At 59.3% G+C, this 57,436-nt stretch carries 52 protein-coding genes (1 of these 52 cut by a window edge); 17 read left to right on the plus strand and 35 right to left on the minus strand.

The annotated features are described in order from the left end of the window. Window positions 1–935 (minus strand): GTP-binding protein (locus PPP56_RS12005; protein WP_353564286.1); only part of this gene is annotated, 935 nt, incomplete at its 3' end. A gap of 178 nt (window positions 936–1,113) precedes the next feature. Further along, window positions 1,114–1,464: a DUF4286 family protein gene (locus PPP56_RS12010; RefSeq protein WP_353564287.1), complete on the minus strand. Its 351-nt coding sequence runs from the start codon at window positions 1,462–1,464 to the stop codon at window positions 1,114–1,116. A 287-nt stretch (window positions 1,465–1,751) separates the two neighbouring features. Here PPP56_RS12010 and PPP56_RS12015 point away from each other — a divergent pair, with 287 nt between their 5' ends. After that, complete coding sequence (locus PPP56_RS12015; RefSeq protein ID WP_353564288.1) at window positions 1,752–2,354, plus strand: hypothetical protein; 603 nt, start codon at window positions 1,752–1,754, stop codon at window positions 2,352–2,354. Between the two features lie 54 nt (window positions 2,355–2,408). Here PPP56_RS12015 and PPP56_RS12020 read toward each other — a convergent pair whose 3' ends face one another. After that, window positions 2,409–2,906, minus strand: coding sequence for a YiiD C-terminal domain-containing protein (locus PPP56_RS12020; RefSeq protein WP_353564289.1), 498 nt, complete (start codon window positions 2,904–2,906; stop codon window positions 2,409–2,411). 319 nt (window positions 2,907–3,225) lie between these two features. Next, entirely contained in the window at window positions 3,226–4,956 is a 1,731-nt protein-coding gene (locus tag PPP56_RS12025; RefSeq protein ID WP_353564290.1) for an acyl-CoA dehydrogenase family protein, read from the minus strand. Between the two features lie 637 nt (window positions 4,957–5,593). Here PPP56_RS12025 and PPP56_RS12030 point away from each other — a divergent pair. From PPP56_RS12030 to PPP56_RS12045, 4 genes are all read left to right on the plus strand, one after another. Further along, the gene (locus tag PPP56_RS12030; RefSeq protein ID WP_353564291.1) at window positions 5,594–6,292 is read left to right on the plus strand and encodes a DUF6503 family protein; all 699 of its coding nucleotides are present in this window, start codon (window positions 5,594–5,596) and stop codon (window positions 6,290–6,292) included. Window positions 6,293–6,495: 203 nt separating this feature from the next. After that, window positions 6,496–7,014, plus strand: a complete 519-nt coding sequence (locus PPP56_RS12035) for a type 1 glutamine amidotransferase domain-containing protein (protein ID WP_353564292.1) — start codon at window positions 6,496–6,498, stop codon at window positions 7,012–7,014. Window positions 7,015–7,230: 216 nt separating this feature from the next. After that, window positions 7,231–9,018, plus strand: a complete 1,788-nt coding sequence (locus PPP56_RS12040) for an SLC13 family permease (RefSeq protein WP_353564293.1) — start codon at window positions 7,231–7,233, stop codon at window positions 9,016–9,018. A 435-nt stretch (window positions 9,019–9,453) separates the two neighbouring features. Continuing rightward, window positions 9,454–10,419, plus strand: a complete 966-nt coding sequence (locus PPP56_RS12045; protein ID WP_353564294.1) for an ion transporter — start codon at window positions 9,454–9,456, stop codon at window positions 10,417–10,419. A gap of 60 nt (window positions 10,420–10,479) precedes the next feature. On the opposite strand, the gene yihA is transcribed toward PPP56_RS12045, so the two are convergent. The 4 genes from yihA to PPP56_RS12065 all read right to left on the minus strand — a co-directional run bounded on the left by yihA (window position 10,480) and on the right by PPP56_RS12065 (window position 14,309). Further along, window positions 10,480–11,064: a ribosome biogenesis GTP-binding protein YihA/YsxC gene (yihA, locus tag PPP56_RS12050; RefSeq protein WP_353564295.1), complete on the minus strand. Its 585-nt coding sequence runs from the start codon at window positions 11,062–11,064 to the stop codon at window positions 10,480–10,482. A gap of 120 nt (window positions 11,065–11,184) precedes the next feature. Further along, window positions 11,185–12,054: a succinate--CoA ligase subunit alpha gene (gene sucD, locus PPP56_RS12055; protein WP_353564296.1), complete on the minus strand. Its 870-nt coding sequence runs from the start codon at window positions 12,052–12,054 to the stop codon at window positions 11,185–11,187. A 122-nt stretch (window positions 12,055–12,176) separates the two neighbouring features. After that, complete coding sequence (locus PPP56_RS12060; RefSeq protein WP_353564297.1) at window positions 12,177–13,733, minus strand: amidase family protein; 1,557 nt, start codon at window positions 13,731–13,733, stop codon at window positions 12,177–12,179. A gap of 276 nt (window positions 13,734–14,009) precedes the next feature. Continuing rightward, window positions 14,010–14,309, minus strand: coding sequence for a Sec-independent protein translocase subunit TatA/TatB (locus PPP56_RS12065; RefSeq protein WP_353564298.1), 300 nt, complete (start codon window positions 14,307–14,309; stop codon window positions 14,010–14,012). A gap of 451 nt (window positions 14,310–14,760) precedes the next feature. Between PPP56_RS12065 and add the strand changes: the two genes are divergently transcribed. After that, window positions 14,761–15,849, plus strand: coding sequence for an adenosine deaminase (gene add, locus PPP56_RS12070; RefSeq protein WP_353564299.1), 1,089 nt, complete (start codon window positions 14,761–14,763; stop codon window positions 15,847–15,849). Window positions 15,850–15,962: 113 nt separating this feature from the next. Next, complete coding sequence (gene aroA, locus PPP56_RS12075) at window positions 15,963–17,255, plus strand: 3-phosphoshikimate 1-carboxyvinyltransferase (RefSeq protein ID WP_353564300.1); 1,293 nt, start codon at window positions 15,963–15,965, stop codon at window positions 17,253–17,255. Here the strand turns inward: aroA and PPP56_RS12080 are convergent. Further along, window positions 17,211–17,594: an MGMT family protein gene (locus PPP56_RS12080; RefSeq protein WP_353564301.1), complete on the minus strand. Its 384-nt coding sequence runs from the start codon at window positions 17,592–17,594 to the stop codon at window positions 17,211–17,213. The genes aroA and PPP56_RS12080 overlap by 45 nt on opposite strands. Window positions 17,595–17,730: 136 nt before the next feature. On the opposite strand from PPP56_RS12080, the gene PPP56_RS12085 reads away from it, so the two are divergent. Then, window positions 17,731–18,516 carry a hypothetical protein gene (locus PPP56_RS12085; RefSeq protein ID WP_353564302.1) on the plus strand — a complete coding sequence of 262 codons (786 nt, stop codon included), beginning with the start codon at window positions 17,731–17,733 and terminating at the stop codon, window positions 18,514–18,516. 452 nt (window positions 18,517–18,968) lie between these two features. On the opposite strand, the gene PPP56_RS12090 is transcribed toward PPP56_RS12085, so the two are convergent. Next, on the minus strand, window positions 18,969–19,613 hold the full coding sequence (locus tag PPP56_RS12090) for a hypothetical protein (protein WP_353564303.1): 645 nt from the start codon (window positions 19,611–19,613) through the stop codon (window positions 18,969–18,971). 349 nt (window positions 19,614–19,962) lie between these two features. Here PPP56_RS12090 and PPP56_RS12095 point away from each other — a divergent pair, with 349 nt between their 5' ends. Next, window positions 19,963–20,484: a hypothetical protein gene (locus tag PPP56_RS12095; protein WP_353564304.1), complete on the plus strand. Its 522-nt coding sequence runs from the start codon at window positions 19,963–19,965 to the stop codon at window positions 20,482–20,484. 56 nt (window positions 20,485–20,540) lie between these two features. On the opposite strand, the gene PPP56_RS12100 is transcribed toward PPP56_RS12095, so the two are convergent. After that, window positions 20,541–21,113: a DUF4126 domain-containing protein gene (locus PPP56_RS12100; RefSeq protein WP_353564305.1), complete on the minus strand. Its 573-nt coding sequence runs from the start codon at window positions 21,111–21,113 to the stop codon at window positions 20,541–20,543. 214 nt (window positions 21,114–21,327) lie between these two features. Between PPP56_RS12100 and PPP56_RS12105 the strand changes: the two genes are divergently transcribed. Beyond that, complete coding sequence (locus PPP56_RS12105) at window positions 21,328–22,629, plus strand: OmpA family protein (RefSeq protein ID WP_353564306.1); 1,302 nt, start codon at window positions 21,328–21,330, stop codon at window positions 22,627–22,629. Between the two features lie 126 nt (window positions 22,630–22,755). Here PPP56_RS12105 and PPP56_RS12110 read toward each other — a convergent pair whose 3' ends face one another. From PPP56_RS12110 to PPP56_RS12120, 3 genes are all read right to left on the minus strand, one after another. After that, the gene (locus tag PPP56_RS12110; RefSeq protein ID WP_353564307.1) at window positions 22,756–24,714 is read right to left on the minus strand and encodes a penicillin acylase family protein; all 1,959 of its coding nucleotides are present in this window, start codon (window positions 24,712–24,714) and stop codon (window positions 22,756–22,758) included. Between the two features lie 22 nt (window positions 24,715–24,736). Next, on the minus strand, window positions 24,737–26,443 hold the full coding sequence (locus PPP56_RS12115; RefSeq protein WP_353564309.1) for a DNA polymerase/3'-5' exonuclease PolX: 1,707 nt from the start codon (window positions 26,441–26,443) through the stop codon (window positions 24,737–24,739). A 103-nt stretch (window positions 26,444–26,546) separates the two neighbouring features. Beyond that, window positions 26,547–26,939, minus strand: coding sequence for a hypothetical protein (locus PPP56_RS12120; protein WP_353564310.1), 393 nt, complete (start codon window positions 26,937–26,939; stop codon window positions 26,547–26,549). A 192-nt stretch (window positions 26,940–27,131) separates the two neighbouring features. On the opposite strand from PPP56_RS12120, the gene PPP56_RS12125 reads away from it, so the two are divergent. Both PPP56_RS12125 and msrC read left to right on the plus strand, forming a co-directional pair. Then, complete coding sequence (locus tag PPP56_RS12125; RefSeq protein ID WP_353564311.1) at window positions 27,132–27,512, plus strand: 2Fe-2S iron-sulfur cluster-binding protein; 381 nt, start codon at window positions 27,132–27,134, stop codon at window positions 27,510–27,512. Window positions 27,513–27,620: 108 nt separating this feature from the next. Next, window positions 27,621–28,130, plus strand: a complete 510-nt coding sequence (msrC, locus tag PPP56_RS12130; RefSeq protein WP_353564312.1) for a free L-methionine (R)-S-oxide reductase MsrC — start codon at window positions 27,621–27,623, stop codon at window positions 28,128–28,130. A 67-nt stretch (window positions 28,131–28,197) separates the two neighbouring features. Here msrC and PPP56_RS12135 read toward each other — a convergent pair whose 3' ends face one another. The 4 genes from PPP56_RS12135 to PPP56_RS12150 all read right to left on the minus strand — a co-directional run bounded on the left by PPP56_RS12135 (window position 28,198) and on the right by PPP56_RS12150 (window position 31,658). Beyond that, on the minus strand, window positions 28,198–28,623 hold the full coding sequence (locus PPP56_RS12135; protein ID WP_353564313.1) for a hypothetical protein: 426 nt from the start codon (window positions 28,621–28,623) through the stop codon (window positions 28,198–28,200). Between the two features lie 183 nt (window positions 28,624–28,806). Next, window positions 28,807–29,910: a sensor histidine kinase gene (locus tag PPP56_RS12140; protein ID WP_353564314.1), complete on the minus strand. Its 1,104-nt coding sequence runs from the start codon at window positions 29,908–29,910 to the stop codon at window positions 28,807–28,809. A 460-nt stretch (window positions 29,911–30,370) separates the two neighbouring features. Further along, window positions 30,371–31,126, minus strand: coding sequence for an SDR family NAD(P)-dependent oxidoreductase (locus PPP56_RS12145; RefSeq protein ID WP_353564315.1), 756 nt, complete (start codon window positions 31,124–31,126; stop codon window positions 30,371–30,373). A gap of 58 nt (window positions 31,127–31,184) precedes the next feature. Next, window positions 31,185–31,658, minus strand: coding sequence for a CBS domain-containing protein (locus tag PPP56_RS12150; protein WP_353564316.1), 474 nt, complete (start codon window positions 31,656–31,658; stop codon window positions 31,185–31,187). A gap of 297 nt (window positions 31,659–31,955) precedes the next feature. Between PPP56_RS12150 and PPP56_RS12155 the strand changes: the two genes are divergently transcribed. Next, complete coding sequence (locus PPP56_RS12155; protein ID WP_353564317.1) at window positions 31,956–32,807, plus strand: DUF4097 family beta strand repeat-containing protein; 852 nt, start codon at window positions 31,956–31,958, stop codon at window positions 32,805–32,807. 93 nt (window positions 32,808–32,900) lie between these two features. Here the strand turns inward: PPP56_RS12155 and PPP56_RS12160 are convergent, their stop codons facing one another. The 9 genes from PPP56_RS12160 to rsgA all read right to left on the minus strand — a co-directional run bounded on the left by PPP56_RS12160 (window position 32,901) and on the right by rsgA (window position 40,087). Then, the gene (locus PPP56_RS12160; protein WP_353564318.1) at window positions 32,901–33,341 is read right to left on the minus strand and encodes a hypothetical protein; all 441 of its coding nucleotides are present in this window, start codon (window positions 33,339–33,341) and stop codon (window positions 32,901–32,903) included. Window positions 33,342–33,522: 181 nt separating this feature from the next. Continuing rightward, a complete protein-coding gene (locus tag PPP56_RS12165) occupies window positions 33,523–34,341 on the minus strand; it encodes a glycerophosphodiester phosphodiesterase family protein (protein ID WP_353564319.1) in 819 nt (272 codons plus the stop codon). Between the two features lie 108 nt (window positions 34,342–34,449). Further along, entirely contained in the window at window positions 34,450–34,737 is a 288-nt protein-coding gene (locus PPP56_RS12170; RefSeq protein WP_353564320.1) for a hypothetical protein, read from the minus strand. A 153-nt stretch (window positions 34,738–34,890) separates the two neighbouring features. Continuing rightward, the gene (locus PPP56_RS12175) at window positions 34,891–36,261 is read right to left on the minus strand and encodes a tryptophanase (RefSeq protein ID WP_353564321.1); all 1,371 of its coding nucleotides are present in this window, start codon (window positions 36,259–36,261) and stop codon (window positions 34,891–34,893) included. A gap of 154 nt (window positions 36,262–36,415) precedes the next feature. Then, entirely contained in the window at window positions 36,416–37,000 is a 585-nt protein-coding gene (locus PPP56_RS12180) for a DUF4252 domain-containing protein (RefSeq protein ID WP_353564322.1), read from the minus strand. 12 nt (window positions 37,001–37,012) lie between these two features. Beyond that, complete coding sequence (locus PPP56_RS12185; RefSeq protein ID WP_353564323.1) at window positions 37,013–37,651, minus strand: hypothetical protein; 639 nt, start codon at window positions 37,649–37,651, stop codon at window positions 37,013–37,015. Continuing rightward, window positions 37,638–38,153 carry a GFO_1088 family ECF-type sigma factor gene (locus PPP56_RS12190; RefSeq protein ID WP_353564324.1) on the minus strand — a complete coding sequence of 172 codons (516 nt, stop codon included), beginning with the start codon at window positions 38,151–38,153 and terminating at the stop codon, window positions 37,638–37,640. The genes PPP56_RS12185 and PPP56_RS12190 overlap by 14 nt, the downstream gene beginning before the upstream one ends. 261 nt (window positions 38,154–38,414) lie before the next feature. Continuing rightward, window positions 38,415–39,014, minus strand: coding sequence for a pyridoxamine 5'-phosphate oxidase family protein (locus PPP56_RS12195; protein ID WP_353564325.1), 600 nt, complete (start codon window positions 39,012–39,014; stop codon window positions 38,415–38,417). A gap of 98 nt (window positions 39,015–39,112) precedes the next feature. Continuing rightward, window positions 39,113–40,087 carry a ribosome small subunit-dependent GTPase A gene (gene rsgA, locus PPP56_RS12200; protein ID WP_353564326.1) on the minus strand — a complete coding sequence of 325 codons (975 nt, stop codon included), beginning with the start codon at window positions 40,085–40,087 and terminating at the stop codon, window positions 39,113–39,115. 252 nt (window positions 40,088–40,339) lie between these two features. Between rsgA and PPP56_RS12205 the strand changes: the two genes are divergently transcribed. After that, window positions 40,340–40,663 (plus strand): hypothetical protein, encoded by a 324-nt coding sequence (locus PPP56_RS12205; protein WP_353564327.1) that lies wholly within the window; start codon window positions 40,340–40,342, stop codon window positions 40,661–40,663. Here the strand turns inward: PPP56_RS12205 and ansA are convergent. From ansA to PPP56_RS12220, 3 genes are all read right to left on the minus strand, one after another. Continuing rightward, the gene (ansA, locus tag PPP56_RS12210; protein WP_353564328.1) at window positions 40,654–41,742 is read right to left on the minus strand and encodes an asparaginase; all 1,089 of its coding nucleotides are present in this window, start codon (window positions 41,740–41,742) and stop codon (window positions 40,654–40,656) included. The two genes, PPP56_RS12205 and ansA, sit on opposite strands and share 10 nt — an antisense overlap. Before the next feature lie 377 nt (window positions 41,743–42,119). Then, a complete protein-coding gene (gene lon, locus PPP56_RS12215; protein WP_353564329.1) occupies window positions 42,120–44,645 on the minus strand; it encodes an endopeptidase La in 2,526 nt (841 codons plus the stop codon). 218 nt (window positions 44,646–44,863) lie between these two features. Then, window positions 44,864–46,399, minus strand: a complete 1,536-nt coding sequence (locus tag PPP56_RS12220) for a hybrid sensor histidine kinase/response regulator (RefSeq protein WP_353564330.1) — start codon at window positions 46,397–46,399, stop codon at window positions 44,864–44,866. Window positions 46,400–47,321: 922 nt separating this feature from the next. On the opposite strand from PPP56_RS12220, the gene PPP56_RS12225 reads away from it, so the two are divergent. Continuing rightward, a complete protein-coding gene (locus tag PPP56_RS12225) occupies window positions 47,322–48,731 on the plus strand; it encodes a cystathionine beta-synthase (RefSeq protein WP_353564331.1) in 1,410 nt (469 codons plus the stop codon). 81 nt (window positions 48,732–48,812) lie between these two features. Beyond that, on the plus strand, window positions 48,813–49,151 hold the full coding sequence (locus PPP56_RS12230) for a DUF3467 domain-containing protein (RefSeq protein WP_353564332.1): 339 nt from the start codon (window positions 48,813–48,815) through the stop codon (window positions 49,149–49,151). A gap of 159 nt (window positions 49,152–49,310) precedes the next feature. Here the strand turns inward: PPP56_RS12230 and PPP56_RS12235 are convergent, their stop codons facing one another. Next, on the minus strand, window positions 49,311–50,405 hold the full coding sequence (locus PPP56_RS12235; protein WP_353564333.1) for an LptF/LptG family permease: 1,095 nt from the start codon (window positions 50,403–50,405) through the stop codon (window positions 49,311–49,313). Window positions 50,406–50,554: 149 nt separating this feature from the next. On the opposite strand from PPP56_RS12235, the gene sucC reads away from it, so the two are divergent. Continuing rightward, entirely contained in the window at window positions 50,555–51,739 is a 1,185-nt protein-coding gene (gene sucC / locus PPP56_RS12240; protein ID WP_353564334.1) for an ADP-forming succinate--CoA ligase subunit beta, read from the plus strand. A 134-nt stretch (window positions 51,740–51,873) separates the two neighbouring features. Here sucC and PPP56_RS12245 read toward each other — a convergent pair whose 3' ends face one another. The 4 genes from PPP56_RS12245 to eno all read right to left on the minus strand — a co-directional run. Further along, complete coding sequence (locus tag PPP56_RS12245; protein ID WP_353564335.1) at window positions 51,874–54,891, minus strand: putative LPS assembly protein LptD; 3,018 nt, start codon at window positions 54,889–54,891, stop codon at window positions 51,874–51,876. Between the two features lie 86 nt (window positions 54,892–54,977). Continuing rightward, window positions 54,978–55,943, minus strand: coding sequence for an ROK family protein (locus PPP56_RS12250; RefSeq protein WP_353564336.1), 966 nt, complete (start codon window positions 55,941–55,943; stop codon window positions 54,978–54,980). Window positions 55,944–55,972: 29 nt separating this feature from the next. Beyond that, complete coding sequence (locus PPP56_RS12255; RefSeq protein WP_353564337.1) at window positions 55,973–56,260, minus strand: FtsB family cell division protein; 288 nt, start codon at window positions 56,258–56,260, stop codon at window positions 55,973–55,975. 94 nt (window positions 56,261–56,354) lie between these two features. Further along, on the minus strand, window positions 56,355–57,436 hold the 3' portion of the coding sequence (gene eno / locus PPP56_RS12260) for a phosphopyruvate hydratase (protein WP_353564338.1). Its footprint extends 208 nt past the window's final position; 1,082 of the gene's 1,290 nt are visible here — the last part of the coding sequence; its start codon lies off the right edge, out of view; it ends in the stop codon at window positions 56,355–56,357.

Below are 57,436 nucleotides of genomic sequence, written 5' to 3' on the forward strand. Positions count from 1 at the left end.
CGAAACTCCATCGACAGGGTGGGCTCGTCTACATCCACCGGTTCGAGCGGTTCGGGGTGTTCAGCGTCGGAGAGGCTTTCGCCGAGACCGATGCCCTCGACGCCCGCCACGGCAATGATGTCGCCCGGGCCCGCCTCCTCGGCCTCAACGCGTTGCAGTCCTTCATAGGCGAAGAGCGCGGTGATCTCCGTGGTCTCGATGGAGCCATCGCGGTGACACATCGACACGCGCTGCCGGTTTTTAAGACGGCCTTGCTCGACGCGCCCCACAGCGACCGGGCCGAGGTAGTTATCGCGCTGCACGCTCGTTACGAGCATCTGCAGCGTGGCTTCAGGATCGCCACTGGGAGGCGGCACCGTGCTCAGGATCGTCTCGAAGAGCGGCTCCAGGTCGGTGAGCTCGCCGCCGGGCTCGGTGGTGCACTGCCCTTCCGTGGCAACGGTATACATGACCGGAAACTCAATCTGGTCGCCATCGGCTCCGAGGTCGATGTACAGGTCGTAGATCTCGTCGAGCGCCTCTTCCGGGCGCGCATCGGGCCGGTCAATCTTGTTGAGCACGACGATCGACGGCAGGTCGAGCTCCAGTGCTTTTTGGAGCACGAAACGGGTCTGTGGAAGCGGTCCTTCGGCAGCATCTACCAGGAGCATGACGCCGTCGACCATGCGCAGCGTACGCTCCACCTCGCCGCCAAAGTCGGCGTGGCCAGGCGTGTCTACGATGTTGATCTTGGTGTCGCCGTACTGCACGGCGGTGTTCTTAGCCATGATGGTGATGCCCCGCTCGCGCTCCAGGTCCATCGAGTCCATGACGCGCTCACGCACGTCTTCGTTGTCACGGAAGGTGCCGCTCTGCCAGAGCATGGCATCGACCAGGGTGGTTTTGCCATGGTCAACATGGGCGACGATGGCGATATCGCGGAGGGAGGTAGACATAATACGTGCAGCAGATAATCAGAAACAGAAGCAGGTGCGGCAGACACAGACGTGTGCTGCCCGTGGAGACTGCATCGTATAGTAAAGAACGCTGCTGCGTGCATGTTCGGACGAAGGGGGGCAATGCGCTCGAATTCGGCATATCCTCGCAGCAGCGTCCCGTGGCATCCGCCGAGGACTACCCGTTCGACGGAGCACTGAAGGTGCGAGCACGCTTCAGAATACGCCGGTCTACGCTGAAGCGTCCCTCGTAGCGGTCGAGTCCATCCTTGCGAAAGCGTTCGGCGTGCTCCTCGAGATAGGTGTTCAGTGCATCGGCATCACGAACGAAGTAGTGGAGGGTCCAGTAGCGAGGGCCCTCGGGGGCTTCGTCGTCAGGCACCGCATCGCCCGCCTCGGTGCGCGTGTACCAGGTGGCGCCCTCAAACCCATCAAGCGTTAACAGGTCGCGCACATGCTCGCGCAGCCACGTGCTGTATTCAGTCGCGATATCAGCATCGATGGTGAGGTTCACTTCATAGATAATCATAGGCAAACGGTTGTCTTAATGAATCTGTTGAGGGTACGTACACACGAACCCCTCAACGAGCGCCTGCCTTCAAAGTTGGAGGGTTGTACGGAGATACATAACAAACCTCCTTCAATCATCGTCGTGAACGCGCCCGTGTACCGGCTACACACCGCTCCTCGCAGATTGCTTTTTAGCCGGTTGCGTTCCGGTACGTGTATGGTTAAACTGTAAAATAGACCATTAAGACTTCATTCCCCCAGCAACAGCACGCCCGTCTACTCATGACCTACTTGCACTCCTTGCGCATGTCCACTCGGGCCATAGCGCTGATAAGTAGCGTAGCGTGTCTCATCGTGCTGGCCGGCAGCGTAGCCGGATGCACGTCAACGGAGAGCGTGTCAACGACATACAACGAGGAGACCGATCGCGTCGTGTACGAAACGAGTCCCGTTCGGATTGTGCGAGGCGGAAGCGGACTGGGCTCTTCAGGACAGCAGATCATCTACGTTAAGTCGCAAGCCGACTGTCAGGGGCAGGCATGCACGCCTGCGAGCGTCCGCATCCTCCTCTCCAGCGGAACGCGCAATGTGAGCTGGCTCGACTACGACAATGTGACCATCATTGCCGACAACTGGAGCCGGACATGGCGAAACGTGTCGACCCGGGAAGACCCCGAGCTTATCGGAATCGGTGAGTTTATGCGGCTCACGATTCCCATCGACGAGTTTCGCCTCCTCTTGCAGAGCCGAAGCATGAGCATCCAGATTGGGGGCACAAGCATCAACCTTTCATTCTCGCAGATGGAGCGCTTTCGCGACATGATGGTGGCCATGGATCCCGACTCCTACGACGAGAGCGACGATGTCTTCGAAGGAGAGGACGCCGACGGCGACCTCGCTTCACGGTAACGTAGCTACTTCAAAACATACAGGGGGATACGGCAGGGGGCAGCGCCGAAGGGGTCAACCCGGCAGGTTAAGCCGCGAGGCGGGGAGCCAGGCCCATTCGGCCGTAGCTTCGACGACCGCTTCGTCTCCCATCATGAGCGTCACTGGCACGTCCACACGACCAATGGGGCGAGCACCGAGACGAGTGCGCGCGTCGGCATCAAGAGAGGCGGTAGCTGTAATCCGTTCGGCAGCCGGACGCTGAAACGATACGTCGAGTGTGCGAATGACGGGCACGCTCTCATCGGGGATGTTCAGAGCCGTGACGAGTCCGGAAGCTGTCTCTGCAAGCAGCGCCAGCGCCGCCGCGTGCATCGTGCCGATGTGGTTGGATACGGCACGCTCCGGGCTCAGCGCGACCGTCACGGCCTCGGGGGTGTACGTGCGGATGTGCACCCCGGCGGTATCCACAAACGGAATCGTCTGGCCGATGGCGTGCGTGATACCATCGGGACGAAGATCATCCGGGCATTCAGCAAAGCGGCGAGCAATGGCAGGAAAGGGGTTGGCCATAGGTCTGAAAGCCTTGTGTAGCAGAAGAAAACAGCTGGGCCCCCTCGGCCTCGAATCCGTCGATAGCGAGTGAGGCTACCAGCCCCGCCTCCACGACTCGCGCAGGCCGTGCAAAAACCCGGCGACGGTGTTTGCGTGAACCTCAACCGCCTACGACCCTGGACCGAGCGCCCAGTGTTCGTGTAGTGTTTACACGGCGTGTGGCGTAAAAATGTCCGCCCCTAAGGCCTTCTATGCAGCCCGGCGCAACAGACCGGAGCAGGCGAACCCCCATCTCCAGCCTGTACAAACGAGCGCATCCACCAAGCAACTCGTATCGCTATACAGCCTGCTGCGGCCCGGTGTCTACGGCAAGTTCATCCTGGAAGAGCGACTGCCGGTTGAAGTCCTGCGCGAGCATATATCCGTCGTAGTGGGTACGCCGGGCAATGTGGTTGAGTCCCTTGGCTGTAAAGTACTCGGCAACGGCGATGGGGCGCCGCCCTTCCTCTTGAATGGCCCACTGGGCATGGTGGATGAGCAGCGCAGCCTCCAGCGCATGAGCGATGGTGTACGTGAAGCGCCGGGCTCCGGCCTCAAGGGCTTTTTCGCCGTAGTTTTCAAGCGTTTCCGCGAGCCACTGCACAGCCGCTTTGAAGGCCTCTTGTGCTTGCTTCATCGCATGTTTCAGCGCGGGCGTCTCGACAGAAGCTGCGCATCGTTTGATTTCGTTATGCACCGCCTCAAGGCGTCCGTCGCGGCGCAGGGTGCGGAGCGCGGTGAGCGACATCACGTTGGTGGTACCCTCCCACAGAGGAAGCGCAAACGTATCCCGCAGGAGCGTGGGGATGCCGGTTTCTTCGACGTATCCGGAGCCGCCAAATGCTTCAATGACTTCTGTGCTTACCTCAACCGCCTGCCGTGCTGTAATGAGCTTAACGAGCGGAGACATGGCGCGGAGCAGGTGCTGCTCGTCGCTACTAAGCGCATTGTTTTCTTCTTTGCCGACGAGCTCTACAAACCGGAACGTAAGGTGGAATGCCCCCTCGAACGTCGCCTGAACATCGGCAAGCGTATCGTAGTGCAGCGGCTTCTCGATGATGGGGGTACCAAAGGCTTTACGGCGGCGAGCATAGTCGCGCGCCAGTGCCAGGCCGCGGCGCATGCTACTTACAGCGATCAGCGCATTCCACATACGGGCGCGATCCACCATCGGGGTAAGGTGACGCGTGCCGTGCTTCAGTTCAGTAATCGGGTAGGCCACGGCGCCGTCCAGGGTGACCTCAGACACCGGCAGCTTCTTGGCTCCCATGCTCTCCTTGAGCCGGTTCACCCGGATGCCCTCATTCGGTGAGTCGGCGTGGTTGCTGCGAATGGGAAGATGGAACAGGGAAAGCCCTTCACGCCCTTCCGTGTTGGATTCGGGGCGTGCCAGCACAACGGCCATATTCGCGGCAGTAGACGAGGTAAACCACTTATGGCCGTACAGCCGCCATGTGCCATCTTCATACCGGGCCTCGGTATCCACCTTGCTCAAGTCCGTGCCGCCTTGCTGCTCGGTGCGCCACTGCCCACTCGTCCAGAACGTTTCGGGGTCACGGCTCATCAGGTGAGGCCCGACCCTGTCGATGAGCGTCTCGTTGCCAGAGCGTAGCAGGGTGGCAATCGAGCCGTCGGTGGTTGCAAGCAGGAAGCCCATCATGTCGGAGGCAGGCAGAAGCAGGTAAGCGAGGGCGCTCTGATGCACGCGGCTGAGGGGACCATTTTCGCGCTCGTATGCTGTCGCAATAACGCCATGTTCGGCGACCATCGGCAGCACGCGCTCCCATACTTCGGTGAGTTCAATCTTGTCGATCCGGTCGCCCGTCGGATCCCACTGCACCAGCCGCGGCGTGTTGGGACGGTCTTGAAGCTGCAAGTCGTAGAGTTCGCCGCCGGCAAGAGCCCCGAGCTTGTTCAGGTCGGGGCGGATGGCGGCATACATCTCAGGGGGGCACACCCGCTTCAGATACCCACGTAACACGCGGTCGGTTACGAATTGATTGCCCAGGTCGGCCAGTTTGCGTGACATGATACAGTCGGAATAATTTTATGTAGGGTTCTACGTAAGCTGCTCAGTAACCGGTGTGCAAGCGCGTTGCGTATAAAAGCCCTGCACGCGCGAGGCACCATGTTATGGTGTGCTACAGGGTTATGGTGTGCTACAGGTACGGTTTGTGTGTGGTCTGTTCATCGCTCGGCCGGAGCATGCTGAATCCGGGGTGTTCTCAGCAGAGAAACCAGGTTTTGACACTGCATTGAATGAGCAATCATACGTAGCGCAAAAAAAGATCCGAAAATGCAAGGAGCATGTAGGGGAATGTACCACGTGCGCTATGGGGCGCCTGGTTTTCGGAATAGCTACATATTGAGGCGGCACCTTCCGCGACCGCTGCAGAGATCCAGAGTAGGGTGTAACAGATTGGCGGCATACGGTACACATGCTATTGCGTACCGTGCTCCACGTACAGCACAGGAATCATCTACCGTACATCTTTTACACCGACCGAATCGCGATAATGAACATACCGAACATTCAATCAGGTCGCGTTCTTCTCGTATGTCTGCTGGTCGTTAGTGCCGGACTAATCACAGGATGTGGACAAAGCGATTCACCTCCTTCAGATCGAAGTGAAAGCGTCTCCCAGTCCGCAGATGCACCTTCTGCGTTGCAGCAGGCCTGGGAGGCACATGGCGGCCTGGAAGCATGGAATCGCCAGCGCCAGCTGCAGTACACGTTTGAGCAGCGTAGAGGAGAAACCACGGCTCGCGACCATCAGCTTGTCGATCTGGATACACGCAAGGTACGGATTGAAGGCGATGAGTTTGTTCTGGGATTTGACGGTGAGCACGCCTGGGTTTCGCCCTCGCTGGAAGCTTTTCCGTACGGCTCCAGTCCGCGCTTCTATACCAGCACCTACTTCTACTTTTTTGCGATGCCGTTTGTGCTGGCAGATCCGGGGGCAATAGCCACCGATGTCGGCACAGCAACGGTTGAAGGCACCACATACAACGTAACAGAGATCCGCTACGAAGAGGGGGTCGGCGACTCCCCCGACGATGTATATGTCGTGTACACCGATGCCGACACGCACGAGCTGGGACTTGTTCGCTTCTCCGTAACTTACGGCGATCGTCCGCCGTCCGAGCCCAATACGGCGCTGGTGTATACAGCCACAGCCACAGAGAGCGGAATCACGCTGCCCGTTGCCGGACGCTATCATAGCTGGAACGACGAGTCGCTCGGTGAACCGCTTGGACCTGAATTTCGCCTGACCGACATGCGATTTAATACCAACGCGCCCAATCCTGGTCTCTTTGCTATGCCTGAAGAGGCTGAGATCGATTCACTACCCGAGAGCAACTGAAGTAAGGCAAAAACCACTGGGGATCGTTGCATTTAGAGCATTGTAATGACGCTGCACTCGCCGCTATATTAAACGATGTGTTGAGCAGTGCCTAAAATGCCACGCAAGCTGCGCGCTTTCCTTTCTAAAGCAGTATGCGGGCAACCACTCTGTACCTCTGTACTGTTTTTTTAACGATCTTATTCTAAAACACGTTGTGTGCTATGCGTCTAAAAAACAAACGGGTTGTTGTACTGCTGGAGCGCTCGTTCGAGGATCTGGAGTTTTGGGTGCCTACAATGCGGCTGCAAGAAGAAGGAGCCGACGTGACCATCGCAGCTCCAAAAGCAGGCCACACCTACACCGGGAAGAATGGACTCAGTGCAACCAGCGATGTTGCGGCCTCCGACCTAAGTGCCGACGATTTCGACGGCGTTGTGGTACCTGGCGGTTGGGCTCCCGACAAGCTGCGCCGCTATGAAGGCGTGACCTCTCTGGTAGCCGATCTGTACGCACAAGATAAGGTTGTTGGGCTGATATGCCATGCAGGGCTTGTGGGCATCTCGGCTAATATCGTGGAGGGGCATCGGTCCACAGGCAGTCTTGGAATTAAAGACGATCTGGTAAACGCCGGAGCGACTTGGGTTGACGAAGCCGCTTTTCAAGATGGAGCCATCGTATGGGGGCGAGTCGTAAAAGATATTCCTGATTTCTGTCGCGAGCTGGTCGATGCACTGGCCTAACTTCTTCCGATGACAGTGTAGCTAAGCCGGTCAGGCGTATGTCTGGTCGGCTTTTTCGTGTGGAGGCACTGAGAGTATGCCGGGCAGCATGGCACACGTGCCCCTATCAACCGTGTACTTGAGTCAAGAACTGGCAATCTACTCGTCGTGTCTTGACGAGCATCTCTTGAGAACACGTCTGACAGTTTTCCGACTTTACTCACCGACCGTACCTGTATGGATCCTCAACTTCTTATTGTACTCGGTATACTGTCCGTCACGGTCATTCTCATCATCACCGAGTGGTTGCGGATCGATATTGTTGCTATTCTGGCGATGCTCGCGTTGGTGTGGACGGGGAGCCTGTCTCCGGAAGACGCGCGCTCTGGATTCTCCAGCAATGCTGTCCTGGCGATCATCGGAGTCATGGTCATGGGCCGTGGGCTCTTTGCCTCAGGCATCACCGATAAAATTGCTGACTTCATCCTCCGCGTGGCCGGGTCGGGGCGACGGCGTATTCTCTCTACCGTGTCGGTCACCGTAGGTGTGATGTCTGGGTTCATGCAGAATATTGGAGCAGCGGCCCTCTTTCTGCCGGTTCTGACAGGCATCTCCAAGCGTGAAAACATCCCGGTATCGGGGTTGCTGATGCCAATGGGGTTTGCCGCGTTGATCGGAGGAACGCTCACGATGATCGGAACCAGTTCGTTGATCGTGCTCAACGACTTGCTCGCGACGCGCGGTATTGAGGCCTTTTCGTTCTTTAGCGTCACGCCCATCGGCATTGTACTTCTGATCGTTGGCATCGCTTACTTTCTGCTTTTCAGCTCGTCGTTGCTCCCAACGGGGAAAACGACGGATCCGGAAACGACGGCGGGCGCAAAAATGCTTAACGTTTGGGGGCTTTCCGACTCGATATACACGTTTCGCATCCCAGAAAAGAGCCCGCTGGTCGGGAAGTCCGTCGAAGAATCGGAGATGGGCGCGCAGTACAACGTTAACCTGTTGCGTGCCTACGATGAGGACGCTGCCGAATACAAGATCTGGGACGAGCTGCAGTTCGAAACAGATCAGCAACTGCTGGTACAGGGGCAAAAAGAGGATATCGAGCGGTTTTCCGGTGATAACAACCTTCAACTGCTGGAGAAAGGAGAGAAATCGGCACAAGATGCGGCAGTAGGCTACCTGGAGGTTGTTATCCCAGCACGATCAAGCCTGGTGGGAAAGACTATTCGCGATGTAGCGCTGCGAGATGTGTATAACGCGCAGGTGGTTCTTGTCTTCAGTGAAAGCCAGGTGATTGATAAGAAGGTTGCGGACCATGCCATTCGTGCCGGAGACACGCTCGTGTTGCAGGGCGCGTGGGAGAACTTACGGTTTTTTGAGGAAAGCGAAGACTTCATCACGGTTACCCCGCTTCCAAAGCGCGAGGAGAAACGTCCTGAGAAAGCCATCTTTGCCGTTAGCAGTTTTGCTGCTGCCCTCGGCGCGGTGCTGCTACTTGACCTTCCGATCTCGATTGGATTTCTGACCGGTGCTGTAGCGATGGTGCTGGGCGGCGTGCTCTCCATCGAGGATGCCTACCGTGCTATTGAATGGAAAGTCATCTTTCTGATTTCCGGGCTCATTCCGATTGGCCTCGCTATGGAGTCGTCGGGGGCAGCGTCATTTATCGCCGAGGCGTTGGTGCAAAGCATTGAAGGAATCCATCCATTCGTAATCCTGTTATCGCTCGGCGTACTCACAACGCTGTTCTCGCTTGTGATGTCGAACGTTGCCGCTACGGTCCTACTGGTGCCGCTGGTGCTTGAGCTGACAGGCATCGGGGGGCTGCCGGCCAAGGTGCTTGTGCTACAGGTAGGCATCTGTGCGGCCAACTCCTTTATCATCCCTACTCATCACGTCAACGCACTGCTCATGACGCCCGGCGGGTATCGGGTTTCCGACTACTTGCGAGCCGGTAGCCTGCTGTCGATTCTCTTCGTTGTTGTGACCACTGCGATGCTCTACTTCTTTTACGTTTAGGGTAATGGATAGACGCTAAATGATAGAGCGATTGAATGCAGCAGCTCTTTCTTTTTCGAACCCCCTCTCCCTTATTCCGCTTCGCTTCATCAGTCGCCCTACGGGCTCGTGTCGGGCTTCTCCCCCTTGGCCAAGGGGGAGATGTCCACAGGAGCACGCCTTTGGCGAAGCTCGGCAGACAGAGGGGGTTTGAGCAGATTGCGATGATGTAAACCACAGGCAATCATTTAACATTGAACCGCTACCACGTTTAGATGTGTTGCGTAGCGTACTGTACGGCCAATAGATGAAAAGAAGTTACTGGGTCTACCGGCAGGCGGTATTTTTTAAGGCAGCCGAGCTTTCAGGGGAACCGTAAATCCAATTGGTTTCGTTTGTAACGGCGATGTCTCGTACCTGTGTCTTACCAATGTCTGTCTTTTAATCCCCGCCCTTATGCCCAACGTGTCATCACCCACTCGGCCGGGCCTTAAACGCATTGTCTTCGAGCTGCTTCATCCAGCGAATGGAGATGCTGCGCTACCTGCTCTCCCCGAGCGTACGCAAGAGCGTCTGTCGGCCTGGAGTGCCCGTATCGATCTCTTCATCATGAGCCTTATCGTCCTCAGCGTAGCTGGGGTCATCCTGGAGTCGGTTGACAGCATACGGTCGGCATATGGCACCGCGCTTCATGCTTTCGAGTTTGTCGCCGTTGTTGTGTTTACTATCGAGTACGCGGGACGTATATGGACCTGCACGCTGGCCGAGCCTTACAAGAAGGGCCTGTCCGGGCGTCTGAAGTGGAGCATAACGCCTCTTGCACTCATCGACCTGTTGGCCATTCTCCCGTTCTACCTGCCTTTCCTTGGGGTAGATGCTCGTTTTCTCAGGCTCTTCCGGCTGATGCGCATTCTGCGCCTGGCCAAGCTCAAGCGCTATATCTATACGCTTCGCCTCTTTGGACGCGTGTGGGCGAGCAAGCGGCATGAGATTGTGATGACGACGGCGCTCATGCTTATGCTGCTCCTGATTTCGGCATCGCTTATGTACTACGCCGAGCGCAGCTACCAGCCCGATACATTTGGCAGCATCCCGCAAGCTATGTGGTGGGCCATTGCCACACTAACAACCGTCGGATATGGTGACGTGACCCCCATAAGCGGTCTGGGACGCACGTTGGCGGCTGTTGTGGCCATGATTGGTATCGGACTGTTTGCGCTTCCTACCAGTATCCTCGGGTCGGGCTTCGTCAACGAGATCGAAAAAGATCGTCAGGCCGGCCTGCAAGGCAAGGAAGATGCACAGGGAGATCGATCCGCAAAAGTCGGGGCCTGCACCTGTCCGCACTGTGGGGAAACGCTTTCGGTTACGCTGCAGGGGGCTGGGGCGCAAACCTCAACGGATGGCGAGACACAGGCGTAGAGGTCCCCAGATTATTCGCTGCCAGTTATTCGCTGCACCTACGCCTGCTGTTGGCGTAAGCTATGTAAGCGTGCCAATCCAGCGCAGCAGCGGCTTGAGGCCGTCGCCCTTCTCGGCTGAGGTAAGCATGAGGGGAACGTGCAGCCCTACCTCTTCAAGCTGCTCTTTGACCTCGCCCTCACGGGCCCGTCGCTCATTGCCCGAGAGCTTATCCGCTTTCGTGAGCACAACCAGCAGCGGCGCCGCGCCACCGCGTATCATATCGATGAGCTCGCGGTCAAGATCAGTCAGCGGATGGCGGCTATCCATGAGATGTACGATGGCTTTCAGGGGCTCACGCTCACTCACGTAGCGCGCGATGAACTCGGCCCAGCGCACGCGCTTCTTCTTGGGTACTTTTGCGTAGCCGTAGCCGGGCATGTCGATCCAGTACTGCCGGTTGTTGATCCGAAAGATGTTGTACTCCTGGGTCTTGCCCGGACGCTTACTGGTACGGGCCAAGTTTTTCCGGTGTGTAAGCGCATTGAGCATGGTGCTCTTGCCTACGTTGGAGCGCCCCAGAAAGACAACCTCGGGGCGTCCGTCGGAAGGCAGTCCCTCCCAGCGAACAGCACCCTTAATGAATTCAGCAGACTTGACTTTCATGGATGCGTAGGTCGAGTTGATAAAGGGGGGCGGAAAGCAAAACCCCGTGCTGCCATTAGAGACGGCACGGGGCACGTTGCAACAAGAGATCGTGCAACAGATCGGTAGCGGCAGCGCACGTTATCCGAGATGCTCATGTACGGCTTCGCCGATGAGCGCGGGGTTCTTCACCACGACAGCTCCGGCTTTTTCGAGTGCGGCAAACTTCGCCTCTGCTGTGCCCGATCCGCCCGAGACGATGGCTCCGGCATGACCCATGCGGCGGCCCGGAGGCGCTGTACGTCCGGCAATGAAGCTAAAGACCGGCTTGCTCATGCTCGATTCGATGTAGGCAGCGGCTTCTTCTTCCGCACTTCCCCCGATTTCGCCAATCAGGACAACCGCTTCCGTATCGGGGTCTGCCTCAAACAGCTCCAGCGCATCTACGAAGCGCGTTCCGATGACGGGGTCGCCGCCAATACCAACGGCTGTGCTCTGGCCGTATCCGGCTCGCGTCAGCTGGTCGACAGCTTCATAGGTGAGCGTACCCGAGCGCGAAATAACGCCGATCGATCCGGGCTCGAAGATCATAGCCGGCATAATTCCGATTTTGGCCTCTCCCGGTGTGATGACCCCCGGGCAGTTGGGGCCAATCAGGTGCGCACCGTGCTTCTGCACATAATGGTAGGTGGCCTTCATATCCTTAACCGGAATGCCTTCGGTGATGCAGATAATCACCTCAATTCCAGCTTCGACGGACTCCTGAATGGCGTCGGCGGCGAAGGGCGGCGGCACAAAGATAACGGAGGTATTGGCGCCTTCTTGCTCAACCGCTTCTGCAACGGTGTTGAAGACCGGGCGATCGAGATGCGTCTGGCCGCCCTTTCCGGGGGTAACGCCGGCAACCAGGTTGGTGCCGTAGTCGATCATCTGTTCGGAATGGAACGTGCCTTCCTGGCCCGTAAAGCCCTGCACGACCAGGCGGGTATCGGAGTCAACGAGAATGCTCATGCGATCAGTGAAGCGTCGATGGTCAGTAACGGCGGAGACGTGCTGTGATAGAGTTTCGCAGCACGTCATGAAGGGGTATGCATAGAGTACAAGGCACGCCGCGTAACCGCAACGGAAGGTCCTTACGCGGGCACGTTTTTCATCAAGGCATCGCCCACGTGCAAGAGACCTGCTTCATCGAAGGGGGCAGCCAGGAGCTGCGCGCCAACGGGGAGGTGGGGAGCATCCGGATGCGTTCCGATCGGTAGCGACAGTCCGGGGATCCCCGCCAGGCTGGCCGGTACGGTGTACACGTCGCTCAGGTACATCTGGAGCGGATCTTCCGTTTTCTCGCCTCGCTTAAAGGCAGGTGTTGGCGTGGCCGGCGTTAGTAGTACGTCGACCTCCTCAAAGGCGTGCAAGAAGTCGTTGCGGATGAGCGTGCGCACACGCTGTGCCTTCTCATAGTACTTGTCGTAGTAGCCTGCTGAGAGCGCATACGTGCCCAGCATGATGCGACGCTTTACCTCATCGCCAAACCCTTCGCTTCGAGACTGCACATAAAGGGCGCGCAGCAGATCGCTCTGGGTGTCGAGCCGGGCTTTCAGCTGACTGACGCGCTCCGCATCTCCATTCGACTGAGCCGTTCCCAGCTGCTCTTTCAGCTGCTTTTGCTCGTCTTGGATTGCGTCGCGCATGGATGCCGCATCGGCCCGGTGACCGTAACGCACGCCGTCGTAGCGAGCGAGGTTGCTGGATGCCTCCGCAGTAGCCAGTACGTAGTAGGTAGCGATGCCGTATTTGGTGTGGGGAAGCGATACGGAGCGCACGTCGGCCCCCTGCTCGCGCAGACGCTCAACCTGTGCTTCGATCATGCGACGAATGTCTGGATCCAGCCCCTCTGCAAAGTACTCCTCGGGGAGCCCGATACGAACGCCTTCAACAGGGCGACCGAGTGCTTCGGTGTAGTCAGGCACGTCGACATCAGCGCTGGTCGAGTCGCGGGCGTCGGACCCGGCCAGGGCGTTGAAAAGAAGCGCGACATCTTCGACCGAGCGCCCCATCGGACCGATCGTGTCAAGAGAAGAGGCATACGACACGAGTCCGTAGCGGCTTACGCGTCCATAGGTCGGCTTAAGCCCGACAACACCGCAGAGCGCTGCAGGCTGCCGCACAGAGCCGCCGGTGTCGGTTCCGAGGGCAGCATGGCACATACCGTCGGCAACCGCGGCGGCGGAGCCTCCTGAGGAGCCGCCCGGTACGTAGTCGGCATGATCGGGGTGTTGCACCGGCCCAAAATGCGAGGTCTCGTTTGAGGAGCCCATGCCAAACTCATCGCAGTTCGTTTTGCCGATGAAGATGGCCCCGGCCTCGCGAAGCTGCTCGATGACGTGAGCATCATAGAGCGAGGTGAAGTCCGCAAGCATCTGCGACCCGCACGTAAGGCGCTGGTTCTTAATGGCGATCATGTCTTTGACGCCGATGATCATGCCGGCGAGCGGACGGCGGTTGCCGCGTTCCAGCTGGCTGTCGAGGTAGCGCGCGTGGTTGAGCGCGCCCTCGCGATCGACGGTCAGAAAGGCATTGACTGCGTCGTTGCGATCATCAATACGCTCTAAATACAAAGAGACCAGTGCCTCGCAGCTGGTCTCGCCGTTGGATAGGGCTGTACGTGCCTCCGTAAAGGTGGGGTAGCTCATGTAATGCAGCAGTCAGAGAGGTCAGAGTGAAGATGCGTACGTACAGAACGTGCGCGTCCTGCAGCGTCCTAATAGGTCTGCGCGTCGATACGTTCTGCACGTGTCTTGCACGTATCCTGTACGTGTCGCACAGGTCGTTCAGGTCGCGCAGAAAGAGCCTGGGAAAGAGGGCGCTATGACAGAGCACAGCGCTGCGCATCCCTCTGAATGCCCTTGATGAGGCAGATGCTTTTGTTAAATCAGGAGGATGACGCGTGCCAGGTGGCGCAGAAGGGATTACGAAGCAGACTCAGACGACTTCTGCTCCGCAGCCGGGTCGGTGCTCTGGTTCTTGCTGGATTCCGCCGGGGCTTGCTCACGGGGCTGTGGTTGCCCCTGGCTGGGGCGGCGCGGGGCATCGATACGGTCGCGCCGCTCCTCCATGTCAAGCTCGCGGCTAAACTCGCTGGTAGCATCTTTGAACTCGCGGATGCCGCGGCCAAGGCCACGCGCAATCTCCGGAATACGCTTCGCTCCAAAGATGAGCAAGACGACGAGGAATATGAGGATGATTTCGAAGGGGCCGAACGATCCCATAACTAAAGCAAAGGGTTGAAGGCAGGCAGATGTATGCGCCGTAGGGCGTGCTAAATGTCTTTGCATTACGTGTATGCAAGTGGCCAATTGCGCGTTTTGCTAAACAGAGGCCTTGTTTTTCAGTTCCCCCGGCGGCTACCTCCTCTGCGCTCTTCGCAGCTGCTTGGCGCATTGGAGGCAGAAAGATAGCAGCGTAATCAGGGCTGGATGCGGAGGCGTAGGCCAGCCGGGGATTTTGTATTTTAGATGGCAGTGCAGAGGTGGCAGTGCAGAGGTGGGGGATAGGCATCAACCTCCAAAAGAGGCACAGGGAGGGTATCAGGTACGCATAGGTTTAGCGAAACAGATCTTCGAAGGCGTGTGTTGATGCGGCAACGGTTTCCTGGCGACCGCTGCAACAATGCGTTGCGTAAAGATCTCGGCTATCCTTCACCTGTTGGCTTGACACTGTATGTCTGCTCCTACCCCATCGAACAATACCCCTACACTCTCTCGCAACGATATCGCCGCGTGGCCGAAAGCCGAGCTTCACTGTCATCTCGATGGCTCGCTGCGCCTGGAGACGATGCTCGATCTGGCAAAGTCACAGGGAAAGATGAGTGTACTACCGTCTGACTCGGTGGAGAGGTTGCGCGAAATTCTGCGCTCGATCGACGATTCGGAGACGCTGGAGGCTTTTCTTGCCTGGTTCCGCTATACAATTCCGCTGATGCAGACCAAAGAGGCGCTGCACCGGGTTGCCTATGAACTGGTTGAAGACAATGCGCAAGAGAACGTGCGCTACCTGGAGGTGCGATACGGGCCGATCTTGCACACCGAAGAAGGGCTTCGTCTTGAGGAAGTGAACGAGGCGGTGCTGGCGGGACTCAAGGAGGCTGAGCGCGATTACAACATCCAGACCTCGCTGATTATTTGTGGACTGCGCGATCGCTACGAGAGCGCCTCAATGCGCCAGGCGGAACTGGCGGTGGCCCATCGCCACAAGGGCGTGACCGCGTTCGATCTGGCTGGGGGAGAGGCTGGCAACCCGCCAAAGGGGCATGTGCACGCCTTCTACCATGCCCGTAATAACATGATGAACCTGACTATTCATGCCGGCGAGTCGTGGGGACCCGACTCTATCCACCAGGCGCTCTTTTACTGCGGGGCACATCGCATTGGGCACGGCATCACGCTGCGTCAGGATCCGGAGCTTATGCAATATGTGATCGATCACCGCATCCCGCTTGAGATCTGCCCGACCAGTAACGTGCAAACGCATGTGGTACCGGGCTATGAGGCGCATCCTATTGCCTTCTATGCAGAAAACGATGTGGCCGTTACGGTGAACACCGATAACAGGCTGTTTAGCCGCACAAGCATGACCGAGGAGCTGTGGCGCGTACACGACCGCTGCGGCGTGCCGGCCGACCAGCTGCGTGAGATTGCGCTCAACGGGTTTCGTTATGCCTTCCTGCCCTACAGCGAACGGCAGGCGCTGCTGGAATCGGTGCTCGATGGGTTTCCTATGCCGCCCACGGAAGAAACCCCTGTGTGGTAGCACCCCGCGGGACGCATCCGCAGCAACCTACGACAACCTGCAAACGGGAGCGCACGCGCTCCTGACTGTATCGCCTACCGTTTTTCTGTGACTACCCACTTACCCACTGTATTATGTCGACCCAAACCGTTTCGCGCGCTCGGCCCCTGAAGGGCACAGCCAGCGTGCCCGCCGACAAGTCGGTAAGCCACCGCGCTGCTCTCTTGGCCGCGCTCTCCGACGGACGAACAACGCTGCATGGTTTTCCGCGGGCGGCCGATCCGCAGTCTACCCTGTCATGCCTGCGCCAACTCGGCGTATCCATTGATGTTGAAGGCGATACCGTGCACATCGACGGGGTCGGACTCCACGGACTGCAGGCGCCAAGCGAGCCGGTCGACTGTGGCAACTCGGGCACAACCATGCGGCTACTGGCTGGCATCCTGGCCGGGCAGCCCTTCGATAGTACGCTTACCGGCGATGAATCGCTGCGCGCACGCCCCATGGAGCGGATCGCAACCCCGCTCCGCCAGATGGATGCAGCGATCCGTCTGACCAACGGGACAGCCCCCATCCACATCAGCGGACGGGCTGAGCCGCTGCACGCAATCACGTACCGGCTGCCCATGGCATCGGCCCAGGTGAAGTCGTGTGTACTGCTGGCCGGTCTCTACGCTGAAGGCACAACCACCGTCGTTGAGCCGGTTCAATGCCGCGACCACACCGAACGCATGCTCGACCTGCCGATCGAAGTCGACGACAGCGATGTGCGCCACATCCACGTTACATCTGAAGATGGCCCCGTTGCCACCACATGGGCCCCTCTTCCAGGCGACTTTTCGTCGGCGGCATTCCTGCTCGTCGCTGCCACGCTCGTGCCAGAGAGCGAGGTCACCATTGCCGACGTGGGGCTGAACCCAACTCGGACCGGACTGCTTGACGTGCTACAGGCGATGGGGGCTGATCTTACCGTAACGGACCGCACGGAGACCAACGGCGAGCCGATGGGTACAATTACCGCGCGTTACGCAGCGCTTGAAGGCATCACAGTAGAAGGCGCCGCCATCCCCAATCTGATCGACGAGATTCCTGTACTTTCCGTTGCAGCTGCTTGCGCAGAAGGAACGACGGTCATCCGCGATGCAGCCGAGCTCCGTGTGAAAGAGACAGATCGCCTCGAAGCCATTGCGGAGGTCCTTACGCGAATGGGCGTATCGGTGAGCGAGCAAGAGGACGGGCTCACCATCGTTGGAGATGCGAACGCGCTTGCTGGCGCTACAGTGCGCAGCTTTCACGATCATCGTATCGCGATGGCTGCCGGCGTGGCAGGATGTGTGGCCGAGGGCGAAACAACGATCCAGAACGCCGAGAGCGCCCGGGTCTCATTCCCCGCGTTCTGGGATGTCCTCCACCGACTCCAGGGGTAACGGCGTGCCAGGAGGCGGAAGCTCGTCGAGAGGAACCCACCGATGATCGCCGAGGGCCACGATATCGTCTTCCACGAAGCGGACCCCTTCGCTGCGCAAGCGCTCTTCCATCACGGTAGGCGTCTCAAAGAACCGTTTGCCCGTGAGTGCGCCGTTGCGGTTCACGACACGGTGGCACGGCACCGCGGTGCCTGCAGCGGCGTTGAGCGCCCACCCAACGGTACGGGCCGCGCTGCGGCGACCCAGATATTCTGCAATGTCTCCGTAAGTAGCCACACATCCTGCAGGGATGCGCTCTACGACCGCCCATACGCGCTGGTAAAAGCTGTGATCTGCCATACTTCGTGTAGGGTGATGCTATAGTAGTGAGTAGTAACGGGGTTGATGATATGCCGCCTGTGTCGTTTCTTTAAACAGCATTGAGAGCAGCACTGAACCGCTGTCGCACGCAACCTGCTCATTACTGGTGAAGCATATGTGGCGCTTGTCTATACTACGCGTATGCGGCGGTACCGTCACGCTCATCGTAACGCTTGCTGCGGCGGGGCTCTTTCTGGCAGGCTGTGCCGGACTGGGACGGTCGGGCGACCTGAGCACGCTTGACATTGCCACGCGTTTCTTGCCGATGCCTGCTACGGTGCCGCATGCCGACTCGTTGCAAAACGTGCAACTGCAGGAAGACGATGGACGCCTGGTGCTTGAATCGGAGCTGTCGTTCGGCCATCTGTGGCAACGCTGGTCGTCGGGCTACCGGGTCGAGCGCGGTACCGACCTGTTTGAGGCCGGGCGGATGCGTAGCTTTGCAACCCTGTGGAGCCGCGAGCTCCGGTTGAAGCAGTTCGACCAGCGCACGTCTGTCGGAGCGTACGCGCGCGAGGAGGCCGAGCGCGAAATTGCATCCCGCGTTGACGCTCCCCATGCTGAATCGATTGTGATTGATGTGCACGTATACATCGATCGTCGCAACCGGTCGTCGTATGGTGCCACCAGCCTTCGCAGCGCAGGCTGGACGATTTTCCTGCGTACCGACGACGGCGACGAGTATCAACCAGAGAGCATCGATGCGACCTGGGCACAGCCCATAAACTGGTCGGGCAATGAGCGGGCGCATTATCGCCAGAACACACTTCGTTTCGAGCGCGTCAACGACGACGGCGAAGATATCCTCCACGATACCAGTACGCTGGAGCTGCACATCCGCGATTCCGTAGCCTCCACCGACAAACTGTTTGGGTGGCGATTTGATGACATGCCCGAGTAACGCGTCAAGGTAGACGTACAGAGACGTACATGTAGCTATGTAGCAGCTATGCAGCAACGCATCCTGCAGCTAAGCAAAATCCGAGAACAAGAGATCGTGCTACATAGCGGCACTACCCCCACACAAATCGAAAAGCCAGATGCCACGGTAGCGCACAAAAGTGCGACACTGAAGCATCTGACTCATCGTGGCTTTGATTGCCCTTGAGGATTAAGAACCTGTTTTGATTTCTTAATTTGGGCTGCGAGCGGCTCCGCTGGGCTGCAAATTGTCCCCGATATCGGCTCGTAACCCCGGCTACGAACCTCTATCGAGGTCCAATTTTCGCCGCAGCGGCGCTCGCTCTCGCCAGCAAACCAAAACCCAAACAGGTTCTAACTCCGACCGGGAGGTTAAGCGGCGCCCAGAATGGGAAATCAAAACGGGCTCTATGTTGAGAAGTCAAACAGGCTTTAAAAATCAACGCCTGGGATGAGCACGTTAACACGTCTGGCATCAAAGATACCGCTTACTGAAACCGCTTCTTCGGTGAACTCATCCTGGCTGAACGATACAGCTGTAGCCTCAATCTCAAACGAGCCGGTAACCTGGTCGTTGGTCGATGTCGAGATTGTCAGCTCGCCACTGTTAGATACCACAACGCGCGAAGGAAATCCGGCATCGCCAGAAAGATCCCAATAAACAAATCCAAACTGGTCTCGGATCAGGGTGTCGTCTTCTTGATCAAAATCAAGATCGGCAAACGTATACGTGCCCGATGACGGGCGGGGGCCTTCACGAGCGATAAACGCTGCGCTGCCGGAGAGCAGGTCCTGCTCGCCCGTCACGTCATCTGACTCGGTGAGATAGACCACGAATCCCTCTTCGCCAGTCTCTGGGTTTTCTCCAGTGGCAAAGAAGGCATTAAGTGTGGTGCTGCCATCGTCGCCGATAGAGACGCGTGCAGTTTCAGGAGCAAGCGCGTCGGGGTCATCGTCGCTGTTGCTATCGGTTGAGTCGCACGCAGCAAGCCCAACCAGTAAAGCAACGCCTACAAACAAAGTAGTAAGGGTACGCATCCAGCGTGATGCAGAGAACGGAAAGTCAAAAATAGGCATGGGTCCAGGGGAACGTTATTCGGGGAGAGCTACATGTTGAACCGGGCCGTTGTAATACGTTACTCGGCCGTCTACTACCCTGTAGCGCGATAGCACTCTGGATGCGGACACCATGGAGCACTGCTCCGCTCAAGATGACAATGCATGAACGAAGCAGTGCATGCCAAAACAGACGTGTGACGGCACTTACCCAGACGTATCTACAGGTGACTTTTGGAAGGCGATGTGACCCATTCGCCGTGGAGCGCGGCTACGCAATCCCGTCAAGTACATGAAGAAATAGAGCATGTACACACAGCTCAAGCAGATTGGTGTTATGTGGATGCAAACTACTGTCTTTTGTGCGGTCATGCTCCTGCTTGGTGGGGGTCTTAGCGAACTGGCAAACGCGCAGGGGGGCTCGGATCCGCTTGATGCGCGCAATCCACCCCGTGCATGGATCGGGCTGGGCAGTGGAGTGGGAAGTGGTGCAGGTAGCGCAGCCAACGGAAGCGTAGGTGCGCATCTGAACATAGGATGGCCTGCCAGCACAACGATCGGACAGGTCGCCGTGCACACAAACTGGAGCACGCAGTCGCGCACCAAGCAAGAAGACCTGCCCTACGCGATAACGGCAGGCATTGGTGGGGGACGCGTGTGGGCCAGACGCGACATCGCCGTAGCAGCCACCGCAGGGCCCGGTGTAAGCTGGGAGCATACGACCACAGGAGCGATCCGCCGCACCGCAGGCCTGCTGGCTGGCGGACAGTTCTTCGTGAGCCCCACCCCAGGGTTTGGTTTTGGAGTTGATGTGTTTGCGTTTATACACCCTAATAAGAACCAGATAGGCGTGCGCCTGGCCTTTCAGGTTGGCAGTGCCTGGGCGCCGTAGCGGTTAGGGCACAGGTTCTTATCTGGAAACGAGTACGCCGCGCATCCCGCTGACTGCTACGAAGATGCGGCTTCCTTGCGCGCACGAACACGGCGCACGGCATAGATGGCCAGCGCAGCGAGCCCGGCCAGAGCAAGCAAGGGGGCCACAAGCGCAAGCACCGTTACCAGCACAGCCCCTCCGGTTTCTCCGGTTGATACAAGCGGATTGCCGAGTCCGCCTGTGGCAGCCGTGCTGCTACCACGGAGCATGACCGTGCTGCCCTGCACGAGGCCAGCCGATCCGCCGCCGGCCACCAGTGCAAGGGCCCACTGCAAGAAGGGCGACGCCTCTCCGAGCGTGGAGGCGGTGAGTAAGGTGCCTGCCACGACTGCAAGAGGGGATGCAATCGCATCCAGCAGGTTGTCGAGCCAGGGGATGTAGTAGGCGCCCACCTCAATGACCGCTGCCGTTGCCAGCGCTGCCGTTGCAACAGGCGACCCCAGCCAGGCAAGCTCCTCAGCAAGCGAGAGATGCCCCGAAAGAGCAGCTATGTTAACACCAAGCGGCGGAATGAACGCCCGGAGTCCGGCGGCCGCGCTAAGCCCGACTCCTAAAGCAACGGCGAGCGCAGTGTCGAGTGGAGTCATGACAAGATGTGGAGGCGTTCACATGCAAGAGAAGGTTCACTTATCAGAAAAGCCTGCGAACTCGCGAAGGTCCGACGCATCCATACGAGGCAGTACGGCAGCACCCGGCCCGCAACGAAGGTGTCCGTCTCTGTGTCGTATTTGCGCTGTTTGTAATGAGGCGGAGTCCTCCGTATATTCAAGACGTTCCCCCAGCTATACATAAAGAAAAGCTATGTGGTACCGTACAACGATTTTTGCATTCGTGTTTTTGTTCATTGGCGGACTCTGTGCCGAAGCGGTTCAGGCGCAGATCTGGGACCGCGTTCGCGACCGGGCTGAACGCGAGGTTGAGCGCCGCGCCGAAGACGTCACATCTCGCGCTGTCAATGCGGTGCTCGATGAGATGGAAGATGCGGTGGTCTGCGTCGTGTCTGACCCCGAGTGCATCTCAAGCGCTGAAGAAGACGGCAAGCCGGTTGTAATAACCGACGAAGAGGGCGAGCTGGTTGAGGTGCGTGATGGCGACGAAGAAGGCGCAGCTGCTGAAGCGGTAGAAGCCGCCGGTGTTGACGCCGAAGTGGCCGATGACACCCCGCGCCCCGGCGAAGGCGCCTGGGCGAACTACGACTTCGTGCCGGGTGATCAGGTCCTGTTTGATTACGCGTTCGAAAACGAGACCATCGGGCGCTTCCCGCAGCGGCTTGAGTTTCAGGAAGGCATGCTTGAAATCCTCGAATGGGAGGGCCAACGGCTTCTTTCCGGGTCGTCTTCCAGTAGTCGCTTCCGGGTGGAGCTCGACGAGGTGCTGCCTCAGCGCTTCACCATTGAGTTTGACGCGCACGTATCCGGCGGTCGTGCTCCTCGAGGGCTGCAGGTATATCTCTCTGAAGAGGGCGATGATCACTCCTATTTCGCATTGGAGTCGCGAAGCTCGGGTGTTATGGGCCCGACATCCAGCACGCGAGGAGTCAATACCTACCGCGACGAACTCGTACCCATTCGCATCGCTGTAGACGGCACGTACGGCACGATGTATGTTGGCGAAGAGCGCGTAGCCAACATTCCAAACATGGAGATTGAGCGTAATAACTTCGTAGACTTCAATCTCCGTGGTCGTGATAGCGGTCCCACCTACATCACCAACATCCGCATCGCGGGCGGGGGCCTGGAGCTCTACGACCGCCTCATGGCCGACGGCCGGGTCTCCACGCAGGGCGTGTACTTTGACACGGGAAGCGCCAGCATCCGCCCGGAGTCCACAGGCACGCTCACCGAAATCGGACGCATGCTGGATCAGCATGGCGATCTACGCCTCCGCATCGAAGGCCACACCGACAACGTAGGCGACGCGCAGGCCAATATGGAGCTAAGCGATCGACGCGCCCAGTCGGTGATGCAGTACCTCGTCAACCAGCACGGCATCGCTGCCGATCGGCTGGAGGCTGTGGGTATGGGTGAAGAGGCGCCCGTGGCTGACAACGACACCGCCGAAGGCCGGCAGAACAACCGCCGCGTGGAGCTGGTGCGGCTGTAAGGCGCTGCTCGTCGTATCCAACGTAGTGTAAACACCACAGAACGAGGGCGTCTCTACGAGGCGTCCTCGTTTGGTTATGGCCGGGGTTCGTGGCTGGCCACACTGCTTGATCCAGAAAGAGATCGGCTATGGGGTTAGGCGGATGCGCACGTCGGGAGACTCGGCGGGACGGTGTGCTCGCGAGCGGGCGTCAGACGGAGAGAGGAGGCGGTCGGCGAGCGTGCGCGAGGGGTCGGTGCGGCTGTAGTGCGGCGGCTCGCCGGGACGGCCGATCCAGTGCAGGTGGTAGCCCGGCGCTGGTCGCCGTGCCTCCGGATCAGGGCCTGGAGTCAGCGTGCTTGCATGGCCACGACCGGGAATGGAAGCCTGCGGACGACGATGGCCCGCGCTCGGATAGAGACGCTCCGGCAGGCGATGCGCGTCGCCCCACAGCGGCGCCCAAAGCCGATGCGGCTCGACCGACTCCCAGCGCCACCGACGTACGTCAGGGCCATGCGTGCGCTTCAGGCGCTCCACGGCCCGCGCAAAAGCACGCCGGTAGCGCACCGATGCGAAGTAAAGCGCAGGATCCAGCCGGGTGGGGCCTGCACGAAGCGACTCGATTTCGTCCCACCACATGCGAAAGAGAGATGCGCCAATGCTCGACGGCTCAAACACGCCTTCCCAGTTCTGCACAAAGGTGGCGGCAACCGCCTGAAGCGAGTCCGTTGGCGGATGAGCGGCGAGTGCCTCCTGCAGGGGAACGACTCTCTGCCGTGCCCAGGTACTGGTGTCGTCAACGGCCCACGCATCCACAGCAGCCTGCCGATCGGCATACGTCTGAAAGCGATCGGCCCAAGTCGCGCGCCATGGCGATGCGCTCACCACAACGCCTACCGAGTCGCCTGCGGCGTTTCGGATTGGGGTGGTTGGCCCCGATACAGCAGGCGCCCCGCCAGCGATGTGGCGGAGCGTGGCTGAGGCATGCTGCGGCAGCGGTGCCGGGTCGGGGAAGCGGTTGGCCTGCTCAGGCAGCGATGCACGATACGGAAGCGTGAGCGCCCAGGCCGAGTCAGCAAGCGTGGTGTCGCGGGCGCGCTCCTCCGCGCTCACTGTAAAGACGCGTGTTGTGTCGGTGAATGCCGTGCTAACCAGCGCTTCGTGTCCGCCTTGCATGCGGATGCGCTCGGCAGCAAGAGGCGCTGCCACATCGCCAGGTATGCGCACCCAGCCTGCCGTAGCACGCGGCAGAGTCAGGTAGTGGGCCGTACGGGTGTGGTGCGCGAGTGTCCACCGGGTGCCCGGCACGGTAGCGACCCAGGCCGTATCGGCTGGACTCGTATACCAGACCGGAGCAACCAGCGGGTCGATGCTGTGTCCACGCGTCAACCGGTAGCCCAACGCAGGTCCGGCTCCCTCTGAGTCACCTGCCGCAGACACGTTCAGCAGCCAGGCCATGCTATCGTGCCAGTGGTGCAGGCCCAGCCAATCCCGCAGGTCGTCGTCTACCGATGCAAAGGTGCGCATCGACTCGGTAGCAGAATCCGGGAGCGGAGGGCGCTCGGTTGCCATCCAGGTAAGCAGGTGCTCCACGGCCAGCGTGTGCCAGGGGGCCCATGGAGCCGGTGGATCGCTAAGAAGCGCAAACGGGGGCTGCGACTGCACGTAATCGGTGGCAAACGCCGCGTTTACCCCCTCGGCATAGGCAGCGAGCCAGGCCCGGTCGTCAGACGGAAGACGCCCCGTGTGTTCCTGAGCGGTGCGGGCCCACCCCATCTTGCGGGCGTGGCGGTCGAGGGGCAGGGCCTCGGACGTGAGCCAGTGTGTGAGTCTGCCGCGCGCTGCCTGGCGCCAGAGCACCATCGACCAGGCGTGCTGCATGCCGTGGGCCATGCCAAGGGCCCGGGCCGCATCGCGTTCTGAAGAGGCGTCTACGTAGAGGAGCGGGGTATCGTCTTCCCAGCCTATGGTCGCACTGGTGGACTGGCCCGGCAGCGAAACCGACGAGGGCGGAGCAGCTGGCGCCGCGACCTGGGTCCACCACAGCAGCCCCAGAGCCGTCAGGAACGCGCCAACCAGCGCAGCTACAGCGAGACGGTAGACCATGAGAGCAGAGCTTATGAAAGGCTTATGCTGTAGAAGCAACAGGAGCGCGCGCATCCAGCCACTGCTCAAAGTCCGGCAGCGACTTCGCGTTCAAGCACGCATCTGCCGTGAGTCCTCCCTTCCGTGCCGCTTCCACGCCCCAGCGCACGTTGTCGAGCTCGTCCGTAGAATGCGCATCGGGGTTGATCGACACCAGCACGCCCTGCTCAACCGCATAGCGCACATGGGTCCAGTCAACGTCGAGGCGATAGGGGTTGGCGTTGAGCTCAATGGCCACGTTGTGCGCGGCGCAGGCATCGATGACCGCCTCGTGGTCAATCGGATAGCCCTCGCGCACAAGCAAGAGGCGTCCCGTGGGATGCCCGAGGATCGTTGTGGCCGGATGCGAAACGGCGCGGATGATGCGCTCGGTGGCCTCCGCCTCGTTCATGCTAAAGCCCGAGTGCACGCTCGCCACCACCAGGTCAAACTGCGCCAGCAGCTCATCATCGTAGTCGAGCGAGCCATCTTTCAGGATGTCGCTCTCGATGCCCTTAAACACCCGAAACGTCCCATCGTCGTGGGCGTCGTTGAGCGCGTCGATGGCGTCATGCTGCGCGCGCACCTCGTCGGGCGAGAGGCCGCTGGCAACGGTGAGCGACTGGCTGTGATCGCAGATACCGATGTATTCGAGTCCGCGCGAGCGCGTCGCCTCGGCCATGGCGCGCAGCGAGTGCGCCCCGTCGCTGTACGTGGTGTGGTTGTGCAGCGTGCCACGCAGGTCGCTAAGCGTAATGAGCGCGTTGGTATCTGGCAGCGCGGCAAGGGTGTCGGTCCACAGCGCTTCGCGGAGCTCAGGGGGATGCGGGGCGCTGTCAAACGACGCAAAGACCGCCGCTTCATCGGTCATGGCCGGCAGCGCATCGGGAGCGTCTGTCATCGCTTTACGATAGCTCTCGGATCCCGTATGGTACCAGAGTGCTGTTCCAAGTTCATCTGGATGCACGCAGTAGATCGAAACGGGAAAGCCGTCGGGAAGCGTGGTCGTTACGGTAGCACGGACGTACGGCGGAAGCTCCTTGTCGGAAGCCGACGCGCTCTCGTACTCCGCAGCGTTGAGCGCATCGACGAGGGCGCGGGCGTCTGCGGTGCTAACGAGCGTGAGCTCCTGCAGCGTTGGACACTTGCGCCGAAAGCCGCCCGCCAGTGCCACGGGGGCGCTGGTCGCCCCGGCGAGCGTGTCGCGCAGCGAGTGGGCCGCGGCATACACATCGGCATAGCGACGCTGCGCATCGTACCGCCGCAGGGCGCGCACATGCTTTAAGATGTTGGCCTCGGTCTTGGCCCCAAACCCGCTAATCTGCTGAATCTGGTTCGACTCCGCAGCGGTTTCGAGTTCATCGAGCGAGGTAACGTCAAGCTCCTTCCAGAGCGTACGCACCCGCTTCGTGCCCAGCCCCTTCACGCGCAACACGTCGAGCAGGCCGGGCGGCACCGCGTTTAGCAGCTCGTCGCGCAGGTCGAACGAGGCGCGCGCGAACAGGTCGTTGAGCTGCGCCGCGAGGCCGTCGCCAATCCCGTCGATCTGCTGGAGCGCGCCACGGTCTACGTAGTCCTGCAGCGGCTCCTCCATATCGCGAATGGTGCGGGCGGCGCTGCTAAAGGCCCGCGCCCGAAACGGATTGCCACCGGTGAGCTCAATAAGCTGTGCGGTTTCGTTGAGTACCGCCGCTACTTTTTTGTTCGTCATGCGCGCCGTTGCGTTGAGAAAGAGAAGCAGACATCTACGTAGAACGGACGGCATGCCGGGCGGATTGTTGCGCACAGATAGCGCGAAGCGTGCAATACAGCAGCTACGAGGCCGGCTGCTTCGGAAGCGGAATCAGCACGAACGAAACGAACAGCTGTACGGCAAATCCGATCGCAAAAAAGAGCGGGTCGCCCACCAGCAGCAGGTAGACAGCCCCCACGGTTGCGGCGGCTTCAGACAACGTCCAGCCTGTAATCGTGTGCGTGCCCCGGGATGCAAGGTCCTCTGCAGCATCCCACTGCATGCGCACAGCCAGCACGCCGCCGAACAACACGAGAAAGAGGAGCGCGGTGCCGGCCTGGGCGTATGTTTCAATGGGCAGCAGCTCGGAGGCGAGCAGACCGGCGTCTTGCGTTAGAAAAAACGCAATGCCTCCAAAGGCAAGGCTGCTTGTCAGGAGGGCAAACCGGATGATCTGTAGCGCGTTTTTATCCATGGGCTGGTGATGGTCGTGATTCGATGAGACGCGAAGCGATGCCGGACCCGGAGCACGTGGACTGTACGCGATGCCCTATGCAACAGGGCACCCGCGCTGCGCATCCGTCTGCCCCTACAGGCGCACTGATCTGCACCGCGCAACGATACAGATGTGCTACCGGATCGACCATCATTATCTACCGAATCTACGATGAGGGCTGTTCATATGCCAGACGACACGTCAGACGCGACACGTCATACGGTTCGGGTGCACGACGGCACGCGGTGGCATGCGCTTTCGGTGCCGCACGGGGCGGTGCTGCGAGATGTGCTGCTACGAAATGGCCTGTCGCCCTACACGGCGATCACCCGGCGCGCCAACTGTGGCGGACGCGGGATCTGCGCGACCTGTGGGGTGCGCGTTGTGGAGGCGGTAGCGCCAACGCACTGGCACGACCGGCTGGCGAAGCGATACGGGTACCCCCGGCTCTCGTGCCAGATTCGCGTTGAGCACGCGCTTACTGTGCGCCTGGTTGCGGATAAGTGGGTATGGGGGCAACGGAAACCGAACGACGCGCCGGAGGCCTCGTAGGAGCGTTTGTATGCAGCCATTGCTTGCATCGGGCGGGTGCCAGACAGGTGCCGGGTGGATGTGCTGCAATGTGCTGCTCCGATAGTTTACACATGACCAGACTGCCTTATGACACAGCCTGCTGTTCCCCCCGATACGTATGCACGTGCCACCGCATACACCGACGTTTTCGACCGTATCGATGCCCTTTTAGAAGGAGAGACCGACTGGATCGCGGCGATGGCCACGGTGGCGTGCGAACTGCATCATACGTTCGACTACTACGACTGGACGGGCTTCTACCGGGCGGTATTAGACGACCTGCTGGTCGTGGGGCCGTACCAGGGCTCGCACGGGTGCCTGCGTATTCCGTTCGACCGCGGCGTGTGTGGAGCGGCGGCGCGCACTCGCGAAACGCAGTTTGTGCCCGATGTTGAGGAGGCTGCTGACCACATCGCGTGTTCCTCATCGACGCGATCGGAGGTGGTTGTGCCAGTGACGACGCCCGACGGACAGCTCCTTGCGGTGCTCGACATCGACTCGGATACGCTGGATGCGTTCACGGAGACGGATACGCAGATGCTGGAGCAGTTGGCGACGCGCCTCGGCGAGCAGTTCGCGTCGACCGAGCAGCGGTAACCGTGCACGGTAGTTATACGCAATGGCTGTGCGCGAGCGCAGGGCAGTATCCGATGCGCAGCTGGTCTTAACGGCGTCGTGTAACCTGACGCGGGTGGCGCACCTCAACCTGTGGCGTACCCTCGTGCAGGCGGATGCGTCCGCGCACGCAGATCTCGGCGTCGCGATAGAGGCGTTCGGGGGCTACGCTCCAGTGGCCCCGGTGCTCGCCCCATATTACGGCTGTGAAGGGCTGATCAGGATACGATCCGCCCATGTTCAGGAAGGTAGGTTCGCCTCCGATACGCGGAAGGTATGACGTGTTGGTGACGGGCCCGCAGACCTCGGCAGGGCGGTCAAGGTGCGAGCGGGCCTCGGTAGCGCGTATCGTGACTTCCGGCTCGACGTTGTTTCCACTTTCCGGCTGAAAAACCCGAGAGAGGAGCAGTCCAACCAACAGTAGCGCGGTAAGAACGATAAAAAGAGACTTCCATTCAGAGAGGCGTTGCAGCATGTGAGCGCGCGAGAGCAGGCACTAAGCAGCAGATAGTTGGCTATACGGCATCTTCTGCACAGGTTGTGCGAACAGGTTGTGCGAACAGGTTGTGCGATCTGTTCTGGGACCTGTAGAAGAAGCACGACAGCACATACGACCTGAGGGCCTGCTACGTTGCATGATGGGTACGCATGATGGATACTACTCAGCTGGTGGCGGGGGCCTCAGGGCAGACACCGGCACGCGGCACACAACCGTGGTGCTGTCGGGTGTGCGAGACACGTGGAGCGCGCCACCGATAAACTGCGCCCAGTACCTCATCCGAGCAAGCCCTTGCTTGACCGATGGATCATCGCGGTTGGCGGTCCAATCGCGCTTGTCGTTTCGAATAGAGAGGCAGAGGTGCTCGCCGTCCAGGAACAGTCGAACGACAATATGGTCGGGGGCGGCATGCTGCCGAGCAGACCGGACGCCCTCTTCGGCGACCCGGTACATCAGCAGGGCTGTAATCTGATTGGTAACCGACGGAATAGGGGGGTAGCTGATGAAGCGGCACGTGCCGTGAAACCGTTCAGCCTCTTCGCGTGCGAGGTCGTCGAGGGCCTCGGCGAAGCGGCCCTGCTGCAGCGATACCGGAACGAGCGTGTGTGAAAGCTGGCGGGCCTTTTCGGTGCCATCGCGCAGGGCCTGGGCCACAGCGTCAAGGTCTTCGGCGCTGCAGGCTTCTCCGCGCTCCACCTTGTTTTTGAGGTTCTGCACGCTGATGGCAGTAGCCGCCAGGTGCATGCCGAGCGTTTCGTGGAGCGACTGGCTGATGCGATGGCGTTCGTTCGCGTGTTGCGTTGCCATATGGCGGTCCATGCGGCGGCGCTCCGTAATATCTACGCCGGCGAGCACAAACGACTGCACGCATCCTGCTGCGTCGCGCTGGGCGGTGCAAGAGCCTTCAATGAAGTGGGGCGTACCATTTTCGGCGACCCACCGAATACGGAGGTAAACGCAGTTCGTCTCCCCGTTTCGCAACCTGGACAGGCTATTGTTGATGCTGTTGACCTCTTCAGTGGTCTCAAGCAGGTCGCGTATATCGCGGCCACACACGTTGGCCGCGGAGGAGCCTACTAGTTTGGCATATGCATGATTGGTATACTGGATAACACCAGACACGTCCATCTTGACGACAATGGCTCCCATTGCGTCTAAGAGATCGCGTGTTTCGGTACTATCAGAAGGCTCCGGGACGGGAGGTTTTTGCGCAACAGCCCCCGACTGCCACTGCGCAGGCGTAATATCAATAAAGGTTAGCATAAACGCTGTGCGGTGGGGAAAAGTAGATGGTGGGGGACAGACTCCGGCAGATGGTACGCAGTTGGTAGGGGGCGCCAAAGGCTAACACATCAACTTGTGCGTCAGACTTTGAGCCAGCAATACGCGTTCCAGTTCTGTGGCCTGCTTTTACTCCGGGGCGACAGATGGTAGGGAAAAGAGCAGATACTTTACAGGTAAAGCTACACGCTCAATGGAATGTTGGTGCGAATACACAGATCAACAAACAAAAAAGAAGATAGGCAATTGCAAACTTGTATGAAGTTGTTTGCGTCGTGCCCTGTTCGTTATGGCCAATGAGGCCCTCTTATTCTTCATAGGCGAAACTCTGCTGTAGGTCCGGACACGGCGGCGTGGCCAGCTGGCGCAAAGTTAGAGGCGAACAGAGAATCCGTTCGCCCCAGAAAAAGTGTAGTCAGGAGCAATTACAGAGAGAACCCTGTTACTGAGCTGTGTATCCGCCGTCAAGGACGAGTTCGGTTCCTGTTACGAACCGGGACTCATCTGAAGCGAGGTAAACAATGGCGTAAGCGATGTCTTCAGGCTGGCCCATGAATCCGATCGGATGCATGGCATCGAGTTCATCCTTCGAAGCATTGCTCATCTCTGCTCCGTAGTCGGCCATCCCGGTGTCTACGTATGCCGGATGGACCGAGTTAACACGGATGCCGTCATCGGCAAGCTCGATGGCAGCGTCTTTGGTCATTGTGCGCACCGCCCCCTTGCTGGCCCCGTAACATACATGCCGCGCGGAGCCGACGAGTCCGGCAACCGACGACAGGTTGATGATAGAGCCGCGCCTCGCCTCACGCATGGCAGGCACGACATGCTTCATCCCGAGAAAAACTCCTGTTACATTGATATCCATGAGGTGGCGCCACTCTTCGAGCGTGGTATCCTCAAGCGGCTTAATGAGGTAGATACCAGCGTTATTCACAAGCACCGTAGGAGCACCCAGGTCGTCGCGCACAGAATCGACAACACGCTCCCAGGCAGCTTCGTCGGTTACATCGTGCGCGTAGAACTGTGCGGTGCCTCCACCATCCCGAATCTGGGCAGCAGTGGCTTCTCCATCTTCTTCGTTGACATCGGTAATGGCAACCTTGGCCCCTTCTTGAGCCAGGTGCTGTGCAGCGGAGCGTCCAATGCCTACAGCGCCTCCGGTGACGATAGCAACTTCGTCTTGTACACGTCCCATAATGGTCTGGTAGAGTTTAAACGAGAAATAGGCGATGTACTACAGTTCGCGAATAGCCTTACAGTTCGCGAATAACTTTCAGCATATCGGTTGAAGTGATAACGCCTTCGACCTGGCCGTCGCGGGTCACAAACAGTCGGCGGATGCTGCTACGGAGCATCACATCGGCAACCTGCTGAATCGACGTGTGTGGGTTCACGTCGTAGATCTCGGGCGTCATCACGTCGCGCACGGTTGCCGTGGTCGTTTCCGTGATACGAAGCGCTTCCACCTCTTCCTGTGCGTAGTCGGCCGCGAGTTCATCATGATACGCCGTATGCACATGCGTGCTGGTGCCGTTGCCACCACCGCCAAGGTGCTGCGTCAGATCCGTCACAGAAACGACGCCGATCAGAGCACCTGCTTCGTCTACAACCGGTGCCCCCGTTACGTTATACTCAATAAAGAAGTCGGACAGCTCCTGCAGAGAGCGGTCGGCTTCTACGGTATGCACGGTACGCGTCATAATGTCTTTGGCCTGAGTGTACTTCATGGCTGTGTCCGGTAGGTTCGTTGAAGTAAAGTGTAGTGTGCAAGCGATTGTAGGTCGATTGTAGGTACCAAGCGCTACAAAAGTATTCGCCGAAAGACGAATCTGCTATCGGGCTTTTCACTGCATAGCATGTGGGGACAACACGTAAGTGTTCCAGAATCGCGATCCAGAGACGCCGGGCTGCATGCCGGTTGAGCGGCAGCCAAACGTCGCTGTAACATACATCAGGCCGGGTGCGTCTTCGGGATGTAGAATCACCAGATGCACGATCGCTCTCACTCAATCCCACACATGGCCATGAACGTGTTATCATTGATCACTCCAAGTAGACAGGCGCTATCGTCGGTGCTGTCGGCGCTCACTATTCTGTGTGTAACTGTTGTGCTTACCGGGGTTGGTAGTTGCGAAGCCGGGCAGTCCACAAGCACGGTTACGGTCTCCGACTCTGCAGAGGTAACAACGGCGATAGAGGGCGGAAACGCGGCCATTGCGATTGGCAGCGACGCAACGGTCACGGAGCCCATTAGGGGACGCAATGGCTCGATTACGATTGGAGAGCGGAGTGAGGTACGTGCTGTAGAGAATCGCAATGGATCGATCACACTCCGGCAGCAGGGTACGGCTACATCGGTTGAGAACCGAAACGGATCGATCACGCTTGACGGAGAGAACAGGGCAACCACGCTCATCAACCGAAACGGGTCGATCACGATTGGGTCCGGGAGCAGCGTAAGTGGTGCCGTAGAGGCGCGCAATGGGCGTGTTATCGTAGGCGAGGCGTCTACGGTTGAGGGATCGGTTCAAACCCGAAACGGCAGTATTCGCGCCGATGAAGGCAGCCGGATTGAAGGCAACGTGCAGACGCGCAATGGCCGTGTCGATCTGATTGCGGCAGCGGTGCGCGGGGACGTTGACTCGTATACCGGAGACATTACGCTCCGCGATGGGGCGACCGTCGCGGGCGATGTAGTGCTGCTCATGTGCTCAGACTGGTCGTCCTCCATGGGAGGGGGGCCCCCAGTATTGCGCATCGGGGCAGAGAGCCGTATAGACGGACGCGTTGTGGTGGACGAACGCGCCGAGATTGAGATCGCCAACGGGGCTGATCTGCCCGAAGTGGAGCGCATGCCGCATCGAGACGACTGCTAAAGCAGACAAGCCAGATGTATAACCAGACATGCAGCCGGCAGCACGGCTGTTGCTGTCACGTAGTTATTGACACATGCTCAGCAGGGTATGCGTTTAGGGAGCCGGGGCGCTTTGCGCTTCGGCTTCGTTGAGAGCACGCTCGGTGTATGCTTGAAGGGCGTCGATCTGGTCACGACTGAGCCACTGCCCTACCAGGGCCAGTGCATAGGTGAAGACCGCCAGAACAACGGCTGCAGGTATCGACCAGAGCCACATTGCATCCATGCCAAGGCTCCACTGCGTAAGCCCGACAATGCCGCCGATAAACCCGGTAAAGCCGGCGATAGCATACATAGCCATGAACATCGTCCATACCGAAGGGCGCGGGCCATATACCCCACGTACCCGTGTGCCGCCGTTGTGGGACTGCAGGTCGAGGCTCAACTGAGGCGACCAGAACCACTCCTCCTCCGGCGGCACGCTGATGGTCACGTGCTTGTCGTAGAAAGAGCCTGAATACCCGTCGTTGGTCGACTCCACATACGCTTGAATCATATCTTCAGCCTCATTGGGCGAGCAAGCAAGGTGCCGCTCGAACATAGGCCGCATCCGAAGGCTCTTCATCCGTTGAGATCTGTTTTTACATATACAATGAACATGGGATGAAGGTGTAGGCGGGGCAGACCTAAAAAGATCCACAGCGCCAACGCTGCTGATGCCACTGTGGGCCGATTGATTACAGACGTGGCGTTGTCGAACGCCCAGATTGGCGGGCTGTGCGGAGGGCAAGCGCGGGATAATCGGTGATCAGTGCATCCACGCCGCGAGCAAGCAGGGTAGCCATCTCGGCAGGGTCGTTTACCGTCCACACCTGCACATGCATCTGCTGCGCATGCGCAGCGCGCACGAAGGACGCAGAGGCCACGGGCAGCCCGCCGTAGCGATGGGGCACCTGAAAGACTCCGCCAGGAGGCGTGTAGCGTGTATGCAGCCCAACCAGGTGGCGGGCGTAGAAGGCCGCGGTCTCGGTCATCGCCATGTTTGTGGGGATGCCGGGACGTAGCGTTCGGAAGCGACGGAGTGTTTGGGCATCGAAGCTGGCTACAACGAGCCGGTCGGTGCGTCCGGTTTCGGCAATGAGATCGCTCATAGCACCGGCAATATCCGGACCGACGCCGCCCTTCAGTTCTACGATAAGTGGCGTGTCGGGATATCGCGTAATAACCTGGCGCAGCGTAGGAAGCCGGACGCCCGCGCCTCGATACGGATGGCGCCCGTACGCATCCGCCCACCAGAAGCCGGCATCAAGCGTACGCAGCTCCTGTACCGACAGCTCAGAGACCGGTCCGGTACCGTTGGTCGTACGATCGACGGTCGGGTCGTGGATGACGATGAGCTCGCCATCGGCAGCGCACTGCACGTCGATCTCAAGGGCGTGGGCCCCCTGATCGAGCGCCCAGTCGCATCCGGGCACCGTGTTTTCGGGCGCACCGCCACGCCCGCCCCGGTGGGCAATTACCGTGCAGTCGCGGCAGGCAAAGAAGGGAAGATACATACTGGGGGCGTGTTAGAACCTGTTTGGGGTTTGGTTTGCGGGCGGGAGCGAGCGCAGGGAGGACGTACTCCTGGGGTGCCCAAAGTAAGAAACCCAAACAGATGCTTCTTAAAGCGAGAGACCGATCAAGAAAACTACCAGGAAGATCGGAATACCGATGATAATGCTAATGATGATATTTGCGACGAGGTGGTGCCCGAACGCAGCGAACGAGCGTTTCAGGAAGCTCTCGTCGATGAGCATCGTGTCGGGTACGCGGGCTCCCGTCTCCTTCTCTGTTTCGCGAAGGCGCATGCGCAAGGCACGTACTTCCACGCGAAGTTCGTGCAATTCATCGTTCTCTGGTTCGGAGGCATCTCCGGGATTGAAGTCGTCGTCGAAGCGTCGTTCAGGCATGGGAAGAAGGTTCGCGTGTGCGTGAGGGAGCGAGAAGCGGCATGTGGCATAGCAAGGCAGTAGCATGACACCTACAGCATACAAACGTTACGTCTAAACCGCGAACATGAATCTAAAGGCACAAGCAGCGCACACGCAAAGCGGCGCCTGAGGCTACGAAGCGATAGGCTCGAAGTGCGCAGTGAAGTGGCGCAGGCGTTTGGGCTCATGCGTAATCGCATAGCCCGGTAGCGTGTCGGCGCGCTCTACGATGTCTTCAAAGCACTCAATGACGTAGTCGACATGCGATTGCGTGTAGACGCGGCGGGGGATAGCCAGGCGCACCAGCTCCATGGAGGCGGGCTTCTCGGAGCCGTCGGGCTGGCGCCCAAACATCACCGACCCGATTTCGCACCCCCGAATGCCGCCGGTAAGGTAGAGCGCTACAGCGAGAGACTGACCCGGGTACTGAAGTGGGGGAAGGTGCGGGAGCAGTGCATCTGCATCCACGTAGACGGCGTGTCCACCGATTGGCTGCACGACCGGCACGCCCAGGTCGGTGAGCGCTTCGCCCAGATAGCGCGTTGAGGCCATCCGGTAAGCCAGGTAGTCCTCGCGCACGATCTCCTTCAGTCCCTGTGCAATCGCCTCCAGGTCGCGCCCGGCAAGCCCACCGTACGTCGGAAAGCCCTCCGTAAGAATCAACTGGTTGCGTGCTTCCTCAGCCCAGATGTCGTCGTTGAGTGCCAGCCATCCGCCGATATTGACGAGCGCATCCTTTTTCGCGCTCATGGTCATGCCATCGGTGTAGGCAAACATCTCACGCACAATGTCGGAGACGGACCAGTCGGCGTATCCGTCTTCGCGCATCTTGATAAAGTACGCGTTTTCGGCAAAGCGGCACGCATCCATAAAGAGCGGCGTGTCGTAAGCATCGCAGATGGCTTTCACCGCTTTGATGTTGGAAAGCGACACGGGCTGTCCGCCCCCCGAATTGTTGGTCACTGTAAGCATCACCAGAGGGATGCGCGAGGCGTCCTCATCCAGCAGAGCCCTTAGGCGATCTACGTCCATGTTGCCCTTGAACGGATGCAGGTTGGCCGGGTCGCGGCCCTCCGCGATGACAAGGTCAACAGCATCGGCGCCGGTCGCTTCGATGTTTGCGCGCGTCGTATCAAAATGCGTATTATTGGGGATGATGGCGTTTTCGTCTGCCACAATACCCATAAGGATTCGTTCGGCGGCCCGGCCCTGGTGGGTGGGGATGACGTGTTCGAAGGGCATCAGGTCTTGTACGGCGCGCTCGAAGCGGTAGTATGACGAGGAGCCCGCGTAGCTCTCATCGCCCTGCATGAGCCCGCCCCACTGCGCTGCGCTCATGGCTGCGGTGCCCGAATCGGTGAGCAGATCGATGATGACATCGTCGCCGTCGAGATTGAACAGGTTATAGTGGGCATCCTGAATTAGAGCGGTGCGCTCCTCGCGCGTGGTGAGACGGATAGGCTCGACCGACTTGATGCGGAATGGCTCGATGATAGTGTCCATGACACGGCGCATAGCTTGATGGGAAACGACGGGCGCGTAGGCACTCCCTATAGAACGAAAACGGCACACAAAACGCAAAACGACCGCCTCCTCGCAGGAGCGGTCGTTCTGGATGCGGTGCTGTACCCCCTATCAGTAAAAGGCGGAGGTCAGCTCATAAGTTATCGTCAGAAGGCGGCGCAACCTCGCCCATGTCGAGTCCGGAGCCGCCCATAATGGTGTCGAGCTCATCGGGCTGGATGCTGCCCACGATGTTGATGAAGAGCAGACGCGCATCAGAAGGATCGCTCACCATAACGGTGAGCCCGGCCACAGCGTCTTCGTGGTGACGCATCAGCATAGACACGCGCTGGTTGTCTTCGCGCACGAATACAACCTGCTCCCACCCTTCGCTTTTCAGGTCGTCTGTGAACCGGTCGAAGTAAGCCTCGTAGTCGGCGGGAGCCGCATCGGCGATGGGGAATCCGCGCACCTGAATGGATCGCAGGTTCTGCATGAGCCGTCCGGCATCGCTGTTTTTGCGCTCGGCACGGCTGCTCACCATGTCGAGGAGGGCGCCCTGGATATTGACCTCAATGTTTGGGCGCATGTCGAGCGCTTCTGCAAACTGGTTCAGATCTACATAGCCGGGGTCATCGCTCACAGGAGGAGACTGGGCGTGCCCGTCATGAGGAGCCCAGAGCGCCGTGGCGCCAATCAGGATGGCCGCAAAGAGGGTCGCAAAACGGAGGGTGCGCATGGGAAAGCAGGGTTAGGGGGTATCTGGCGAGGAAGAGGAGGCGTCACGAAGGGGCCGAAAGGCCCGTTCCATCTCGCGCTCGGCGCGGGTGCCTGCCTCCTGGGTTACATCCGAGATATAAGCCAGCACCCATTCGGCTTCGGCCTGGGCCTGAGCCACATCGGCGTCGGTGTAGGGGGCTTCGATGGGCGCGTCGGCAACGGGCGTGTGCTCCGTGCCCGTGGTAAACGGCTCGGCCAGGAGCATCCAGGCTACCGCAGCAACGAGCAACGCACCAACCGCCGTAGTCGCCATACTGCTGTACGCCGGCTTCGAAAGCGCCTCAAATGCCCGGGCCACGCGGTCGAGCCAGGAGGCCGGGGCATCTTGCGGCGACTCCCGTGCTGCCCGCGCAGTACGGGCCGACGCAGCGCGTACGGTCTGATCCAGAATCGCTTCTGTGCAGGCAGGCGGACACGCAGGAAGTTCTGTCGCCTCTAATGTCTGATGGATGCGCTCGGCATGCCTGACCTGCGCGCGCCAGTGCGGCGACGCGTCGAGAGCAGCGGAGAACCGCATAGCCTCATCAGGCGGAAGCGCATCATCCACGTACGCCTCTACGCGCTCGTCCATCCAGTCATCGGGCGGTAGCGAAGCATTAGGTCGGTTCATAATCGAGCACTTCGGCAAGTTCGTGACGGAGTTTCTTGCGGCCGCGGTGGATGTACACCTTCACCGTGTTGATGGGCATGTCCAGCGCGTCGCTGATCTCTTTGTACTTCATGTTTTGGATCTCTCGCATCGTAACCACGCTGCGGTACGGCTCGTCGATCTCGGCGAGTGCGGCGTCTACGCGGGTCTCGAAGTCGGTCGCTTCGGCATCGGCATGCGGGTCGGCTTCGCCATCAGGGGCCCGGTGCAAGTTCTCTGAGTTGACCGTGACCGACTTGCGACGGGTCTGACGCTTGCGCAGCAGGTCGATGCACGCGTTGCGCGTCACCCGCATCAGCCAGGCGATGGCGCGGTCGTCGTCGACCTCGTCATAGTGGTTCCAGTACCGGATGAACACGTCCTGCGTAACATCTTTGGCCGCGGCGTCATCCTTAAGGTAAGAGCACGCAAAACCATAGATGCGATCCTGGTACTGGTTTACGTTTTCCGTAAAGGCGTCCACAAAACAGCTGGGTGAGTAATGAGGGCGGAAGCCGGCAGGGCGAGAGCATCTCGTCGATTCACCCACACCACGCATAGCAGCAGCGCAATGTTACACAGAGGTGTAAACATGCGTTGAAAGAAGTAGCCGGGGGGCAGAAGACGACTCGGAAGGAGTCGGCAAACCGATCTGGTCGAGCGTGTACCGGTTCATGGGCCAATCATGCGCCAATCATAGGCCAACCCAGGTACCGGTCTCGTACGCTGCGTGCATACAGGGACGCTACGGAATAACCCAGCTTCCTTGCCAGGCGCCGTCGTTCCAGCGGAAGCGAGCCCGGTAATGGCCTTCGGGGTGCAGGTGCAGCCACGTGATCTCCTCGATCACCGTGCGCACAGCAGCGAAGTAGCGGCGCCCGTCGCGCACGTCGTCTTCAGAAGGAGCGTCGGCTGCCTGCACGTTGGGGGCGAGGCCCGACGCGGGGTCATCAACCGGGGTGTTGGGAGCAGTGGGTTTCACATAGATCGCGCGCTGGCGAGGCGTTGCATCAGCCCATAGCGCGTCTGCCACACCGTCGTCGGTATGCACAGTGGCAGTCCCCTTCAGCCGCAGCTGCTCCGACGTGTCGGCATTCCAATGATGCCAGGCGATGCGCTCGTTGCCGCGTATCTCACCGACCTTCTGAGCGCGGCGGTCGGAGTGAAAAGCCAGCATGCGGTCGGCACGGCTTGCCGTACGCAGCACCACGGTGCGCAGGTTGGGGGCCTCAAGCGCAGTAGCCAGGGTGGGCGTGTAGAACGGGTGCGAGCGGTCGCGCGCTCCCGTCTCGACATAGGTCCAGATATGATCAAAGAGGGACTCAAGATCAGCAAAACGGTCCATAGTAAAGAAAAAGAAGCAAAGAGAAAGACAGAAATAGAGCGTGTGTGGAAGCACCCAGACGAGGGGCGTACCGCAGCGAAAACCGACCTGCTTTGGACTTACCGCCCGGTACCTTCCATCCCGTCTTGCAGGGAGTACAGAATGCTCAGGTAGCTCTCATAGCGCGCCGGGTGAATTGCTCCCTCATCTACGGCGTTCTTAACAGCACAGCCGGGCTCATGGTCGTGCGTACAGTCGTCAAACTTGCAGGCATCGAGGTACGGCACGAACTCCACAAAGAAGTGGCACAGATCAGCGGGATGCATCTCCACAATGCCAAACTCGCGCACCCCCGGCGTATCCACGATATGTCCGCCATCGGGCAGCGGGTGAAGCGCAGCAAATGTCGTGGTGTGGCGCCCCTTCTGCGTCTGCTCGCTAATCGACTTCGTCTCAATGTCCAGATCCGGAGCAATCGCGTTGATCAGGCTCGACTTGCCAGCGCCCGAAGGACCCGTTACAACGTTCACCTGGTCGCGAAGCGCCGCGTGCCAGTCCGAAATGCCAGCCTGCGCAGTTGCGCTGGTGCAGTAGACCGGATAGTCGAGCGCTTCATAGCGGGCCACCACGTCGGCGACCTCCGCCTGCTGCTCATCATCCATCAGGTCCATCTTGTTAATAACGAGGCCCGCCGGGATGTCGTGCACGCCCGCCATCACCAGAAAGCGATCCACAAACGCCGGGTTCAGGGGCGGCTGCTGCACGGCCTGCACCGCCCAGGCCCGATCGATGTTCGACACGATGATGTGCTCCTGGTTCACGCGCCGCCCCGCTGCCCGTCGGCTCAAGCGGTTCTGCCGCTCATGAATGTCGATGATCATCCCCGTTTCGTCATCCTCGTTGTAGCGGATCGTGACCCGGTCGCCCACCGCCACCGGGTTGGTCACGTCGGTCTCATCAAGCCGAAATTTGCCGCGAATGCGCGAGTCAACAACACGGGGCATGTCAGGATCATCTACCGGGTCGACCTGCACCTCGTACCAGCTGCCGGTAGAGCGCAACACGCGCCCCTCGTACGTGGGGGAACTACTCATAGAAACGGGGCCCTGCAAGAAAGAAAGCGATTTCAGACATGTTCAAAGCTCCGCCCGCCGTGCAGATCCGCGAGTCCCGACAACGTATCAACACGCACCAAACACGACTATCACGACACAAGAAATAAACACAGGGGGATGCGGGGCGCCTGCGCGGCGACTGCCAGCCGGCACCTATGCCCGTAGCGTCTGTATATCACACAAATGTAGTCTTCATCCCTCCACTCCTACCAGCCCCCGAGAGCGGTACGCATGTCAGCAGACTCTACTTCCTCTTCGCATCGCGAATCTACACCTTCTGATGCCCCTGAGCGCCGCCACGAGCAGTTGAACTGGCTCGGACAAGCTGTCTACGCGGGCGGTATGCTGCACCGGCTGTCGCGCCGCGCCACCGAGGCCGTGCAGCGCCGCGCCTCTGCCATTGCCAGTCGCTCCACGAAAGCGTTCTATGAGGGGCTCGACCCCAACGTTGACGACGCCATCATCCTCGACGAGGCCGACGACACGTCAGGTACACGAGGCACACGAGACGCACGGCCCGACATGTCCACCGGCGAATCTCATACTCAACGATAGCCGGCCAGGCGTCGGCGCGTACGTCCGAGCTGGGGCGGCACCTCGTCGGGCGGGGTCAACTCGCCCCGGAGGTTCCGCTGCATGAGCGTACGCACGCGTTCGGGGGGGTGGCCCTGCTCGAAGAGATAGTAGAGCTTGGCGAGGGCCGCCTCGGTCGTCATGTCGTAGCCGCTCACCACCCCCGCGTTGGCGAGCGCATGTCCGGTAGCGTACAGGCCCAGGTCGGCCGTGCCGTGTAGCGGCTGCGTAACGTCGACGACCACGACCCCGCGTTCGCTGGCTTCCTGTAGCGCATCCATAAAGGCGGTGTTGGCATGCGGGGCGTTGCCCGAGCCGTAGCACTCCAGCACAACCCCTTGCACCGGTGGGGCGAGCACGTTAGAGAGGTAGGTGGCCTCCAGCCCCGGAAACACCCGAAAGGCTGCCACGGTGGCGTCGCCAAGAGCGGTAACGCTGGGCACGCGCCGCTCGGGGGCCGGCTCCGGCACAAGCGTCCAGTCGATCTCCACGTTGATGCCAACGGTGCCTACAGGCGGAAAGTTGGGCGATGCAAAAGCGGCGAAGGAGTCGGCATTGACTTTGGTAGCTCGCGTGCCACGCAAGAGGCGGTCGTTGAAAAAGACAAAGACACCGCTCAGCCGCGCGTGGTGCTTGCCCAGAATAAGCAGCGACGTGAGCAGGTTGCTCTGTGCATCGGTACGGGTTTCGGCGAGGGGGATCTGCGATCCGGTGAAGAGCACCGGCTTGTCGAGCGGGGCCAGCATAAATGAGAGCGCCGCCGCCGAAAACGCCATGGTGTCGGTGCCGTGCACCACCAGAAAACCGTCGTAGTCGGTATAGTGGTCACGGATCGTCGTTGCGATCTTGAGCCAGTGCGCGGGCGTCATGTTGGCGCTGTCGAGCAGCGGGTCGAACTCGTAGATATCGTATGCGGGAACGTCGTCGCCCTCAAACGCACCTCGCGCCTCGATCTGGGCCTGCAGGTGGCCGCGGCGGGTGTCGTATGCGCCCGATTCGCGCCGGGCCATCCCGATAGTGCCACCGGTGTGTGCAACGAAGATACGAGGCGATTCAGCCATGGTAGAGAAAGCGTATGTACATAAAAATCAGGCAGAGAAGACGCTTCTGCCTGCGATGTGCATGCAGCACAGCAATATGCGCAACATAACAGGCGTGCGGGAGAGATGCATTCGAACGCTGCCCCTGAATGTTACCCCTGAATGCTGCCCTGAACGACGTCCTCACAGCACGCGGGTGCTTCAGGAAGGACATGCGCAGCGCGTGACGTGAGCCGGCGAGCCGCGACAGGTGTGCGTAGAAGAGCCGGGTGTGCGGGGCCGCGTAGGGCATGCAGCGATGAGAAACGGCATGCAGCGAGGCGCAGCGTACCGCATCCCCCTGCATGCCGAACAGGTAGGCCCAACAAGTGCTCTGCTCCAGACGGCTGGTGTGGTAGCTACCGCACCACAACCGGGTCGTCGCTGGAGGCGCCGTTGGTTGTGCCGGCGTGTAGCTTCTTCTCGGCATCGGGCACCGCGAAGAACTCAGCAGGGTCGACAACCGACTCGTCTTCAAGCACGGTATCGATGACGGGGTCTACGCGTTCTACGTAAGTGATCTCGATACCTTCAAGGGCTTCGTCGCTGATTTCTTTGACGTCCTTCTCGTTTTTCTTGGGAAGGACCACCCGCTCAATGCCAGCGCGTTTTGCAGCGAGCACCTTCTCTTTGATGCCGCCTACCGGGAGCGCAAGACCACGCAGTGTGATTTCGCCGGTCATGGCTACGGTATGCTTCACGCGCCGCTGCGTGAAGGCCGATACCAGAGAAGCCAGAATGGAGGTGCCAGCTGAGGGCCCGTCTTTCGGGACCGCTCCGGCCGGGATGTGTACGTGGACGTCCCAGTACCGGAAGGCCTCTTGTGGAATCTCGAGCTCGTCGGAGTGGGCTTTTACGTATGAGAGCGCGGCCTGAGCCGACTCCTTCATCACGTCGCCGAGCTGTCCGGTCAGGATCATGCGCCCGGACCCGCGCGAGAGCGAGGACTCAATAAACAGAATATCGCCGCCCGTGGGCGTCCAGGCCAGTCCGGTTGCTACGCCGGGGACTTCGGTGCGCTCGGCGACATCCGAGAAGTACTTGCGCGCGCCGATGTAGCCCTCGATATCGTCGGGAGTGATGGTGGTCGACTCAATGGCCTGGGTGGCCACCTTCTTAACGACGCCACGCGCGATGGAGCCGATGGTGCGTTCCAGCTGGCGTACGCCCGACTCGCGCGTGTAGCCATCGATCAACTCCATAAGGGCCTCGTCGGAGAAGTCGAGCTGCTCGGGGGTCAGTCCATTCTCCTCGATCTGACGCGGTACGAGGTACTGCTTGGCGATCTGCAGCTTCTCGTTCTGCGTGTAGCCGTTGATCTCGATCATCTCCATGCGATCGCGCAGCGGAGCGGGGATCTGCTCCACGTAGTTGGCGGTCGCAATGAAGAGCACCTTCGAGAGGTCGTAGTCGAGCTCCAGGTAGTGGTCGTTGAAATTGTCGTTCTGTTCGGGATCGAGCACTTCGAGCAGCGCGCTGGAGGGGTCGCCCCGAAAGCCGCTGTCGAGCTTGTCGACCTCATCGAGCATGAAGACGGGGTTGTTGGTACCCGCCTTCTTCAGGCCCTGCAGGATGCGTCCGGGTAGCGCTCCCACGTAGGTACGACGGTGGCCCCGAATTTCGGCCTCGTCGCGCACACCGCCCAGGCTCATGCGTACGAACTGGCGCCCAACAGCCCGTGCCACGCTTTTGCCGAGGCTGGTCTTGCCTACGCCGGGCGGCCCGTGCAGGCAGAGGATCGGCGCTTTCATGTCGCCCTTGAGCTTCAAGACCGCCAGGTACTCCAGGATGCGCTCCTTCACATCCTCAAGGCCGTAGTGATCTTCATTAAGAATCTCTTCGGCCCGGTCGATGTCGAGCTGGTCGTCGGAGTACTCAAGCCAGGGCAGATCCAGAATCCAGTCGATGTAGTTGCGTGTTACGGCATAGTCGGGCGCCGCGGGATTGGTGCGCGAGAGGCGCTGCAGCTGCTTGTCGAGCTGTTCGCGGGCCTCTTCGGGCAGCTCCTTCTCGCGGGCACGCTGGCGAAGTTCTTCCACTTCGCTATCGCCGGCGCCTTCGCCGAGCTCCTCTTGGATCGCCTTCATCTGCTGGCGGAGCAGGTACTCGCGCTGCTGCTCGTCGACATCCGTTTTCACGCGCGAGCGGATCTCTTCGGAGAGCTCAAGCACCTGCAGCTCTTCGTTCAGCTGGTCGAGCACCTTGTTGGCGCGCTTCGTGACCGATCGCGTCGACAGGATATCCTGCTTGCGCTCGACTTCGACCTGCAGGTTGGAGGCGATAAAGTGCACGAGAAACGTAGGCGATTCGATGTTCTCAATCGCCTCGGCTGCCTCGCTGGGCAGGTTGGGCGACTTGTTCACGATCTGCACAGCCAGCTCCTTGATGGAGTGGATGAGCGCCTGGATTTCGAGATCGTCGTCGGCTTCTTCCTCGTCTATGGCACCGACCGTGGCCCGAAAGTAGGGGTCGACCTGCGTGTACTCCTCGATCTGGATGCGCCGTTTGCCTTGAATGACAATCGACTTCGACCCGTCGGGCATCTTGATAAGCTTCAGGATCTCCGCGACGGTGCCGACTTCAAACAGATCGCCGGGTGCAGGGTCTTCTACATCGCTTTCGCGCTGCGCAACCACGCCGATCAGCCGATCGTCTTCGAACGCCTCGCGTACCAGCTTCAGCGACGTATCGCGCCCAACCGTGATGGGCAAGACCACGCCCGGGAAGAGCACGGTGTTGCGGAGTGCCAGAATGGGAAGATCATCTGGAATGTCGGCATTGCTCATCTCCACCTCCTCATCGGGAGTGGGGAGCGGAATGCGCTGCTCAGGACCGCTGTCCTCAGCATCCATAGAGAACAGATCACTCAGGTCGAGTTCTGTCATAGAAGGTTGGCCGATGAACGAGAAAATACACTACACAGCTACGCTACCGCCCCACGGGGCATTGCCGCAAAGCCAGTCATGATACCTGAGGGAGGCAGGCGTGTTTGCTGTTGCTATCGAACTGTATCAAACCACAAACACCAGACCATGATAGGCAGAAGCCTAAATCGCGACAGGCTGACAGACAGATGTGGCCTTTACGTTGCGGTTGGCGAGAGTTATTCGGCGATAACAGACGAGATGGCAGTCTTGAGGTCGCGTGTTGTAAAAGGTTTAGTGACGACATGGTCGACATGCGGCAGGGCGGGCGCTGTGTCGGTGTATCCTGAAAGCAACACAATGGGTATGGTAGGATACGCGTTGTGCACGCGCTCAGCCAGCTCGGCGCCGTTTATTTCGGGCATGCCAAAGTCAGTAAAGATCAGGTCGACCGGAGCCGAGTCGAGATGCTCAAGTGCGGCGCGGGCCGAATCGGCGGGTGTAATGGTATGCCCCTGATAAGAGAGCAGTTTTTCGATTGTACGCCGAACCATCGGGTCGTCGTCGACAATCAGAATCGAGTAGGTCGCCCCTTCGCCTTCCGACCCGGAAGATGCGTTTTCGGAAGAAGCCTCCTCGCGACGGTCTGTGCAAGGGAAGTGCAAGGAAAACGTGCTGCCTTTTTCGGGGACGCTTTCAACGGCGATTGACCCGTTATGCTCTTGCATGATGCTATAGGTGGCTGACAGCCCCAATCCGGTGCCTTCTTCCCCCTTCGTCGTAAACAGGGGCTCAAAAATTCGGGCTTGCACTGTTTCATCCATACCCACCCCGGTGTCTGACACGTCGACACCCACGTACCGAGCCTGCTGGCCTGATCCGGCATCGGGGGTCTTCGTCTGGGCCCTGGCCCTCTCGTTAGGGTGCGAGCACGTGTAACTTCGGATGCGAAGCGTGCCGCCCTGCGGCATCGCGTGCACGGCATTGAGGATAAGGTTGACGAACACCTCGCGGAGCTCGGAGGCTACGCCTTCGATGGGCGGAGTGTCTTCGTAGTTGCGCTCCACCTGAATCTGGATGCCCTTACGACGCGGCTCGTTAAGCCAGTACGGCCGTGTTAACATGAGGCAGTCATCAATGAGCGCCTCAATGCTGAGCGTTTCCGTGTGCATCTCCGTATCGTCACGGATGTAGCGCTGCAGCTTCTGGATGAGTGAGGCCCCGTCTTGCGCCGCGCGATGTACCGTGTCGAGCGACTTGCGTTCTTCTTCTGGGAGACGGTGCAACACGTTGGCCTCTTGAACAAGCTCAAGATGGCCCATCAGCCCGCTAAGCAGGTTATTGAGGTCGTGAGCCACTCCCATCGTCATGCGCCCGAGCGTTTCCATGCGATGCCGCTTGGTCTGGGAAGGCACCCAGCTTGACGGCTCGGCAAGCACCTCTCCCGTAACAGTGATCGCGCCGACGTATGCGGTGCGCGTCTGAGGAGACGATGCGATGCGGACGGGAATCGCGTTGAGAAGAATCGGAAGGGGCTCGTCGCGACCGGGGGTGTGCGCATCCACAAGCAGACCCGTAACGAGCCCGCCCGATGCGGCTTCCTGAAGCGCGTCGCGGGCCCGGAGCTGGTCCTCCTCGCCAAGTCGCCCCCAGGGCGAGCGCATCGGGCCCATTACGTGGCGCCAGGCCTCGTTGCAGTGGGTGATCGTATGATCGGTGCCGGGTTGGTTGCCAGCAGGAAGCGACCAGGTGGCTACCAGCAGTTCTGGGTTCATGGCGCAGATGGGGCAAGGGGGAAGGTAGGGCAAAGAAGCATAGGTAACATAACACACCAGACACGAAACGTACAGGCACTTCCTCTACAAAATCCCTCTACAGAACCTGACCGCAAACGGTACAGCAGCTACGACCAGGGCGCGGCGCTCCTTTGCAACGCGTTGATACTACGTGCAAATACCTATGTGCAAACACCTGCTGCTGTGTCAATGCTCATTGTGATAGTTGCTCTGCAATCATCCTCCCACGAATCCTGTCATGGTGAGCGAACGGCGAAGCCGCTTTGCTCAAGATGACACTATGTAGACGGGGCATACTCTAACCCACACATTGACCGTTGACACTACAGAACAGGTTGTCAGACGTCCGTTTTGGGTAAGCACCGCTCCGTTCATGGATTGTAATCTTGGGCGGAGCGAAGCAGAGTCTGACACGAGCGCAGCGACTGATGAGCGTAGCGAATAAAGATCTCCCCCAAAGTAGGCAGGATTCTCTGTCCCGCCGTATCTGCTACAGACCGAGGAGATGGTTCGACTCCCGGCCTCCTCCGTCGGCCTTCGCTTACCATGGCAAGTGGTTCGTTATTATCATCGTACCGGCTCTCACTCGCCTTGCACTCCAATATTGACACGTGACCTTACTTAGATGCGTAGCAAAGACGTGTACCACATAGCATTTCCAAGAAACGGAATGGCAGCACTCCGATACAACACCACATACCTTGCATGTACGTATGCTCTGCTTCACATAACGCAGGTGGAAGCGCTTTGTACATTTTGGCCTGCGGGCGCTTCGAAGAAATGTGCATGACGCGCAGTGTCCGTACCGCAACCTGTACTGCGATGTGTACTGCAAAACGCAAGACAGGACAATACTTTACAGGACTATCTTCATTCTTACCGACTGACCCCCTATACGACCATGTGGCACGATAGCGTTCTTGGAACCGTTGGCAATACCCCGTTGGTGCGCATCAACCGGTTGGCAGAGGAAGTGCCCTGTACCGTACTTGCTAAAGTTGAGTTTTTCAACCCGGGGGGCTCTGTAAAAGATCGCATTGGCATTTCAATGGTTGAAGATGCCGAAGAGAAAGGGCTCATCGAACCCGGAGGTACGATCATTGAAGGCACCAGTGGCAACACGGGGGCGGGGCTCGCTATTGCCGCAATTGCGAAAGGGTACCGGTGCATTTTCACAACCACCGACAAGCAGAGCCAGGAAAAGGTGGATGTGCTTCGGGCGCTTGGCGCTGAGGTGCTGGTCTGCCCTACGAACGTGGAGCCCGACGATCCACGCTCCTACTACTCAACGGCGCGCCGCCTGGCCGAGGAGATCCCGAATTCGATCTACCTGAATCAGTACGACAACGACTCAAACACACAGGCTCATATTGAAACCACGGGCCCCGAACTGTGGGAGCAGACAGAAGGGAAGATTACCCACTTCATTGCGGGCGCTGGCACCGGAGGCACCATCTCGGGTACCGGGCGCTACCTGAAAGAGCAGAATGAAGACGTTACGGTTGTCGGCGTAGACCCATATGGATCAGTCTTCTACAAGTACTTCCACGAGGGCGTTTTTGACCACGACGAGATCTACCCGTATGTCACAGAAGGAGTTGGGGAAGACATCCTTCCCGAGAATATGGACTTCGATGTGGTGGATGACTTCGTGCGTGTTGACGATAAAACAACGATGCAGATGACCCGGCGCCTGGCCCGAGAAGAAGGGCTCTTCATCGGGCAGTCCTGTGGCATGGCCATGGCCGGCGCGCTCCAGTGGCTACACGACCACAAAGCTACGCTCACCGAGGACGACGTGGTTGTGGTGCTGCTGCCCGACTCCGGTTTCCGCTATCTCTCTAAGACCTATAACGACGAGTGGATGCGAAGCCATGGCTTCATGGAAAACCGTACCAACGTGACGGTTGAACATGTGCTTAAGCGCCGCCCCGCGTCAGAGGCAGTCATCGCCGCTTCACCCGAGGATACGCTTGGATCCGTAATCGAGCGGATGACAGAGAAAGGGATTTCGCAGATGCCCGTACTCAACGAGGAAAATGAGGTTGTGGGAAGCATCACCGAGACGCAGATCCTGAATGAACTGATTGCCTCACCAGATGCGCGCGACGAAGCCGTAGAAAATGTGATGGGCGATCCCCTTCCGGTCGTGCCCACCTCGCTGCATCTGGAGCATCTTTCAAGCTATTTGGAGAGCGGGGCCGGAGCGGTTCTTGTCGAAACCAATGCTTCTGATGGAGCCTACTCGGTTATCACGAAAAGTGATCTCATCGGTGCACTGGCCCACGCCAATGGCAACGGCGCTTCTTGATCCCACAAGGTTAACCCTGAAAGGGTTCAAGAAGCCCCAGAAGGCATACTACTCTTTTTTCCATACAGGCTTTCCGACACTATGGCTACTTTCAACCCAAACGCCGACGGCGACTCCGAGATGAACATTGAACTGACCAAGGAGGAAGCCGAAGGTACCTATGCCAACCTTGTCATGATCGCGCACTCTCCTGAGGAGTTCATTCTGGACTTCATTCGGGTTGTGCCGGGGGTTAAGAAGGCGCGCGTGAAGAGCCGCATCATTGTAACGCCACAGCATGCCAAGCGGCTGTTGGGTGCGCTGAAAGAGAACATTCAGCGCTATGAGGAGGCACACGGTGCGATCGCCGAGCCGAATCAAGATGACGGGGAAGGAGGCGCACCGCCGATGAACTTCGGTGGGTTCCGTGGCAAGGCATGAGAGGCACAACGCGTTTCTTGCTCCAGACGACGCCCTGTAACCGTTTTTCAGCTGTCTACAATCGTTTGTAAATGCAAGCGCCCCGTATCCACAGGAGATACGGGGCGCTTGCGTCTATGCGAAGCCCTCTATTCGCATGAGGGGACAGATTACTGCAGATTACTTACGTGCTCGGATCAGGAGCAGCAAAGCTACAATGGCGAATAGCAGATGCGGTACCCAAGCAGTGATCCAGGGTTCAACAGTGCCTGCATACCCGAACGGCTCTGTAAGCTTCTGTGCAGCCAGGTAGAGCAGCGCTACCAGCAGCCCAACCCCAAACCGTACAGCCTGTCCGCCCCGATGCCGAACGGCAGCCAGGGGCACCGCGATGAGCACGAGAATGAGATTGGCCATCGGGTAGGCATACTTGTCGTAGTAGGCTACCAGCGGTCTACCAAGCTGTCCGGCACCGGATCGCTGAAGCGATTCGAGGTAATAGCGCGCCTCGGTAACGGTCATGGCCTCCACATCGCGAGCCGTGCGCGCCAGGTCGCGGGGTAGCACCTGCAGCGTTGTGTCCATGCGTGAACGATAGGTATGCTGCATGGGGCGATCTGCTGAGAAGGCCCGTTCCTGCACGCCGACCATGCGCCATACGGCAAGCGAGTCGACCCATTCCATACGATCGGCATCGAACCGCTTCACAAGCTGCTGCTCTTCATTGAACTGCTGCAACGACACGTGATGCCCGCGCTGCTCGTTCGCATCGTAGTAGCCCACCGAAACGATGCTCAACGGGTCATTCTGGCGGTGGATCTCGCTCACCTCGATTGTTTGGCGCTGTGGGTGCAGATACTCATTGTCGTACTCCACCACGATCTCATTCGCGCGAGGCACGACCCAGCCGTTAAACCCAAACATGAGGATTGTAAGGAAGGTGCCAACCAATACGTAGGGGCGCATCAGCCGGTACAGTGAAACCCCTGACGTCTGTAGCGCAACGAGCTGTACCTCTTGGGCGAGCCTGCCGGTTACGTAAATGCAAGCCAGGAAGATGGCAAGCGGCGACGTAAGCCGTATAATCTCAGGAGTATAGGCGGGGTAGTATACGAGGAACACGTCGCGCATATCAGCGCCCCGGTCGATAAAATCGTCGTTGTACTCAACCCAGTGCAAGACGATAAAGAAGACAATGAGTGCAGCTACAAAGAGAACAAATCCCTTCAGCACGCGCGCTACGATATGCCAGTCGAACCGAGTCACAGTCTGCACCCATTCAAGATCAGTAAGGCCACTACAGCCAGGTATCCGTGAGCAGATTGCGAAAACTGGACGTACCTGCGCTGTGGCGTTCGCTTCTTTGCAGCAATTCTGTTTACTTATGAGCTGGACCAACTGTTCACGCAACCGCGCAACCTCCCATGAAAGTCCACGAGTACCAAGCGAAAGAAATTTTAAGCGACCACGGCGTGTCGATGCAGACCGGCATTGTGGCGGATACCGTCGACGATGCAGTCGCAGCTGCCAAGCAGCTGCAGAGCGACGGGGCGTCTATGTTTGTCGTCAAGGCCCAGATCCACGCCGGTGGGCGTGGTAAGGGCGGCGGCGTGAAGCTGGCGCGCTCGCTCGATGAGGTCGAAGAACATGCCGAGGCGATCCTGGGCATGAATCTCGTTACGCACCAGACAGGCCCCGACGGCCAGAAAGTGCGTAAGATCTTGATTGCCGACGCGGTCGACATTGAGCAAGAGTTCTATGTTGGCGTTACGCTCGACCGGGCTAAAAGTCAGAACGTCATCATGGTGTCCAGTGAGGGCGGCGTCGAGATTGAGACGGTCGCCGAAGAGACGCCTGAGAAGATCATTAAAGCATGGATTGATCCGGTTATCGGGCTGCGTCCATTTCAGGCGCGCCGACTCGCGTTTGGGCTTGGGCTTGAAGGCCCCGCGCTCAAGCAGGCAGTGCGCTTTATCATGGCGCTCTATGAGGCGTTTGAGGCCACCGATAGTACCATTGCCGAGATTAACCCGCTTGTGCTAACCGGGAGCGGAGACATTGCAGCGGTTGATGCCAAAATCAACCTCGACGACAATGCGCTCTATCGGCACCCTGACCTGGAAGCGCTGCGCGACATCCACGAAGAAGACCCAACCGAGGTCGAAGCCAGCGAGCACGGGCTCAGCTACATTAAGCTTGATGGCAACGTAGGGTGCATGGTGAACGGTGCAGGTCTTGCCATGGCAACGATGGACATCATCAAACTGGCCGGGGGCGAGCCTGCTAACTTCCTCGACGTGGGCGGTACCGCCAATGCCGAGACAGTAGAAGCAGGCTTCCGTATCATCCTGAAAGACCCAAATGTGGAAGCCATCCTCGTCAACATCTTCGGCGGGATTGTACGCTGCGACCGCGTCGCGAAGGGCGTAATCCAGGCGGCACAGAACATCGACCTGGATGTGCCGCTCATCGTGCGTCTGCAGGGCACAAACGCTGAAGAGGGCAAAGCGCTTCTCGATGAAAGCGGTCTGGAGCTGCGTTCAGCGGTGCTGCTGAAAGAGGCGGCCGACAAAGTAACGCAAGCGCTCAAAGAGGCAAACGTGGCTTAACGGGTCCCCGAACGGGCTTTCAAGCCGCTTACAGAGCTTGCAACGATACGCGCCTACCTCTCGCAGAGGGGTAGGCGCTTTTTTGTTGGGCGTTTGCTCAGGTACATCCGGAGACAAGACCGGGGATACAGGATCTAAAAGAGGCCGCCGCCTCCACGCCCGCCACCGCCATCAAGCAGTCCTCCGGCTGCGCCGCCCAGACGGCCTCCCGCTTCGTTACGGGGTACGTTCAGCTGTAGCAGGTTGCGCAGCTGCCCGCCTTTTACGTTAAGGCTGAAGCTGTAGGACTGCAGACTACCAAACGGAGCCCAGGAGAACGACATTTCCCAGGCGCCCAGGTCGCGATAGATCGAGAGCTGCGTGGTTGTAATCTCGGTCTCCACGATGTCGAATCCACTGCGCCCGCTGATCTGCCACTTGGGCGTCAGGCGAAAGTCGAACGTACCGTTTACAGAGGCGCGGTGGTTGGCTTCGCGGAAGCGACGGTTCATGTTGTACGTGAAGTCAAAGCGCAGCGACCAGGGCAGCGCAAAGTCTACACGCCCCGGTGTCGCCACATCTGGACGGGACGGGGTTGTGCCGTCTACCGGACTGCGCTGGTCGGGCGTCGGCCCACCCTGCCGCTGACGGCTTGCTGTCTGTTGGGGGCTCCTTCCCTGCTGGCGATCGCCACCGCCCCGAAGCTGCCCACTGAACGACGCGTTGAATTGCGTGAGGCGCAGCGGCGTAAGCAAGCTATTCGAAATCATATACTGGTCGATAACCGAAAACTGCTCCCGGTCGGGGTCGTCAGAGACGTCGGCAAACTGATAGGGGGAGAAGGTGGAGCGCAGGTTGATGTTGTAATCATTGATGCGGGTGCGTGCCGTAAAGCGGAAGTCGCTCAGGTTGAGCGAGTCGGCCGCGAGGTTGTACGACGACGAGGCGTTGAGCCGGAGTAGCTGAATCGTGTTCTCCTGGGTAGCTCCGGTCGTATCCACCCGTACCCGCTTGGTCTCAAACTGATTATTTACACTGAAGCTGATGTTCTGCTGCTCCGTACTTCCGCGCACGTCACGCCCCGTAAAGATATCATAGCGCTGCTCTGTGCCGTCAAGGTCTGAAATATAGGTGCGCGTTCGTCCCCAGAACGGGTTATTGAAGTCTGGCTGGTAGCTATAAGAGACCGAGGGCTGTACACGGTGGCGCAGGCCACGGAACGATCCTACGCGTACAGGGAAGAGCCCAAAGAACTCGGTGCTCATGCTTACGCCCGTCGAAAAATCATGACGTGCCGCAAACCCGGATTCGGTACTGCGCTCCACACGCGTCTCTACCGGGGTGCCCACGCCTGGCGCTGTCTCATCGGTGTCGAGCGTATCAACAACAAGCTCCTTGCGCTGCGTACGCAAAACCCAGTCTGACCGGTAGTTGATGTTCGGGTTAATGCTCAGGTTGTACTGGTTGACCCGAAACGTTGCGTTGACCGGGATGCGGTGGCTGGCTTCGATGTCAAACGGATCGCTCCGGTCGGGGTCGCTGTGTCCCTCACGATATGCACTGGGGGATACAAACGCCTCATACCATTCGATGTCGGTCTCCTCGGTCGGGCGGTAGACAAACTCATTGCTGAGCGATCCGGTGTAGCTTGTCGTGATGCGTTCATACCAGGCTTCGTCGCGCCCCACGCGGTCGCGCTCGAAGGGTTTAAAGCTTCGCTGGTTAAACGAGACATCGGGGAGGGTAAGGCGCGTGTCGCCTGAGTTGAGGTTCTGGCGCTGACTGGCTTGCACTGAGATCTGGCGGCCACTGCCCTGCCAGCGCTTTTGATAGCGGATGTTAGATGACACTTCTTGCCGAACGGCGTCGTTGAAGTTAGTCGTGTTCTCGCGGACAAAGTCGGACGACGTAACCAGGTTAACGCGCCCTCGAATAGAAGAGGTTGGGTTGAGATCCTGGTTATGGTTCCAGCGCAGGGTGCCCTCGACCGAGCTCTGAAAGTCGGGGTCTTCCGGCTGCCCGATGCGTTCAAACAGTACGTTCAGGTTCAGGCTGCCGTCGTAGTGATAGCGGCGGTTGTAGCGGAATCGGGGACTGATCTCGAAGCTTCCGCCCGACCATACGCCTCCACGCAGCGTAATGTCGGTAAACTCGTTCATGGCGAAATACCACCCAAAATCGCGCAGATAGAATCCACGTCGGTCTTCCCCATATGTAGGCGGAAGTGGACCGCTACGCCGCCCTTCGGTGTAAGGTACGATGCCAAAAGGAAGCCAGAGCGGCGTTGGGATATTGAAGATATAGAGCTGAATGGGTCCGGTATAGACCCACCGTTCGTTAACAAGCTTCATCCGGTCGGAGCGGAGCGAGTACGACGGTGTGACGCCAGGGGGGCGCTGGTCGGTTGTGTAGCTGCCGCGCTGCACAAACGACGTTCCCTCTTCATATCGCTTGATCACGCCTCCCTCAATAAACCCCTCGGCCTCAGAAGTGCGGGCCTGGGTAACGCGGCCGCGCTGCGTGCGGAGGTTGAAGGCAAGCTCCTCGCCAGAAAACTCATCGCCGTCGCCCCGGTCGAACACAGGAAACGGCGTGCGAGCCGTATCCGACGGGGGACCCGAGGCATGCATCTCATCGCTTGCAAACAGGTAGCGGATGGTCTGAGCTTGCAGCACGTTATCTTGGTAGGTAGCTGACGCTTCGCCGTGTAGGGTGCCCGTGTCGCCGTCGGGGTCGTCGAACGAAAGGATCAGCGAGTCGCGGGCCGCCAGCTCGATCGGGGCATCCAGGGCCCCCTCTCGCGCTTCCGGTCGTTCCTGCGACGGCGCTGCTTCGCCGGCAGGGGCGAGGGCATCCTCGGGCAGCTCCGCACCTGTGGCCTGCGTGGTGTCAGGCAGCGCGTCAGCGTCAGGCGACGGGTCGGAGGCCGTGGTGTCCACATCCAGCGTATCCGCCTCTAACGTATCGGCATCCAGCGTATCGGCATCCAGCGTATCCGCGATCACGTTGGAGGGCGCGGCGCTGCCGGCTGTACCGAGAGAGATGTTCTGTTTGGTAGCATCCGTAGCGTCTGTGGCGAAAGCAGTTGTTGCAAGCAGCGCTCCGCATCCTATCCAGACCCAGAGCAGTCCCGCAGCTACCCAACTCCATTGTTGCGGATACCGGTGCGTCATGGTTGCTTTTCGTGAGAGCGCGAGTACAGCAGCGGATTCGGTCCGCGTACAGGAAGGAGGCGTATTGGGAGATGCGAAGCGGAGTATTACGACGTTGGTGAAGCATCGAATGCAAGGCGGGCAGCCCCCAGGAGGCCGACCTCGTTGCCGAGGCGTTCCCGCTCAATGCGGAGCCCGTCTCGGAGTCCGGGCGCGACGTACTTCGCGAGAGATTTACGCGCCGGATCCAGCAGAAAATCGCCGGCCTTTGATACGCCGCCGCCAACAATGATTACGCGGATGTCAAGCAAGTTTACGGCGCTGCCAAGCCCACACCCGAGCTTGTGTCCGGCCCAAGCGAGGATGTCGATCGCGGCGGTGTCGCCCTGTGTAGCCGCCTCATGCAAAATGCGAGGCGACAGCGCGCTCAGGTCGCCGTCGGTGAGGGCATAGACGAGGCTATCGGGATGGTTACGTAGTCGCATACGGGCATGCTGCGACAGAAACTGCTGTCCGAGGTATGCTTCGAGGGCACCGCCCACACCGGAGTTTGCCAGGGGGCCTTCGTAGTCGATGGTTATGTGGCCGATCTCGCCAGCGCCGCCGCTGCTTCCACGAAATATCTTGTTCTGGTGGATGATCGCTCCGCCCACGCCGGTGCCAAGGGTAACCATTAGGAACGAGTCGTAGGCAGTTCCCGCCCCATAGTGGGCACAGCCAAGCCCGGCCACGTTGGCATCGTTTTCCACAACAATGTGCGAGAGCCCAGTTCGAGTAGCCAGTTCCTTGCGCACATCAATTACGTTCCAACCCGGCAGGTTGGGGGGATGACTGACTGTAGTGCGATCAAGGTTAATGGCGCCGGGAGAGCCGATGCCAATACCTATAGGCGCAGCGTCGTGGTCGTCTGAGAGGCCCGCGGTTAGCTCCGCGATGACGTCGAGCACGTGCGTGGGGCCGCGTTCGGCCTCGGTAGGGCGCGACCGCTGTTCAACAAGGCCCTGGCGCTTTTCAACCAATCCGGCTTTGATATTGGTTCCGCCAAGGTCGATGCCGATTGCGTGTATGCTCATGTAGACGGAGTGTAGGTGTGGAGGCGAGGCTACTCGATTCGATGCACGGTTTCGCCGGGGTACTGCATCCCATACTCTTCGCGAGCGATGCGCTCGATAGTCTCATCAGAGAGCGGGTCTTCCAGCTGCTCACGAAGATTTTCGATCTGGATGCGCAGGCGCTCGTTCTCTGCACGCACCTCCTGGTGCTGCTGGTGTAGCTCAACGCGATGCATGATGCTGTGCGTATCCAAAAAGAAGACCCATATAAGGCCGAACGCAAGCATCAGCACCGCAGTCCAGCGTAGAATGGTGCGTCGTGGTAGGGAAAGCAACATGGCAAGAGACCATGAGCGATAAAGCAGTGAACAGAGCGCCACATGTGCGCAGGCAGATAGCGGGATAGCATAGCGGCGCGGCTATCCGGCGCGGCTATGCAGCACGGGTGAAGGCACCTTTCCCGGGATATTCAGCTGCTGCACCGAGACTCTCTTCAATGCGGAGCAGCTGGTTATACTTGGCGAGCCGGTCGCTTCGGCTGGCCGAGCCGGTCTTGATCTGGCCAGTGCCCAGTGCTACAGCCAGATCGGCGATGGTTGTGTCTTCAGTCTCCCCTGAGCGGTGGCTAACCACGCTTGTGAACCCGTTCTCGTGAGCAAGGCTGATAGCGTTTACCGTTTCGGTGAGAGTGCCGATCTGGTTGGGCTTAATCAAGATCGAGTTGGCTGAGCCCTCATCAATACCGCGCTGCAGGCGCGTAGTATTGGTCACGAACAGATCGTCGCCAACGAGCTGCACGTGATCGCCGACTGCATCGGTTAGCTGCTTCCAGCCGTCCCAGTCATCTTCATCCATTGCATCCTCAATTGAGATGATGGGGTAGCGCTCGACCCAGTCGGCCCAGTAGGCGACCATTTCCTCAGAACTGCGTGGATTATCGGGGTCGCTCTTCCAGAAGACGTACTGGCCGTCTTCGTACATCTCGGCAGCGGCCGGGTCGAGGGCGATGGCGAGGTCCGTGCCAGCTTCATACCCAGCAGCCTCAATCGCCTCAATGACGCGCTCGATGGCCTCTTCGTTGGATCCAAGGGCAGGAGCGAAGCCGCCTTCATCGCCTACGGCGGTACTATAGCCGTTCTCGGAGAGCACGTTTTTGAGCGTATGGAACACCTCGACGCCCATGCGCAGCCCTTCAGCGAAGCTGGTGGCTCCGATAGGGGCCACCATGAACTCCTGCATATCTACCGTATTGTCGGCGTGGTGCCCGCCATTTAAAATGTTCATAAGCGGCACCGGCATGCGTTTAGCCAGTGCGCCCCCAAGGTAACGATACAGCGGCAGCGAGTGCGTCTGAGCCGCGGCTTTTGCAGCCGCCAGCGACACGCCGAGAATCGCGTTGGCGCCCAAGTTCGACTTGTTATCGGTTCCATCCAGATCAAGCAGGACAGCATCAATGCCGTGCTGATCTGCAACGGGATGCCCCTTTAATTGGGCGGCGATTTCGGTATTGACGT

It is taken from the genome of Longimonas sp., assembly GCF_040409695.1.
Taxonomy (GTDB): Bacteria; Bacteroidota; Rhodothermia; order Rhodothermales; family Salinibacteraceae; genus Longimonas.

Bases quoted from the DNA above. Each gene is read 5' to 3' on its own strand.
- sucC (WP_353564334.1), top strand. From the start codon at position 50,555: ATGAAAGTCCACGAGTACCAAGCGAAAGAAATTTTAAGCGACCACGGC.
- PPP56_RS12205 (WP_353564327.1), top strand. From the start codon at position 40,340: ATGTCAGCAGACTCTACTTCCTCTTCGCATCGCGAATCTACACCTTCT.
- PPP56_RS12250 (WP_353564336.1), bottom strand. From the start codon at position 55,943: ATGAGCATACACGCAATCGGCATCGACCTTGGCGGAACCAATATCAAA.
- aroA (WP_353564300.1), top strand. From the start codon at position 15,963: ATGTCGACCCAAACCGTTTCGCGCGCTCGGCCCCTGAAGGGCACAGCC.
- PPP56_RS12025 (WP_353564290.1), bottom strand. From the start codon at position 4,956: ATGTCACGCAAACTGGCCGACCTGGGCAATCAATTCGTAACCGACCGC.
- PPP56_RS12020 (WP_353564289.1), bottom strand. From the start codon at position 2,906: ATGGCCAACCCCTTTCCTGCCATTGCTCGCCGCTTTGCTGAATGCCCG.
- add (WP_353564299.1), top strand. From the start codon at position 14,761: ATGTCTGCTCCTACCCCATCGAACAATACCCCTACACTCTCTCGCAAC.
- PPP56_RS12080 (WP_353564301.1), bottom strand. From the start codon at position 17,594: ATGGCAGATCACAGCTTTTACCAGCGCGTATGGGCGGTCGTAGAGCGC.
- PPP56_RS12220 (WP_353564330.1), bottom strand. From the start codon at position 46,399: ATGAACCCAGAACTGCTGGTAGCCACCTGGTCGCTTCCTGCTGGCAAC.
- PPP56_RS12135 (WP_353564313.1), bottom strand. From the start codon at position 28,623: ATGCTGCAACGCCTCTCTGAATGGAAGTCTCTTTTTATCGTTCTTACC.
- PPP56_RS12155 (WP_353564317.1), top strand. From the start codon at position 31,956: ATGAACGTGTTATCATTGATCACTCCAAGTAGACAGGCGCTATCGTCG.
- PPP56_RS12145 (WP_353564315.1), bottom strand. From the start codon at position 31,126: ATGGGACGTGTACAAGACGAAGTTGCTATCGTCACCGGAGGCGCTGTA.
- PPP56_RS12105 (WP_353564306.1), top strand. From the start codon at position 21,328: ATGTGGTACCGTACAACGATTTTTGCATTCGTGTTTTTGTTCATTGGC.
- PPP56_RS12040 (WP_353564293.1), top strand. From the start codon at position 7,231: ATGGATCCTCAACTTCTTATTGTACTCGGTATACTGTCCGTCACGGTC.
- PPP56_RS12015 (WP_353564288.1), top strand. From the start codon at position 1,752: ATGTCCACTCGGGCCATAGCGCTGATAAGTAGCGTAGCGTGTCTCATC.
- PPP56_RS12045 (WP_353564294.1), top strand. From the start codon at position 9,454: ATGCCCAACGTGTCATCACCCACTCGGCCGGGCCTTAAACGCATTGTC.
- PPP56_RS12255 (WP_353564337.1), bottom strand. From the start codon at position 56,260: ATGTTGCTTTCCCTACCACGACGCACCATTCTACGCTGGACTGCGGTG.
- msrC (WP_353564312.1), top strand. From the start codon at position 27,621: ATGACACAGCCTGCTGTTCCCCCCGATACGTATGCACGTGCCACCGCA.
- PPP56_RS12170 (WP_353564320.1), bottom strand. From the start codon at position 34,737: ATGCCTGAACGACGCTTCGACGACGACTTCAATCCCGGAGATGCCTCC.
- PPP56_RS12100 (WP_353564305.1), bottom strand. From the start codon at position 21,113: ATGACTCCACTCGACACTGCGCTCGCCGTTGCTTTAGGAGTCGGGCTT.
- PPP56_RS12230 (WP_353564332.1), top strand. From the start codon at position 48,813: ATGGCTACTTTCAACCCAAACGCCGACGGCGACTCCGAGATGAACATT.
- PPP56_RS12110 (WP_353564307.1), bottom strand. From the start codon at position 24,714: ATGGTCTACCGTCTCGCTGTAGCTGCGCTGGTTGGCGCGTTCCTGACG.
- sucD (WP_353564296.1), bottom strand. From the start codon at position 12,054: ATGAGCATTCTCGTTGACTCCGATACCCGCCTGGTCGTGCAGGGCTTT.
- PPP56_RS12140 (WP_353564314.1), bottom strand. From the start codon at position 29,910: ATGCTAACCTTTATTGATATTACGCCTGCGCAGTGGCAGTCGGGGGCT.
- PPP56_RS12065 (WP_353564298.1), bottom strand. From the start codon at position 14,309: ATGGGATCGTTCGGCCCCTTCGAAATCATCCTCATATTCCTCGTCGTC.
- PPP56_RS12125 (WP_353564311.1), top strand. From the start codon at position 27,132: ATGAGGGCTGTTCATATGCCAGACGACACGTCAGACGCGACACGTCAT.
- PPP56_RS12150 (WP_353564316.1), bottom strand. From the start codon at position 31,658: ATGAAGTACACTCAGGCCAAAGACATTATGACGCGTACCGTGCATACC.
- PPP56_RS12060 (WP_353564297.1), bottom strand. From the start codon at position 13,733: ATGAGCTACCCCACCTTTACGGAGGCACGTACAGCCCTATCCAACGGC.
- PPP56_RS12095 (WP_353564304.1), top strand. From the start codon at position 19,963: ATGCTCCTGCTTGGTGGGGGTCTTAGCGAACTGGCAAACGCGCAGGGG.
- PPP56_RS12115 (WP_353564309.1), bottom strand. From the start codon at position 26,443: ATGACGAACAAAAAAGTAGCGGCGGTACTCAACGAAACCGCACAGCTT.
- rsgA (WP_353564326.1), bottom strand. From the start codon at position 40,087: ATGAGTAGTTCCCCCACGTACGAGGGGCGCGTGTTGCGCTCTACCGGC.
- PPP56_RS12010 (WP_353564287.1), bottom strand. From the start codon at position 1,464: ATGATTATCTATGAAGTGAACCTCACCATCGATGCTGATATCGCGACT.
- PPP56_RS12035 (WP_353564292.1), top strand. From the start codon at position 6,496: ATGCGTCTAAAAAACAAACGGGTTGTTGTACTGCTGGAGCGCTCGTTC.
- yihA (WP_353564295.1), bottom strand. From the start codon at position 11,064: ATGAAAGTCAAGTCTGCTGAATTCATTAAGGGTGCTGTTCGCTGGGAG.
- ansA (WP_353564328.1), bottom strand. From the start codon at position 41,742: ATGGCTGAATCGCCTCGTATCTTCGTTGCACACACCGGTGGCACTATC.
- PPP56_RS12160 (WP_353564318.1), bottom strand. From the start codon at position 33,341: ATGATTCAAGCGTATGTGGAGTCGACCAACGACGGGTATTCAGGCTCT.
- PPP56_RS12120 (WP_353564310.1), bottom strand. From the start codon at position 26,939: ATGGATAAAAACGCGCTACAGATCATCCGGTTTGCCCTCCTGACAAGC.
- PPP56_RS12175 (WP_353564321.1), bottom strand. From the start codon at position 36,261: ATGGACACTATCATCGAGCCATTCCGCATCAAGTCGGTCGAGCCTATC.
- PPP56_RS12085 (WP_353564302.1), top strand. From the start codon at position 17,731: ATGTGGCGCTTGTCTATACTACGCGTATGCGGCGGTACCGTCACGCTC.
- PPP56_RS12165 (WP_353564319.1), bottom strand. From the start codon at position 34,341: ATGTATCTTCCCTTCTTTGCCTGCCGCGACTGCACGGTAATTGCCCAC.
- PPP56_RS12090 (WP_353564303.1), bottom strand. From the start codon at position 19,613: ATGCCTATTTTTGACTTTCCGTTCTCTGCATCACGCTGGATGCGTACC.
- PPP56_RS12225 (WP_353564331.1), top strand. From the start codon at position 47,322: ATGTGGCACGATAGCGTTCTTGGAACCGTTGGCAATACCCCGTTGGTG.
- lon (WP_353564329.1), bottom strand. From the start codon at position 44,645: ATGACAGAACTCGACCTGAGTGATCTGTTCTCTATGGATGCTGAGGAC.
- PPP56_RS12195 (WP_353564325.1), bottom strand. From the start codon at position 39,014: ATGGACCGTTTTGCTGATCTTGAGTCCCTCTTTGATCATATCTGGACC.
- PPP56_RS12185 (WP_353564323.1), bottom strand. From the start codon at position 37,651: ATGAACCGACCTAATGCTTCGCTACCGCCCGATGACTGGATGGACGAG.
- PPP56_RS12245 (WP_353564335.1), bottom strand. From the start codon at position 54,891: ATGACGCACCGGTATCCGCAACAATGGAGTTGGGTAGCTGCGGGACTG.
- PPP56_RS12180 (WP_353564322.1), bottom strand. From the start codon at position 37,000: ATGCGCACCCTCCGTTTTGCGACCCTCTTTGCGGCCATCCTGATTGGC.